Source organism: Prevotella sp. ICM33 (assembly GCF_000517825.1).
GTDB lineage: Bacteria > Bacteroidota > Bacteroidia > Bacteroidales > Bacteroidaceae > Prevotella > Prevotella melaninogenica.
This window is the reverse complement of sequence record NZ_JACD01000101.1, coordinates 1-57,671: the sequence shown is the minus strand read 5'-3', so window position 1 is coordinate 57,671 and position 57,671 is coordinate 1. Positions and strand designations below refer to the sequence as shown.

At 41.8% G+C, this 57,671-nt stretch carries 37 protein-coding genes and 1 tRNA gene (1 of these 38 running past the window's edge); 16 read left to right on the top strand and 22 right to left on the bottom strand.

Going from position 1 to position 57,671, the window contains the following annotated elements:
• From HMPREF1505_RS11885 to HMPREF1505_RS11860, 6 genes are all read left to right on the top strand, one after another.
• Positions 1-111, top strand: partial view of a hypothetical protein gene (locus HMPREF1505_RS11885; protein WP_036925681.1) — the 3' end only. It extends 267 nt beyond the left edge of the window; the window shows 111 of its 378 coding nt (coding positions 268-378); the start codon falls outside the window, past its left edge; the stop codon is at positions 109-111.
• 130 nt (positions 112-241) lie between these two features.
• Positions 242-1,345 carry an Mrp/NBP35 family ATP-binding protein gene (locus HMPREF1505_RS11880; protein WP_036925680.1) on the top strand — a complete coding sequence of 368 codons (1,104 nt, stop codon included), beginning with the start codon at positions 242-244 and terminating at the stop codon, positions 1,343-1,345.
• Between the two features lie 352 nt (positions 1,346-1,697).
• The gene (locus HMPREF1505_RS11875) at positions 1,698-4,808 is read left to right on the top strand and encodes a SusC/RagA family TonB-linked outer membrane protein (RefSeq protein WP_036925678.1); all 3,111 of its coding nucleotides are present in this window, start codon (positions 1,698-1,700) and stop codon (positions 4,806-4,808) included.
• A gap of 6 nt (positions 4,809-4,814) precedes the next feature.
• Positions 4,815-6,440 (top strand): RagB/SusD family nutrient uptake outer membrane protein, encoded by a 1,626-nt coding sequence (locus HMPREF1505_RS11870; RefSeq protein WP_036925701.1) that lies wholly within the window; start codon positions 4,815-4,817, stop codon positions 6,438-6,440.
• A gap of 17 nt (positions 6,441-6,457) precedes the next feature.
• Positions 6,458-7,576, top strand: coding sequence for a glycoside hydrolase family 18 (locus HMPREF1505_RS11865; RefSeq protein ID WP_036925676.1), 1,119 nt, complete (start codon positions 6,458-6,460; stop codon positions 7,574-7,576).
• A gap of 40 nt (positions 7,577-7,616) precedes the next feature.
• Complete coding sequence (locus tag HMPREF1505_RS11860; protein ID WP_036925673.1) at positions 7,617-8,762, top strand: DUF1735 and LamG domain-containing protein; 1,146 nt, start codon at positions 7,617-7,619, stop codon at positions 8,760-8,762.
• Between the two features lie 317 nt (positions 8,763-9,079).
• Here the strand turns inward: HMPREF1505_RS11860 and HMPREF1505_RS11855 are convergent, their stop codons facing one another.
• The 13 genes from HMPREF1505_RS11855 to HMPREF1505_RS11795 form a co-directional block, all read right to left on the bottom strand.
• Positions 9,080-12,280 carry a type I restriction endonuclease subunit R gene (locus HMPREF1505_RS11855; protein WP_036925670.1) on the bottom strand — a complete coding sequence of 1,067 codons (3,201 nt, stop codon included), beginning with the start codon at positions 12,278-12,280 and terminating at the stop codon, positions 9,080-9,082.
• Between the two features lie 14 nt (positions 12,281-12,294).
• On the bottom strand, positions 12,295-13,500 hold the full coding sequence (locus tag HMPREF1505_RS11850; RefSeq protein ID WP_036925667.1) for a restriction endonuclease subunit S: 1,206 nt from the start codon (positions 13,498-13,500) through the stop codon (positions 12,295-12,297).
• A 7-nt stretch (positions 13,501-13,507) separates the two neighbouring features.
• Positions 13,508-15,184, bottom strand: coding sequence for a class I SAM-dependent DNA methyltransferase (locus HMPREF1505_RS11845; RefSeq protein ID WP_036925665.1), 1,677 nt, complete (start codon positions 15,182-15,184; stop codon positions 13,508-13,510).
• 670 nt (positions 15,185-15,854) lie between these two features.
• Positions 15,855-16,751 carry an Abi family protein gene (locus HMPREF1505_RS11840; protein ID WP_036925661.1) on the bottom strand — a complete coding sequence of 299 codons (897 nt, stop codon included), beginning with the start codon at positions 16,749-16,751 and terminating at the stop codon, positions 15,855-15,857.
• 349 nt (positions 16,752-17,100) lie between these two features.
• Entirely contained in the window at positions 17,101-18,678 is a 1,578-nt protein-coding gene (locus HMPREF1505_RS11835) for a hypothetical protein (RefSeq protein ID WP_036925659.1), read from the bottom strand.
• Positions 18,679-18,722: 44 nt separating this feature from the next.
• Positions 18,723-19,676 (bottom strand): PorV/PorQ family protein, encoded by a 954-nt coding sequence (locus HMPREF1505_RS11830; RefSeq protein ID WP_036925656.1) that lies wholly within the window; start codon positions 19,674-19,676, stop codon positions 18,723-18,725.
• Between the two features lie 11 nt (positions 19,677-19,687).
• On the bottom strand, positions 19,688-22,444 hold the full coding sequence (locus HMPREF1505_RS11825; protein WP_036925653.1) for a S8 family serine peptidase: 2,757 nt from the start codon (positions 22,442-22,444) through the stop codon (positions 19,688-19,690).
• A gap of 15 nt (positions 22,445-22,459) precedes the next feature.
• A complete protein-coding gene (locus HMPREF1505_RS11820; protein WP_036925650.1) occupies positions 22,460-24,061 on the bottom strand; it encodes a BACON domain-containing protein in 1,602 nt (533 codons plus the stop codon).
• A 36-nt stretch (positions 24,062-24,097) separates the two neighbouring features.
• Complete coding sequence (locus HMPREF1505_RS11815; RefSeq protein ID WP_036925647.1) at positions 24,098-25,717, bottom strand: BACON domain-containing protein; 1,620 nt, start codon at positions 25,715-25,717, stop codon at positions 24,098-24,100.
• A gap of 934 nt (positions 25,718-26,651) precedes the next feature.
• A complete protein-coding gene (locus HMPREF1505_RS11810) occupies positions 26,652-27,464 on the bottom strand; it encodes a PepSY domain-containing protein (protein ID WP_036925644.1) in 813 nt (270 codons plus the stop codon).
• 207 nt (positions 27,465-27,671) lie between these two features.
• Positions 27,672-28,397, bottom strand: a complete 726-nt coding sequence (locus tag HMPREF1505_RS11805) for an SDR family oxidoreductase (RefSeq protein ID WP_036925641.1) — start codon at positions 28,395-28,397, stop codon at positions 27,672-27,674.
• Positions 28,394-28,642 (bottom strand): hypothetical protein, encoded by a 249-nt coding sequence (locus HMPREF1505_RS11800; RefSeq protein ID WP_197017526.1) that lies wholly within the window; start codon positions 28,640-28,642, stop codon positions 28,394-28,396. Before HMPREF1505_RS11800 ends, HMPREF1505_RS11805 begins: the two co-directional genes overlap by 4 nt.
• Before the next feature lie 227 nt (positions 28,643-28,869).
• Positions 28,870-28,957 (bottom strand) — tRNA-Ser (locus HMPREF1505_RS11795).
• A gap of 477 nt (positions 28,958-29,434) precedes the next feature.
• Between HMPREF1505_RS11795 and HMPREF1505_RS11790 the strand changes: the two genes are divergently transcribed.
• The 4 genes from HMPREF1505_RS11790 to HMPREF1505_RS11775 all read left to right on the top strand — a co-directional run bounded on the left by HMPREF1505_RS11790 (position 29,435) and on the right by HMPREF1505_RS11775 (position 36,948).
• Complete coding sequence (locus tag HMPREF1505_RS11790) at positions 29,435-31,045, top strand: CTP synthase (RefSeq protein WP_036925638.1); 1,611 nt, start codon at positions 29,435-29,437, stop codon at positions 31,043-31,045.
• Positions 31,046-32,977, top strand: coding sequence for a membrane protein insertase YidC (gene yidC, locus HMPREF1505_RS11785; protein ID WP_036925636.1), 1,932 nt, complete (start codon positions 31,046-31,048; stop codon positions 32,975-32,977).
• A gap of 2 nt (positions 32,978-32,979) precedes the next feature.
• Positions 32,980-35,139, top strand: coding sequence for a S9 family peptidase (locus HMPREF1505_RS11780; protein WP_036925633.1), 2,160 nt, complete (start codon positions 32,980-32,982; stop codon positions 35,137-35,139).
• 186 nt (positions 35,140-35,325) lie between these two features.
• Positions 35,326-36,948 carry a nitrate/nitrite transporter gene (locus HMPREF1505_RS11775; protein WP_036925630.1) on the top strand — a complete coding sequence of 541 codons (1,623 nt, stop codon included), beginning with the start codon at positions 35,326-35,328 and terminating at the stop codon, positions 36,946-36,948.
• Positions 36,949-37,589: 641 nt separating this feature from the next.
• Here HMPREF1505_RS11775 and HMPREF1505_RS11770 read toward each other — a convergent pair.
• From HMPREF1505_RS11770 to HMPREF1505_RS11745, 6 genes are all read right to left on the bottom strand, one after another.
• Complete coding sequence (locus HMPREF1505_RS11770) at positions 37,590-38,099, bottom strand: Lrp/AsnC family transcriptional regulator (protein WP_036925627.1); 510 nt, start codon at positions 38,097-38,099, stop codon at positions 37,590-37,592.
• 95 nt (positions 38,100-38,194) lie between these two features.
• Complete coding sequence (locus tag HMPREF1505_RS11765; protein ID WP_013265350.1) at positions 38,195-38,671, bottom strand: biopolymer transporter ExbD; 477 nt, start codon at positions 38,669-38,671, stop codon at positions 38,195-38,197.
• A complete protein-coding gene (locus tag HMPREF1505_RS11760; RefSeq protein ID WP_013265174.1) occupies positions 38,668-39,213 on the bottom strand; it encodes a biopolymer transporter ExbD in 546 nt (181 codons plus the stop codon). The genes HMPREF1505_RS11765 and HMPREF1505_RS11760 overlap by 4 nt, the downstream gene beginning before the upstream one ends.
• Positions 39,210-39,725: a hypothetical protein gene (locus tag HMPREF1505_RS11755; protein WP_036925696.1), complete on the bottom strand. Its 516-nt coding sequence runs from the start codon at positions 39,723-39,725 to the stop codon at positions 39,210-39,212. Before HMPREF1505_RS11755 ends, HMPREF1505_RS11760 begins: the two co-directional genes overlap by 4 nt.
• 302 nt (positions 39,726-40,027) lie before the next feature.
• Positions 40,028-40,861 carry a MotA/TolQ/ExbB proton channel family protein gene (locus tag HMPREF1505_RS11750; RefSeq protein WP_036925625.1) on the bottom strand — a complete coding sequence of 278 codons (834 nt, stop codon included), beginning with the start codon at positions 40,859-40,861 and terminating at the stop codon, positions 40,028-40,030.
• 740 nt (positions 40,862-41,601) lie between these two features.
• On the bottom strand, positions 41,602-42,417 hold the full coding sequence (locus HMPREF1505_RS11745; protein ID WP_036925623.1) for a hypothetical protein: 816 nt from the start codon (positions 42,415-42,417) through the stop codon (positions 41,602-41,604).
• A gap of 141 nt (positions 42,418-42,558) precedes the next feature.
• Here HMPREF1505_RS11745 and HMPREF1505_RS11740 point away from each other — a divergent pair, with 141 nt between their 5' ends.
• The 4 genes from HMPREF1505_RS11740 (at position 42,559) to HMPREF1505_RS13370 (ending at position 46,153) form a co-directional block, all read left to right on the top strand.
• The gene (locus HMPREF1505_RS11740) at positions 42,559-44,337 is read left to right on the top strand and encodes a biotin/lipoyl-binding protein (protein WP_036925619.1); all 1,779 of its coding nucleotides are present in this window, start codon (positions 42,559-42,561) and stop codon (positions 44,335-44,337) included.
• Positions 44,338-44,426: 89 nt separating this feature from the next.
• Positions 44,427-44,960 (top strand): HD domain-containing protein, encoded by a 534-nt coding sequence (locus HMPREF1505_RS11735; RefSeq protein WP_036925617.1) that lies wholly within the window; start codon positions 44,427-44,429, stop codon positions 44,958-44,960.
• Between the two features lie 134 nt (positions 44,961-45,094).
• The gene (locus HMPREF1505_RS11730) at positions 45,095-45,985 is read left to right on the top strand and encodes an RluA family pseudouridine synthase (protein ID WP_036925614.1); all 891 of its coding nucleotides are present in this window, start codon (positions 45,095-45,097) and stop codon (positions 45,983-45,985) included.
• A 12-nt stretch (positions 45,986-45,997) separates the two neighbouring features.
• The gene (locus HMPREF1505_RS13370) at positions 45,998-46,153 is read left to right on the top strand and encodes a hypothetical protein (protein WP_197017525.1); all 156 of its coding nucleotides are present in this window, start codon (positions 45,998-46,000) and stop codon (positions 46,151-46,153) included.
• A gap of 339 nt (positions 46,154-46,492) precedes the next feature.
• Here the strand turns inward: HMPREF1505_RS13370 and HMPREF1505_RS11725 are convergent, their stop codons facing one another.
• The 3 genes from HMPREF1505_RS11725 to HMPREF1505_RS11715 all read right to left on the bottom strand — a co-directional run bounded on the left by HMPREF1505_RS11725 (position 46,493) and on the right by HMPREF1505_RS11715 (position 51,808).
• Positions 46,493-49,552 carry a glycoside hydrolase family 2 TIM barrel-domain containing protein gene (locus HMPREF1505_RS11725; RefSeq protein WP_036925611.1) on the bottom strand — a complete coding sequence of 1,020 codons (3,060 nt, stop codon included), beginning with the start codon at positions 49,550-49,552 and terminating at the stop codon, positions 46,493-46,495.
• Between the two features lie 74 nt (positions 49,553-49,626).
• A complete protein-coding gene (locus HMPREF1505_RS11720) occupies positions 49,627-50,604 on the bottom strand; it encodes a FecR family protein (protein WP_036925608.1) in 978 nt (325 codons plus the stop codon).
• A gap of 679 nt (positions 50,605-51,283) precedes the next feature.
• On the bottom strand, positions 51,284-51,808 hold the full coding sequence (locus HMPREF1505_RS11715; RefSeq protein ID WP_013265866.1) for an RNA polymerase sigma-70 factor: 525 nt from the start codon (positions 51,806-51,808) through the stop codon (positions 51,284-51,286).
• Positions 51,809-52,065: 257 nt separating this feature from the next.
• Between HMPREF1505_RS11715 and HMPREF1505_RS11710 the strand changes: the two genes are divergently transcribed.
• Entirely contained in the window at positions 52,066-55,404 is a 3,339-nt protein-coding gene (locus HMPREF1505_RS11710) for a SusC/RagA family TonB-linked outer membrane protein (RefSeq protein ID WP_036925605.1), read from the top strand.
• Positions 55,405-55,408: 4 nt separating this feature from the next.
• Positions 55,409-56,941 carry a RagB/SusD family nutrient uptake outer membrane protein gene (locus HMPREF1505_RS11705; protein WP_036925602.1) on the top strand — a complete coding sequence of 511 codons (1,533 nt, stop codon included), beginning with the start codon at positions 55,409-55,411 and terminating at the stop codon, positions 56,939-56,941.
• The last annotated feature ends 730 nt before the right edge of the window (positions 56,942-57,671 follow it).

Below are 57,671 nucleotides of genomic sequence, written 5' to 3'. Positions count from 1 at the left end.
GATGAGGCTGCACGTGAGCAGCAAGCCATTGAAGCGGGAGAGATGACCGACTGGAAAGCTGTTGCAAAGGAATGGGAAGAATGGGAGAACTCGCAAAATAACGGTAACTAATGTGTCCGATTATTTTGTGGCATTCTTTTTGTTAACTTAAAGAAGTAAGTGAAATTCTAATAAGAAGGAATATAAGCTTTTATAGCAGTGAGATAGCTTCATTCTCCAAAGATTATAAAATAATAAAACAATGACATTATATCCGAAACTCATTACAGATGCACTGGAGAAAGTAATTTATCCAGGAACGAAAAAGAATATTATTGAAAGTGAGATGTTGGCAGATACACCCAGCATCAATGGTAATAAAGTAAGTTTCACGCTTATTTTCCCACGTGAGACCGACCCATTCCTCAAGTCTACTATTAAGGCTGCTGAGGCTCAGATTCACTATTCTGTTGGTAAGGAAGTTGAAGTAACCATTACAACAGAGTTTAAGAATGCACCACGCCCAGAGGTGGGTAAGTTGTTGCCTCAGGTGAAGAATGTCATTGCTGTTAGTTCAGGAAAGGGTGGAGTAGGAAAGAGCACCGTCTCAGCTAATCTTGCTATAGCCTTGGCACGCCTTGGTTATAAGGTAGGTTTGCTCGATACCGATATCTTCGGTCCAAGTATGCCAAAGATGTTCGGTGTAGAAGATGCTCGTCCATACGGTGTAGAAAAGGATGGACGCCAGCTTATCGAACCTGTGGAGAAGTATGGTGTGAAGTTGCTTTCTATCGGTTTCTTTGTCAATCCAGACACAGCAACCCTTTGGCGAGGAAGTATGGCAACCTCAGCTCTTAAGCAGCTTATTGCTGATGCTGATTGGGGCGAACTCGATTACTTTATCCTCGATACACCACCAGGAACCAGCGATATTCACCTGACACTTATGCAGACACTTGCTATTACGGGTGCAGTAATCGTGTCAACTCCTCAGAATGTTGCATTGGCAGATGCACGTAAGGGTATTGATATGTATCGTAATGATAAGGTGAATATCCCAATTCTCGGTTTGGTTGAGAATATGGCATGGTTTACTCCAGCTGAACTTCCTGAGAATAAATATTACATTTTTGGAAAAGATGGTTGCAAGAACTTAGCAAAAGAACTTGGATGTCCGCTACTTGCTCAGATTCCAATCGTACAGAGCATTTGCGAAAATGGTGATAACGGAACACCAGCAGCGTCACAGGTTGACACCATTACAGGTCAGTCGTTCCTCAGTCTTGCGCAGAGTGTAGTCACTGTAGTCAATCGTCGCAATAAGGAACAGGCTCCAACAAAGATAGTTGATGTAAAGAACGGGTAAACCGCATTTACGTGTTTATATATAAAAAAATAGAGATATACGTGTTGGCGTATATCTCTATTTTTTGCAATAACAAATATATTATTCACTTTTTTTTATAAAAAGGAGGGCTGTTTACAAATTTATTTTATACTTTTGCACTCGTTATTATGAGTTAATTGACCTAACCTATTATTCATTAATAATCTTTACGTTTATACGTTAAACAACCTGTGTAAATAAAAAATGTTTCTTTATTCATCATTACCTTACTATAATAAGGTGATAGTGGTGTAATGCAGTTGTTCATGCAGCTGTTATTAATAAGTAACAATTAGGAACCTAAAATATAAATATTTAAACCCTGAACCTAATGAGAATGATTCATGAAACAAAGCAGAAGCATCTGTATTTCTCAGTCGCTTTTGCCCTTTCTATTGCGTTAGCTCCAACGAGTGTTTATGCAGTAGGAAATCCCGTAGGCTCACCTGATGCTTCTATGCCTCAGGCTGTGCAACAAAACGGCAATCACAAGGTAACTGGTCGCGTTGTTGACTCTGCTGGTGAGCCACTGATTGGTGCCACTATTATGGTGGAAGGAACCAAGGAAGGTGCTGTAACGGATATTGATGGTAACTTTACTATCAATACCACGTCAAAGGCAAAGTTGGTTATCTCTTATGTTGGCTATACTACCCAGACAATCCTTGTGGGCGACAAAACCACCATCGATGTTACGCTTAAAGAAGTTGCAAACACAATGAACGAGGTTGTTGTGACAGCCTTGGGTATTAAACGTGCTGAGAAAGCTTTGAGTTACAATGTACAGTCAGTAGGCTCAAATGAGTTGACACGTAACAAAGATGCTAACTTTGTGAACTCGTTAAACGGAAAGGTAGCTGGTGTTAGCATTTCTAAGAGTGCCAGTGGTGTAGGTGGTGCTACACGTGTAATCATGCGTGGTGCCAAGTCTATCGAAGGTGATAACAACGTATTGTATGTTATTGATGGTATTCCAATCTTCAATTTCAGTGGTGGACGCGATAGCGGTATCATGGGAGAAGGTCGTGTAAGCAGTGAAGGTATTGCCGACCTTAACCCAGAGGATATCGAGAGCATCAGCGTCTTGGCTGGTCCTTCTGCTGCAGCCCTCTATGGTAGTAATGCTGCTAATGGTGCCATCCTCATTACGACAAAGAAAGGTAAAGAAGGACGCGTAGACATTTCTTTCTCAAGTTCTGCAGACTTTAGCTCACCATTGTTGATGCCAGAGTTTCAGAATACGTATGGCAACAAGCTTGGTTCTTATGAGAGTTGGGGTGAGAAACTCGCAACACCAAGTTCATACGATCCAAAGAAGGACTTTTTCCGCACAGGAACGAACTTCATCAATGCTTTGACATTGAACATGGGTAATGAGTTTAATCAGACTTTTGCCTCTGTAGCAACCACCAATTCACGTGGTATCGTACCAAATAATACTTACGATCGTTACAACTTCACCATCCGTAACACTACGCGTATGTTTAAGAATAAGGTGCAACTCGACCTTGGTGCATCTTATATCAAGCAGAAAGATAATAATATGGTGTCACAGGGTGAGTACTGGAACCCAATCGTTGCAGCTTATCTCTTCCCACGCGGTGAGTCATTTGAGGGAATCAAGACCTTTGAGCGTTACGATAACGTGAGAAACTTCCCAACTCAGTATTGGCCAATCAGCGATAGCCGTTTTGCAAATCAGAACCCTTATTGGACGGCTTATCGTAACTTAGCACCAGATGATAAGGACCGCTTCATGTTCAATGCTGGTCTTACCTATAATATCTTTGATTGGTTGAGCGTAGCAGGTCGTATTCGTCTCGACAAGACGTTTATCACAAGTGAGCGTAAGATTTATGCTTCTTCATTCAATTACTTTGCCAAGGAGAAGGGCGCTTATGATTACTATGATTATAAGGATCATCAGACTTATATTGACGCTATTGCCAATATTAATAAGACCTTTGGTAAGTTCAGTCTTGCTGCCAACGTTGGTTATAGCTATTCTGACTATGCATCTCTCACCCGTGGTTATGGTGGTAACTTAGTGTTAGTTCCAAATAAGTTCTCTTTGAATAACATAAATCCAACTGATAGCAAGATTCGTGAGGCTGGTGGTGACTCAAAGGTACGTAATGTTGCAGCTTTTGCAAGTGCCGAATTGGGTTGGAGAAGTATGGTTTATCTTACTTTGACAGGTCGTAACGACTGGAACTCACGTCTTGTAAACTCATCTGAGGAATCATTCTTCTATCCATCAGTTGGTTTATCTGGTATTATCTCAGAGATGATAAAACTCCCTTCATTCATTTCTTATTTGAAGGTTCGTGGTTCTTACACTGAGGTTGGTTCTCCTGTTTCACGTTCAGGTATGACGCCGGGCACTATTACAACTCCAATTGTGGGTGGTAGCTTGAAGTCTACTGATATCTATCCATTTACTGATTATGAGGCAGAGCGTACAAAGTCATACGAGTTCGGTTTGACTGCTCGTTTTTGGAAGAAGTTGTCATTCGACTTCACTTGGTACAAGTCTAATACTTATAACCAAACCTTTATTGGTGAATTGCCAGAGGGTTCTGGTTACAAGGCTGTTTACTTACAGGCAGGTAATGTAGAGAACCGCGGTGTCGAGATGGCATTAGGTTATAGCGATAACTTCGGTGGTTTGCAATGGAACTCATCATTGGTTTACTCTAAGAACGTCAATGAGATTAAGGAAATGGTGAAGGACTACCATCACCCATTGAGTCCAAAGCCAATCAATATCCCTGAAGTATCAAAGGATAATGGCCGTGTTCTGCTTAAGGTTGGCGGTTCTATCAATGATATTTATGCAAGAAAGGTATTGGCAAAGGACAATCAAGGCTTTGTAAATGTTAGTCCATCAGGCGGTATGAACTTAGAGACTGTTGAGCCTATCTACTTAGGTAAGACTACCCCAGACTTCACAATGGGTTGGAACAACAATTTCACCTACAAGAACTTCGGGCTTAGTTTCTTGATTAATGCACGCATTGGCGGTATTGTTACTTCTTCAACACAAGCATTGTTAGACCGTTTTGGTGTGTCTAAGGCATCAGCTGATGCAAGAGATGCTGGTGGCGTGATGATTCCAAATCAGGGCTTGTATGATGCAAAGAAGTATTATACACTTGTTGCTACAGGTGAGAATGACCTCGCAGGTTACTATACCTATAGTGCAACAAACGTTCGTTTGCAAGAACTTACTTTGAGCTATAAGTTTAATTCAAGGCTGTTTAACAATGTCATTAAGGATTTGACACTTTCATTTGTGGCTACAAATCCATGGATGATTTATTGTAAAGCACCTTTCGATCCAGAGCTTACAGCTTCAACAGGTACATACGGACAGGGCAATGACTATTTCATGCAGCCAAGTCTGAAGAGTTATGGTTTCAGTGTTAAATTCAAATTCTAATTGAACATGAAGACAAAAGCATATAAATATATCGTAGGTGTCCTTGCGCTGTCCTTGTTTACGGCTTGTGACTTCCAAAAGGTAAACACTAACGAATTTGAACTCCTCCCAGAGGAGGGATTGATGGATGGTATTTCTATTGGCGGTCCTATAACTGCCATGCAGAAATGCGTTTTCCCAGTAGGAACACAGGCAGATGGTACCAGTGTTGCTAATAGATATCAAACAGCCTATAACCTTGCAGCAGATTGTTGGAGTGGTTATTTCGGTCAGAATAATAACTGGGGCGGTCCTAATAACCTCAATTATTTCCTCAAGGATGGTTGGGTAGCATCGTCTTATACCGAATCTTACTCTACTGTTGTACCTTTGTGGCAAGACTTAAAGGGTAAGACTGAGACTCAGTTCCCAGAGGTTTTCGCCTTAGCACAGATTCTGAAGATTTCTGCTTGGCATAAGGCTACCGATATGTTCGGACCTATCCCTTATAAGGAGGCAGGTAAAGGACTTATCACTGTGCCATACGATAGCCAGGAAGAAGTGTATAAGTCAATGTTCAAAGAACTCTCTGATGCTATTGAGGTGTTGACAAAGTACGCAGATAATGGTAATAGCAAACTCTTGCCAAATGCTGATGCTGTCTATGCAGGCGACGTTCACAAGTGGGTTGTCTATGCTAACTCTTTGATGTTACGTCTTGCTATGCGTGTTTATTATGCTGATGCTGCACTCTCAAAGAAGTATGCTTTACAGGCTGTCAATCATTCTTATGGCGTGATGAAGACCAAGGATGATGAGGCTAAGATGGAGAGAGGCGCAAGCTTGGAGTTCAAGAACAACCTCGATGTTCTTATCAACCAGTATAACGAGTGCCGTATGGGTTCTTCTATGTTGGCTTACTTAGGTGGTTATCAAGACCCACGTTTGCCAAAGTTCTTCAATACAAGTACAGTTTCTCAGGCAGTGACTGTGGGCACATACGGAAAGTATTCTGGTGTACCAACAGGTCATGACGTAAGCTCTAACGATGCTTTCAGAGATTCTTCACGCCCAGCTATCACAAGTACAACTCCAACTTATTGGATGCGTGCTTCTGAGGTTTACTTCCTCTTGGCTGAGGCTGCTCTGCATGGATTCGCTGTGGGTGGTACTGCTGAGTCACTTTATGAGAAGGGTATCGAGATGTCATTTGAAGAGAATGGTATTGCAAGTTCTGAGGTAGCAGACTATATGTCGTCTGGCCTCAAGCCATCTGCTTACAGTTTCCATCTCACCAATCCAGGTGTGAATGTTGACGTACCGGCAGTAACAGAGGCTACTACAGCATGGAGTGGAACCGATGAGGAGAAACTTGAGAAGATTATGATACAGAAGTGGATTGCACTCTATCCTAACGGACAAGAGGCTTGGACAGAGTATCGTCGTACAGGTTATCCTAAGTTGCATAGTGTGGTTACAAACTATAGCAACGGTGAGATTGATAGTGAGGTAGGCATCCGTCGTATGCGTTTCCCAACTAACAAGTCTACATCGGCAGAGGATATTGCCAACTTAGAGAGTGCACGCAAGCTACTTCGTGGTGGTCTGGATAAGGCTGGAACACGTTTGTGGTGGGACAATAAGAATCATTAATATCAAGCATTTTGAATATGAAAAACTTTAAATATATCAGTTCGTTGGTATTGCTCTGTGCAGGAGTCCTTTTCTGTGGATGTAGCAAGATGACAGAGGTAGAGAACGAACCTTACGATCATATCGGTGGATATAATACGATGAACAATGCTGAGAGCGAGAAGTATTATGCCGATTTGAGAGCTTATAAGCAGCAAGCCGTTAACTATGGTCGTCCTGTTGCTTTTGGTTGGTATTCTAACTGGTCGCCAGCAGGTACCTACCGCCGTGGCTATCTTACCTCTATGCCAGATAGTATGGACATCGTTTCCATGTGGAGTGGTGCACCTAACCGCTTTAATATTACACCTGAGCAGAAGAAAGACAAGGAGTTTGTGCAGAAGGTGAAGGGTACAAAACTCTTGGAAGTTACACTCTTGTCTTACATTGGTAAGGGAAGAACTCCTGACTCTGTCTATACTGCTGTTGAGAAGCAGGCTGAAAAAGAAGGCTGGGCAAACGACCAGGCTCGTGTTGAAGAAGCTAAGAAGAAGGCGCGTTGGAAGTTCTGGGGCTACGATGGTGTTGTCGGTTCTGACAATCACAAAGAGGCTTTGGCTCGCTTTGCTAAGGCTCTCTGCGACTCATTGGAAGCCAATGACTGGGACGGTTACGATATCGACTGGGAGATTGGTAGTGGTGTCTTCGATATGGATGGTACACTCAGTACCAATGCCGACCTCGTTTACTTGGTAAAGGAGATGAACAAGTACATCGGTCCTAAGAGTGATCCAGATCACAAGGGCCACCGTCTTATCTGTATTGATGGCCATTTCAGTGGACTTACTGAGGCTTTGGATGGATATGTTGATTACTGGATTGATCAGGCTTATGGTCGTACAACTCACTTCGATTACTACGGTGTTGACCCAAAGACAATTATCACAACCGATAACTTTGAGTCTTCTTTTAAGAGTGGTGGTCAGTTGTTAAGACAAGCCAAGAGTATGCCTTCTAAGGGTTACAAGGGTGGAGTAGGTGCTTATCGTTTCGATAACGACTACGACAATACTCCTAACTACAAGTGGATGCGTCAGGCAATTCAGATTAACCAACAGGTGTTCAAGGAGAGAATGGGGCAGACCACTCAACCTTAACACTGCATATCTCACATTATAAATTTAATAGAATACAAATATGAACAAGCATATTTTCAAACATATTGCTGTGGCGTTTGCTGCATGCTGTGTGGTGAGTTGCCAAGACAGCGAGAGCGATTTGTTGAAGCAGAAAGTTTATTTTGATAGCAATCTATACAAAGTCGAAATGCCTGACTCTGGTTCAACTTTAGGTGTCGACATTACTTCTCGCCTTTCTAACAAGCAAGATGGAGCAGTAGATGTCTCTTATTCACTTGCCGACTCATCATTGGTTGCCCTTTATAATAGCAAGTACGGAACAGACTACATTGCTTTAAAGCATCAGAATGTTACGTTCAGTAAGGCTTCTTCAACGATTGCAGCTGGAAGCATCTATGCTGATAAGGTGTCGTTGACGCTTAATAACCTTGACCAGTTAGCGGAGGGAAAGAACTATATGTTGCCTATCAAGCTACATTCAAGTTCTACTCCTGTCATTGATGGGGAAGATGTTGAGTATATTATTTTAGCAAAACCTGTTAAGATTACAAAGGCTGGTGACTTCTATAATAAGTATATCTCTGTGAAGTTCCCAGCAGGAACCTTCTTTAAGTCCTTCACCTATGAGGCATTGGTTCACTCTATTTGGTGGGGCAGCAACTGTACTATTATGGGTTCAGAGGGTCTGATGATCTTCCGTGTAGGTGATGTTGGTGGTGGTATTTCTTCTGGTATCTTACAGGCAGCAGGTAGACAGCACTATGAAGCACCAGAGAAACTTTCGATTAACAAGTGGTATCATGTGGCATTGACCTACGATCAGGCAACTGGTAAGACTGTTATGTACCTTAATGGTACGAAGTGGGCTGAGTCTGCATGGAATATTCCTGGCTTCGATCCAAACGCTGATGTCGGTTTCAACATTGGTAAGATCCCTGGCTTCCCTTGGGGTGAACGTCCATTCTATGGTTATATGAGTGAGGTTCGTGTATGGAGTGTTGCTCGTAGTGAGAATCAGATTAAGCAGAATATGCTGAGTGTAGATCCTAAGTCTGACGGCTTGGAACTCTATTTCAAGTTGAATGGATCAGAGACCGTAAATGGCAATAAGATTAAGGATTCTGCTAAGGGTATCGAGTGTACCACAGGTGGTCTTGAGTTTACTACCCTTGCTCAACCACTCACAATGAAGGATCTTCAATAAGGTTCACCTTAAATAAATAATATAAAGAAGAGTCGGACAGCTTTTGTTCGACTCTTCTTTTACTTTGAACTTTGAGGTTTGAACTTTGAACTTTATGATATGAGTTTTTATCTTTTGAAGTTTGAGGTTTGAACTTTGAACTTTATGATATGAGTTTTTATCCTTTGAGCATTGAGGTTTGAACTTTACCGTTGCAAAGATAATTAATTCATGAAAGGAATGCAAGGCACATCTATGTACAGATATATGTAGGCTGTTCGTTTATCTTAATGAGAAGGCATAGCCCCAACCATTATGGCATGGCATAGACCTAACCATTATGATATCCAACCATACCCCTGTACAGCCATATCTACAAAGTGATCTAACAGCAGGTTTGTCTTGTTCGAAAACACCTCCCTATCATAGGTCTTTGGCAAATCCTTATCCAGCGACCGTTGTATCAGTCCCAACACCTTTGTCTTTGGTTGTGGGTCTTTATACCAGTCAACCACCAACAATCTTTCTTTTTCCTCCACTAACTTGTTATAAAGGTTTTTAGAAGCAAGGATAACTTCCTTCTCTTCCTCCTTTGTTAGCTTCCGACCTTGGATAAGAAGGTCGTAGATTTCAAGTTCTTCCTCCCTTAATCCCATATCTGCCGACCGTCCCTGCTCTTTCTTGAGTTCATCAATCAGCTGTAACAACTTCTCATAGTAATCCTCATTCTCCGTACCACCTGCATTATAGGTATCAATGATATTCTTGTATCTTTGAGAGAATGGCACTCTGGTACAGTTCTTATTAATCAACTGTTCCAAAGCTGTTTCTATAAAGGTGCGGAGGTTATCAATCTCCATTGACTTATAAGGAGTTGCATTGATAGACTTACGAATACTTTCTATATCTAATTTACTTAAGTCGATCACCTTACTCTGATGAATACTATATTGTGGCTTGTCTTCTGCAACCATCACCGTAACGCTATCGTCCAGTGTGTAGCTCATCTTCTCTTTTGCCCTTCTTAGTTTCTCATCATCTATTCTGTTACAGAACAGTCCATTGAGATAACTCAGTGGAGAGAACTTCTCATTCTTCCATCCAAGTTCAAATATCTCTGGCTTTGCAGCATCATGCAGGTTCATCATGAGGTTACTCATCACCTTAAACCTGTTTTTACTCTCGTCTTTCTCAAGGATTTTGTCGTATGCTAATCGCAAGGACTCCAGTTTGTCTAATGTGTCACCATCGGTGATAATCTTATCTAATCTTATCCCTAATCCTTGTAAGAACGAGTCGCACTCCTCAATACAACCGTCAATGGTTGTGATTAACTGCGTAATATCCTTTGCTGGGAACTCTGCACCTTCCTCACCATTTGAGGCATAGTCAGACAGTGCCTGCTGCATATACTTAAACACATTGACATAGTCTACCACGATACCGCAGCTCTTACCGGGATACACACGGTTGGCACGTGCAATAGCCTGCATCAGTGTATGTCCCTTCATAGGCTTGTCAAGATAAAGGGTTGAGAGCGAAGGAACGTCAAAGCCTGTGAGCCACATCGCACATACAAAGACCAAACTTAGTGGATCGTCCTTATCTTTAAATCTGTCTTCAATGTCTTTTCCCTCTGGTGTTATCTCGTTCATCTTGTTGCGATGAACTGTGATGTCTAATCCTTGCGCTTTGAACTTCTCTACTTCGTCAGCCTCTTCACTGATGATGACAGCCATCTCAACCTTATTCATATAGTCTAATCGTGCTGTCAGTTCGTCACGTTCTTCCTTCGTCTTGGCTGCATTGCGCTCCTTGATGAGGGCTTTCTTCTCTTCTCCCCAGTAGTGTTGCACCTTCTCATACATCTTCACAGCCGTGTACTTATCCACACTGACTACCATTCCTTTTCCTAAGAAGCCTCGTCTTGGGAAGTGGTGGGCAATGTCTTGTGCAATACGGTCAAGACGTCCGTCGCGCTTGATTACCTCTAAGATACGTGAGGAGGAGTTCTCTAAGAGTTCTCTTTCTCTATCGTTGAGTTCTTCTTCTTCGACAATCTTGTCAATATCTGAGTCAAGCCAGTTATTCTCTAATCCCACCTCTGGCACTCGACGACTATAGTACAGGCGCACCGTACTACCATCTTCAATCGCTTGTGCAAAGTTATATTCTGATACATAGTCGCCAAACCATTGGTTGGTCAATCGCTTTGAACCTAACAAAGGGGTTCCTGTAAAGGCGATGTAGTTAGCATTAGGCAGACCCGTGTGCATGTTCTCTGCCAACTGCTTATACTGTGTTCTATGTGCCTCGTCTACCAAGACAAAGATGTCATTGCGCTCAGAGAGGACGGGATATTTCTTTGTCTTATCATACTGAAACTTATGTATCAGCGTGAAGACCATCGGTTTGTTACCACTAAGGAACTCACGTAGCTGGGCTGCATTCTTTGGCTGGCACTCTTCTTTCTCGCCAATGACCTCACTGCGCACGAAGGTCTTATGTATCTGTGTGTCGAGGTCGTCTCTGTCTGTAATGACGAGGAAGGTGAAGTTGCCTTTTAGCTTACGCCTTACCTTTCGTACAAACATCACCATCGAATAGCTCTTACCCGAACCCTGCGTATGCCAGAACACACCTAACTTTCCTTTTAGTTCTTCTCTGCGTTCCACGCTCTTCATGAGGTTGTTTACGCCTAAGTATTGGTGGTTCTTAGCGATAATCTTCACGCGCTTATTGTCAAAGAAGATAAAGTTTTCTATATAGTCTAACAGGCGTTCCTTACGGAAAAGACCGTCAATGAGGTTGATGATTGAAAGACCATACTCGGCTATATGCTCACGGTCGAGTTTCTCATGTTCATCGTTGACCTTTAGCCAGTCGAAGAAGAATTCATACTTAGAGTTCCACGCACCCAACTTCGTCTGCATACCATTTGAGAGTACGCATATCTGGTTTAGTGCAAAGATATTGGGTATATCTTCTCGGTAGCTAACGAGGTTCTTCTCATAGGCTTCCTTTATCTTTACGGTTGAGTTCTTCAATTCGATGAAGACCATTGGAAGTCCATTGACAAACAAGAGGACATCGGGGCGACGATAACGAATTCTACCCTTTATCCACATCTGGTTAACACAGTGGAAGTCGTTGTTCTCTACATTGTCAAAGTCTATCAGCCGAACGATGTCAAAGTCGTCTTTGCCATTCTTCTTCACCTTTACATTGATACCATTGCGCAGATAGTTATAGAACTTATAGTTCGTGTCCATCATGTCCTTACCCGTATAATCCTTACGGAAGTCGGCTACAACCTGCACTAAGATACTCTTGTCAATCTGTGGGTTAAGTCGTTCTAAGGCAGTAAGGAACACCGCAGGCAAGATACACTCTGACGAATTGCGACGCCCCGTCTTGCTAACGTCGTCTTGTGCCTCCACACTCGGGTCACACTCAATACGTTTCCATCCGAACTCTGGTTGCGATAGTCGGGTACAAAGGGTCTGCTCTATGTCGTCTTCACTGATAAACGATTTCATAATACAATGGTTTGTTAAGATTTAACTTCAAGTTTGCCACTCATCAAACGGGGAAGGAGTAAGTCACGTTGGCGAGTAAGGAAGGTATTCTGCTGTTCCAAAGCATATATTTCTTTAAAATATGGTCTGATTCTTTTATGAAAAGCCCCACGAAAATCTACTTTTGGAACAACAATCTTTAGCTTTTCAAATTTACCTTTACTGAGATTTGTCATCGTTGCACCAGTAGCACCAAATAATTCTATAGTAGGTTTCAACTGTCTGCATACATAATACAACCACTCCAAATCTTCTAAATTATTGAGAATAATTGAATTTATCTGTTGGTTGGTATGCGCAAGATTTGTATTGATAGAAACAATGCCTGCAGTCCCAATGCACGAAACCATAATGGAATTGATAGGTAGTAACTTTGTTCGTTGATAATTATTTCCTTCTTGTGAAAGTGTCTCACTCGTAGAACGAACAAACAGTTTTCCGTGCATATCTGGGGTTTTAACAAAAAGTATATCTCCTCCATATAAATCCCGGTTAGACATAGGAGGTGTCTTACCTGTTTCTATTCTACCAAAATCTGCTATTATCTTTATTTCCCATCCTTTAGGCAATCCATTAACTATTTCTACATTCTCGTGTTCAGGGAATCGGAAACGGACGAACCACTCTTTATAAAGGTTCTCTGCCATCTGTTCTAACAAACGGATACGACGAGTGTTGTTCTCGATAAGGCGGTCATAGGCGGAGAGGATAGAGGCTATCTTCTGCTGGGTGGGAAGAGAGGGTATTTGTACCTTTATTTTCCTCATTGCAGCACCAGAGATTTCTGGGAAAGTTGCACCTGTACCAAACAGCTTTATGTAGTCAAGATTGCCTTTTATATAATAGTATAGGAAAAGGGGATTTATTATCTCTTTGTTGCATATAATGCTTTTGAATCCTTGATTTGTACAGATAGGATTAGAAGCAATAGCAACATAGCCAATTGGAGCTCTTGAAGAAAAAAGGACTGTGTCCTTTGGTAAGAGTTTCGTACCAGACTTTAGACCAGTTTTATTTAAAAAACTTTCTCCATGGCTGATATAAACCGATTTATAACCAGTTAAATCTTTCGGAGAAATCCATGGAATATCTCCGCCCCAAAAGTCGCTATTAGCAGTAGAGGGGGTGCCACCTCCTACGACTTCTCCTATATCTGATATTTTATAAGTAGTTGTTTCCATATCTTTTTTACCCCAACAACTCCTTTAAGTTCTTTTCAATCTCACTCTCCAAGTCCTTAGCTTCAGCGGATAGCTTTGCAAACTCCGAGTTTAGCGATAGCATTTCGGTGCGGAATTCCTCTTCGGTCATTCCGTCGTCTTCAATCACTACGCCCACATATCGTCCTGCGTTAAGGCTATAGTCGTTGTCGATAATGCCATCTTCACCTTCAAGTTTCGCTACCTTGCACAGACCGACAATGTCTTGATACTTGCCGTCTGGCCAACGTTCTAAGAGCCAGTCTACTTCGCTTTGCTTGTCCTCTGCCTTATATTCCTCGACCAATGCCCAGAAGGCATCGCTGTCGCCCTCATAAAGGCGAGAGATGATTCCGAGGTTTTTCACCTGCTCATTAGAGAACTTACGGTGTGCACGGTCTACCTGTGTAAAGATGTTACGAGCGTCAATAAAGAGAATCTCGTCTTTCTTTGGTCGCTGCTTATTGAAGAACCAGAGTGTGGCAGGGAGGGTCACGGTAGAGAACATATTGCTGGGGAGGGTCACCATCTGACTGATAATGCCGTCCTCAATCATCTTCTTACGTATCTCGAGTTCGCTGCCTCCTGCATCGCTGGCAGAGTTTGCCATAACAAGTGCTGCCTTACCTTGCTCGTTGAGGGCTGTGGCAAAATAGCCAATCCATAGATAGTTGGCATTAGGTACGGTCTCTTTCTTGTCTGAAGCCTTCTTGGCAGACTTTGTCTTGTTGCGGGGTACACCATAGGTGTTAAAGCGTGCATCGTCTGTCACCCTCTCAACAACCACCTCATCGACATTAAACGGAGGGTTAGCCATGACGTAATCAAACTGTCCGACAGCATTGTAAGGATCGCTATAGAAAGAGTTAGCCTCCGTAATCTCGCCACGCACATTGTTGAGTAGAAGGTTCATCTTTGCCAACTTCACCGTGTCAGGCTCTTTCTCAACACCATAGCAACGGAAGTTCATCATCTGTTCGTTAGTGGCATTGTGGCGGTGCATATAGCGTGCTGCCTGAACGAACATACCGCCCGAACCACAGGCAGGATCAAGAAACTTCTTATCGCCAGTGGCAGGCTGTAAGACCTCAACCATATACTGTACGACACTGGCAGGGGTATAGAAGGCTCCTCCTCCCTGACCTTCAGCAAGGGCGAAGTTGCCAAGGAAGTATTCGTAAATCTGTCCGAAGATGTCAATACTGATATTCTCAGGGATGTCTTTGAATACACGTACGATGCGACTCAGTAGCTCCGGTTCTTCCTCTGGTACCAACTGTCCGTAGACCTCCTTTGGCAGAACGCCGTCCATGCGTGGGTTCTCATGCTCAATAGCCTCCATCGCAGCCTTTACCAACAACGCCTTTTGAGCATCGTCGGGGGCATCATTGAGGTAATCAAAATAAGCACATTCAGGCAAGAAAAAGCCACACTTCTCTATGGCGATATCCTTATAGCTACGTTCCATGCGGGTGCCCCTATACTCGTTATAGGCTGTATCAATCGCCTCCTTATGCTGTTTGAAAAGCACATCGGCATAACGGAGGAAGATAAGACCAAGGATAGGCTGGCTATACTTGTTAGCTGCAAGGTGCGCACCAGCACGCAGCATGTCGGCAGATTGCCACAGACGGCCTTCGAGGTCTTTAAGTTCGGTACTTGTCATTGTCTTATTTTTCTTTTTGCGTATTGACTCTTTAATGATTATGCAAAGATATTAAAATAATACAAGAATACCTTAGGTTTTGTGGATAAGTTGACGAGTTGACTGGTTGACGAGTGAACAAGTTGTTTGTGGACAGGGTAAGGGGAGACAGGGTAACAGGGGGGCAAGGAGACAGGGTAACATGTTTAACAGGTTTTTTGGGAGATGCGGTAACAAGTTTATAATGTAGGGTTGGAGTGAAATATGTTTACAAAAGTCGGTGCGTTTTGGGTCGAAAAATGGTCTTAAAAGGGCTAATCTTGGTGGTCTTGTAACTTCCAGAGAATCAAATACTTGTAAGATTGTGTTTTAAAAGGGCGTTAGTAAGGGTCCAAAAGGGCGTTAGTTGGAGTTCAAAAGGGCATCTTTTGCAAGCCAATTGGGCATCTTTTAGAAGGTAAATGGGCATAAATTAGAATTCGATATTTGAAATATTTTGACACGAAACGTCCCTAAATATCTACTGCCCCCCCTTTATGCTTTACTTGTATAGTAGAAAAAAAACGAGGGACTGCCATAGGCAGCCCCTCATTAGTTCTTTTTATAGTGCAGTATGAAAGTCGAAACTAACAAGTGCACTTGCTAAATAGCGATGCAAAATTAGATAAATTATTTAGAGGAAACAAGTGTTTTAACTTTTTTTGTTTATTTCTTCTTCTTCTAATCCCGAATTGTGCAGTATAACGTCTTTGACACATTGATACGGAATACTATTATAGGCTTCTTGCAATTTAGTTTCCATCTCTATTACTCTGTTTTTAGATATTTTCAGTAGAAAATATCTGAAAACCAGATATGAACCTGATAGCATTGTTTTACGTCCACCTAAATCACCCAAAGGACCTTTACTTATAGCTTCAGGTAAGCTAAGGTCGAATAGTACTTTTCCGTGTGCGCAGCAATTGCGTAGGCGTCTGACCGTATTTATATAATTAGAAAAGACCGTAGGTTTTGAGATGCCATACACTTTAGCAATATCACATTTTAGATGCTGATCTTTCAAATTATCGTATAGATTAATTATTGTACCAAAGGGCATAAACTCAAGTTCTTTCCATGCCGGAGCATCGGTTTTGTACTTGGTATAATGTTGATTAATCAGTGTTTCTTTTCTAATATTCTTAAGGATTCCCTTATATGTACGACTTATTAAGAGTGAATCATTTACGACGCTATTATCTTTATACCAACATGGTATGTTTTTGTATTTGTTTGATACAAGATAAATAACAGTGGTTCTAAAATTCACCTCTATGCGACTGATGTATCGTAGCAGAATATTTCGTAGGTCAAAATCGAAATAATATAGTTTTATTGCATGTTCGAAAATAGTTCCATTTATGAATATATGGTTACGAGGTTCCCCCCTGGTTGGCATAACTTCAAATGGAAACCAATAACAGCCCATACGATAATAACCTATATCAAGTAATGCTTCCCTTACTTTTTCTTCTTGTTCGGCATCAATAGTCATACCACGAGCACGTAACTTTTGAATCTGATCGTTAACTGATATTGCTGTTTTCACCTTTACTTTTTTTGCAAAGATACAATAAATATATAAAAAATAAAAAGTAATGCAATGTTTTGTATACTATCCTAAAAATATCAAATTATTTCTGTAAAGCGGAAAGTAATAAATTAAAGAGGAGTAGGTTGACGAATGAAAGTTAAAAATCTTAGATGTACAGAGATGTTGTTTTATTTTTTCTTTCTGTTTGAGAAACTAAAGGGAAAACAAGATGAGAGGATGTATCAAAATGCAAATTAATAAATTGACAAATTTCAAACTATAAGTAGTTTTCCTAAAAGCAAAGAAAAGACCATCTCTTTCCTCAAAATCGAGTATAGAAATGGTCTTTTTAATGAATTGTGAATTACTTAACCACCACCTTACGTGTGGTGCCATCAGAAGACTTGATGATGTTAAGACCCTTCTGTAGCTTCTGAATCTGTCGACCATCAACGGTGTAATACTTTTCTGTTGTAGTCTTGTTGAAGTTTGCACTCTCGATACCATCGGTAGTAAGTGAGGCAACCATTGGTTCGCTTGAATACTTCTTGCCGTCAGACTCATAAACCATTACGACCTTGAGGGATGTGATAGAACTGTCATAGAAATGAAGAATACGAAGGTTATCGATAACCTTGAAGTCATAGTTTCTCTTGTCCTTGTAGTTGAAAGGAATATTTGTCATTTCTTCCTCATGCATGTCATTGTATTGACTTGCACTCTTCTTGAACTTGAAAGGTTCTGTGCTGCCATTAACATAGACATTGTAGTACATCTTCTCTGGGTCGAGAACGTTGCCATTAATATCTGCGTTCTTTACATAGAATGCTAACTTAATCTCATTAGACGTGTTGTCGTAGTTTGGAGTAGATGTTAAATAGAAGTATTCTGGTGTCGCTGGGGCTCCAACCTCCTTCTGAACGTAAGGAGTCAAGGTAAGACCATCATAGCTCTCAACGTAGTCTTCACCAGTAATGTTATCATTACTTGCTCTACCTAAAGAAGTTCTAAGAATCTTAGAAGCAGTCAGTTTACCAGTTGCATCAATGCTGAACTCAAGGTTCTCTGCAGCCTTGGTCTCACTCTCGAAAGCTGCGGCAAAGGTGTGATACTCTGACTTATCGCTATCGTATTTCTTGAAGTCTGTCTTCTTAGTAATACCCAAATACTGATTAGTAGACATGACAGCCTTGTCGCCCTGCTTGGTAAGTTTCACCCAAGTGTTTGCGAGCTTTTCAGCCTTGAACAAGCCCTTGACATAGATATCGTTATTATCGGTCATTACCTCAACAATACGTGGCGAAGGATCAGACTTAGAAGTAACGGTGTACTGACTCTTTGTAGCTGTAGTAGGTGGTGTTATAAGCTGCTCTTTAAGTGGTTCAATCGTAAGAGCCCAGTCGCCACCATAGTTATTTAGCCAGCTATTATTATAGGTAGCACCCCATATTTGCTTCTTCTGACCCATACCAGACATCTTGAGTGTTCTTCCTTCCACTGTGAAATCTACGTAGTTCAAAGCTGGACCAACAGGCTCGTAATTCTTTCCATCATCAGAAGAAATCAAACGATTAAGAGAGATAGTACGCTCACTACTTTCCTCCTCATCATCGTCCCCACCGAGGTCGTCTGTAAGGATATCCTGTGGTAGCTTTGCTCTATACTTGCCATCAGGTTGTCTTTCAAGCTTCAACCATGACTTACTGTCGAGGCCTGATAGTGGATTGTAAATGTAAATACAGCCATCCTCACCGATAACAATCTTAGATACGATACCTTCATATCTGCCTGGCTGAACACCTGTCCAACCCTTCTTAACCCAAGACTTGCTTGAACGATACAGGTTTTCAATCAGCTTACCTTTAGGTGTGTCTTTTATTATCTGAGCGGAAGCTGTAAGGCTCAGGACTAATGCACAAATTGAGAATAAAGTTCTTTTCATAACTGTTACTTTTGATTAAATAATTTATATTGTTTGTCCTTGTTTTAGAAATCATAGCCAATACCTATGGTACAGTAGCTACTTCCTGTGTCTGCAGTCTTCAGGTTGTAAGCTCCGTTCAAACGTAAGCCATGGTACTTAAAGCCTGCACCCATAGTGATATGGCTGAGGTCGTGGTCACCATATTCATAGCCTGCACGCACTGATACCATCTTATTATAGGTGTATTCAAGTCCGCCACCAAGCATAAAGAGTTTGGCTTCTGAAGGTTGGAAGAAGTAACGAGAAGACAAGGCTGCAGCAACTTGATGCTTCTCAGCGACCTCTACAGACAGCGCACCACCTACGGCAAGATAGGTTGGGAGCGTCGTCTTGTGCTTGTTACCATAGTCGAGTTGAGGACCAATTGCGCCCACCTTCGCATCGAGCATGAGGTTGGCTGGTTTGTTGGCAAGGGTCAACTCGTTATTCTGATACGAACCACCCACATTGAAAGCAGCACCTGTAGCATTCTTAGAGAGGTGACTATAGATAAGACTTCCTGTTGCGTAGGCAGCGAATCCCTTACCTAAGAAATAGGTATAACCCAAGTCGAGGGTCCAGTTATAAGGCTTATAGTCCTTGGTTGGATTGCCCAAGAGGTCGGAACCCTTTAGACTTAGTCCTCCAGCATAGCGGAAACCAGCGAAGACAGCATGACGCTTAGCCAACTTATAGCCTGCAGAAAGCGCGTAAATGCCGAAGGTTCCATCAGTACCCTCAGCCTTTTCAAAGAGAGAGGCAGCAGCATCTGCAGTGAACTTCTTATCAGTTGCGAAGATAGCAGCTGGATTGTTGTATAGATACATACCCTCAGCAGCAGCCGAAGCATTACCCATAGCGGCTGTTCGGGCATCGGTATTCGCTGTTAATATCGAGAGATCTTGTCCCTGAGCATTAGCCTGCGTAGCACCGAGGAGTGCTGCGCAAGCCATGAGAATGATATGTTTTGTATTCATACTTGTTGTGTTTATCGTTTAATGAACATCTGGGTATGGTTGCCCTTACTGGTATATACGGTCAGTTTATACGTTCCAGGATTTAGTTTAGAAAGGTCAAGTGTGGCTACGTTGTTCTTATCTGGAGTCACAGTAGCCTTCATCAGACGCTCACCCACAGTAGAACTGATAACGAGTTCAGCCTGTTTTACCTCTGGATTGAGTAGGGTATGGATGTCTTTCTGTACTGGAATAGGGTAGACGGCATAGACAGGAGCCGACTTCTTTTCAACAACTCGTACTTGGAAAGAGCCATCAGAAGATGTCTCACGACCGTCTGTAGCAGCGATGCTGATGCGTGTAACACCCTTTGCCATTCCCTTCAATTGAAGGTTGTCATTGCTGATAGTAGCTGCAGCGATACTACCATTGGCAGCTGTGGCTTTGTAAGTAAGCTGAGTATTGCTACTATGTGTGTAATGACCAGTCAATGGAATCATTACTATTCCCTCGTCCAATCCAATGATATAGTTCTCGAAAGGCTTTGTTAACTGTGGCGGGATGTACTTCACAATCTTAAATGTAAAACTCTTCTCTGCTTTTGCTCCTAAGTCATCTGAGAGTATAAAGGTGCAGTTGTAACTACCAGCTTCGAGCACAGGAATGAGGTTGACGGTCACAGTATTGCCCTTCACTGTGTAAGAAACACCCTTTGTCTCACCCGTAGCTTTGATGTCCCAGTTGTGACCATCAGGGTCAGCAACGTTGAAAGAGAATGATTTACGATCGTTCTCCATGACCTCTATTGCCTCTGTTGGGAAGTTTGTCGCCTCTGGAGCATGGTTGAGTCGGGTCGTACATTTCTGAATCATTGGTTCAGAAAGGTTGCCCCAACGGTCCACTGCTACCACTGCAACGCTATAGGTCGTATTGTCTTTCAAGTCATCAAAGTCATACTTAAGTGTCTCACCCAAGCTATGACCCATGCCATTGATTTCTCTGTAGGTCATATCCTTGAGTTTATCAGCCGTCAATTCACCCTGAGCAATATAGAGTCGATAGAAGGCTGCAGTCTTATCCTCGTCCTTGGCGATGCTCCACTCCGCATTGATGTCTACGAAATCAGGCTTCAGCGTGAGTGTACCCACCTTCTCTGGGGCTATCTTTGTATCAGTTTCGAAGGCTGCTTCGGCATCGATATAACCCTTACCTAACTTACCTTTGTAGGTTGGGTTTTGCTCATCGATGTTATAAGGACGGTAAGCAGTAATCAAACGTGACTTTAGTTCTTCATTCGTAAAGCCCTGACGACCAAAGTAAGAGGCGATGAGTGCTGCGATACCTGACACGTGTGGGCATGCCATTGATGTTCCTTGGAAGTAAGCATAACCTGATGCGACCTTCTTCTTTGGTACAGTACTCAATACGCCAGCCTCTGTTCCGAAGCGGTCTTGATCACCACCAGGAGCCGTAATGGTCACCCATTTTGCGTAATTACTATAACTTGCCTTACTGAAGTCCCATGCCATTGCAGCGACAGAAACCGTCGGAGCATAGCAAGCAGGGTAAGCAGAGAACTCTTTGTTCTCATTACCAGCAGCGAACATTACCACACCACCCTTCATTGGAGAGTCTGGACGCTGGTTGCCATTAGCATCACAACCCGCCATCTTGATGAAGTAGTCCACTGCTTCTTTCAGCAACTGAGGCATAGAGGTGACACCTGCAGTAGAGGAATATCCCCATGAGTTCTGACAGATAACAGCTCCGTTGTCAGCTGCATACTTAATGGCAGCCGCCGCATCGCCCTGCTCGTCTTTGTTTCTAAATATCTGACAGCTCAACAAGCGTACACCGCTATCAGCAGAGCCATCGCCACCTGCGATACCAGCCACACCCTTTCCGTTGTTGTTGCGAGCAGCAACAGTACCCGCAACGTGGGTTCCGTGTCCGCCATCATCGGGTTCGATAGTACCGCCAACAACGTCTTTAGCTGTCACAAAGTTGTAACCATAGATGTCATCAACAAAGCCATTGCCGTCATCATCGACGTTAGGTTGACCGTTCTTCTCCCTTTCGTTGACATAAAGATTGTCTTTCAAGTCTTCGTGGGTGATGTCAATACCACCATCAACAACGGCAACAATAACGTTTTTCTTACCTGTTGTGTACTTTTCCCAAACAGGTTTAACATTACAGTCAGCACCCTTCTTCGCACGTGCATTTACTGAACCATCATTGTAGTAATGCCACTGTTTAGCCAAGAGAGGGTCATCAAAAGTGCTTGCTGTAGCCTGCATACTTGCACCAGAAGGGCTATAAGGAGTCATCTTAACCGTTGGTCTTGCCATTGGTAGTACTCGTTCGGCACATTCAACACCCTCAGCCTTCTTGAATTGGTCTAAGACTGCAGCCACATCTTTGCTCTTATCAAAATAGATTGTGTACCAACGGTCGAGTCCTTCAGCTACGGTTCGTGCTTCATAGATACCTGCTGGCTTAAATACTCTTTCCATCTTATAAGCCCCAGAGTACTGCATTGCAGAGGTCATAGCCGCTGGGACGCTCTGCATTTCCACACTACCACTACGCGTTGCAGGTATAGCTTGGTTTGTACCCTTTGCCAACTTCACGTTAATACAGCCTTTTATGGCAAAAAGGTCTTTGTCAATATTGACAGAGCGTGTGTTGGAAACGCCCGCATCCGAGTCCAAGTTATCCTGGCATGAGGTAGTAACCATCATGCCAGAGAGCGCACACGCACATAGATATATAATCGATTTTCTCATCAATGTTCCTTTATTTTATTTCTTTGGATTGTATTGTTTGAGCATACGTTCTACCTTAGCTAACCGCTGTTCTTTACTTCCGGCAAAGACAGTTGGCTTGTATAGAACAGTAATTTGCATGACTGCCTTACCGTTGTTGACGTCAGCATATTCTCCACCAGAGATTGCCAAGGTCAGATAGTCAGAACGACGCGCATAGACATGATGCTTACCATTGTAGCCAACGAACTCAAAGTTGTTTGCAGTAAGCAGTTTGTCGAACTCATGGGTTACGAACCATTCATTACCATACTGCCATATTCCTAAGTTTGGTTGACTGAAGAATAAACTGTATTGCTCAACGCTTCCAGCCTTCTCTTGTGGCACTGCCGCATCACTATGAAGATAGAAGAAGTAAGTACGAGCAATCAGTGTAGGGTCATTTGTCTTGTAGAGAAGAGCCTCAACCTCATTATTCTTAGACATTTGTCGCTTCATTTCCTCACTGTTCTTGCCTGTCTCATAAGCTTCGACATCACTTATCTTCTTGTCAGTTTTGTTCAAAAGGTCTATAGGACCAAGGTCAAGACTACTAAAGGTAGGGTAGCTACGGTCTTGTGTGTGCATCTGATAGAAGAATAACACAACACTGTTGTTCTCCTCTCTAATGTCTACATCCATCGTGAAAGCTTCCTTTATATTGACATAATGATTCGTGTCTTTCTCGTCCCTTGTGTATCCATTGGCTCTCATAAACTCTTGGAAAGCCTGCGACTTCACAGCGTTAACACCCTCTCTTGTCAGTGAACGTGTGTAGATACGCGTTGGAACAGAATACTTTGTATCGTGTACATAGACCACATCCTTGAACAAAGGCGATGGAGTCTTGAAGAAGTAACTCTCTTCAAAGATGCCGTTTACCTCGTCAGGGCCACCATATTCCGTCAAGAAACTACCACGACGATACTCATAGTCCATCATCTTATGCAAGCTATAAGGATTACCTGGGTTACAAGCCAAGATAAAAGTAGCAACGCCCGGCTGCTTAACAACCACCTCATGGTTCTTCCCAGCAACGGCAATTGTCAGCTTTGTGGTTCTTTCCGTAGTGCTATAATTAGGCTTAGAAATAAACTTCAAACCATGTTTTTTCTTGATAACCTGCATCCACTCTGGCTGCTCATTCTGTGTAAGGTCATAGGAAGTAGCATCCATCTTCAAGTCGACAGTTGTCGTACCACCTGCTTGTGGCAGAATTATCTCACCATTGTTTAAGTTTAATGTGATATCAGCAGCACTCTGACTTACCATGATTTTCTGTACTGCTAAACCACCATCAACAAGGATATAGCTACTTCTCTCCATTCCCGTTGTATTAGGATCAACGTGTACAGCAATCTCGTTCCCACTTTGTGTAAGGTGCACCCACGCCTTCGGTGTAGTAGCCATCCACTCCTTACAGTTCGTGTTTACGGTAATTGTCTTCTCACCAATCTGATTAGAGAAAGAAATCTCCTTCTCTGAAACATTCAGATAGGGCTGGTCAAAGCTGTCATTCTCAGCACATCCAACCGCTATGCCCAATAATAGGCATAGCAGAGAGAACTGAAGCAGCTTATGTATATTGATTATACGCATATCATGTAATTATTTAAATAAGGTATAACAATTTGCTTAGAACTTCAAAGCCTTCTTGGCAGCAGCGAAGTTTCTAATCATCTTAGCCTGTGCCTTTACGGCTTTACTACTTGCACCCGATACGGATGGATCGTAGCTGTAAAGCAATGCGAGTACTGGTGTATCATTGTCTATGACGCAGGTAACATCAATAACCAAGTGGTCGCTTTCACGTACAAAGAAGTGGTTGTTGCCTGATGTGCGGAGGAAAGAGAAGCCCTCATCACCCAATACCTTCTTGATTTCTTTGGTTGCAACCCATTTAGTACCATACTTCCATACACCGAGGTTGGTGTCTTTGAAGAGTAATGCACCAATCTGAACACTACCCAAATTGTCTGGTGCATCACCATCCTTATCCGTTGTGTAGAAGATGTGAATACGTCCGTAGGCTGCAGAAGGGTCTGTACTTGCCTTCAGTTTATATTGAATCTGTGAAACCTCAGTATTCTTATGTTCGTTGAGGCTACGCTCTTCTTCTGTACTACCAGCCTTCTGCTCGTATTGTTCAATCTGTGCCAACTTCACGTTGTCTTTCTGCAGAAGCTCAAGAGGATAGAATGGTAACTTGCTGAAAGTCTTGTATTCGCCATTCTGTTTCATAATAGGTGTGAAAGTGAGGTTAACTCCTTCGTTATTCTCCTTTTCTGATATATAAACCTTCAAAGAGAGTAAATCCTTGTCATTGGTATATTCTCTGTCAGACTGAGAGTTGCTGCGCACATAGCCATTGTCAGTCAAGAACTTATCGAAAGCCTTGTCCTTCACGGCATCAATAGCCTTTCTACCATCGCCAATCATGATAATCTGTGACGGATTAATACCATCAGTGCTACAATACTGAATCAAAGTAAAGATAGGCGAAGCAGTGATAAAGGTGTAAGTCTCCTCAAGGCCGTAAGCTGGCATAGCTGCTTGATACTCGCGCAAGTAGCTACCACGACCCAACTCAAAGTCCATAATCTTATGCTCGTCCTGTGGTACACCTGGATGAATAGGGAGGAGGTAGCGTTGAATACCCGACTGAGAAACAACAATCTCGCGGATAACACTACCGCTCTTGGCGTAAAGTTTCACCTCACGCTTCTGATAGGTATCGTTACGCTCAGCTATCAGTTTGATTTCTTCCTCCGACTTGACAATCTTCAACCAGCTAACTTCTTCGCTGGTTGTTACGTCATAGACAGACGAATTCGTCGTAATGTCAATCGTCTTCTCACCACCTGTCTGTGGCAGATAGATAGCATTTGGAACCACGTCAAGCGTTACGTCAGCTGCACTCTGAGTCACAGCAATCTTACCAGATGCGCCGTTGGCGTTAACGAGTACATAGCTTGTGCGCTCTGTTCCAATCTTGTTTTCAGTTACCTTCACCTTCAGTACGTTACCGTCCTGAACCAACGAGAGCCAGTCGCCTTCCTGTGGAGACGATGCAATCCAGCTGTTTTGATTTGTTGTTACACTAATGTTTCTTTCACTTACGCCTTTATCAAAGGCAATACTGTTTTCAGAAAGCACCAGTGTTGGCATTTCAAATTCGTCTTCCTTTGCACATGAGAACAAGCAAAGAAGAATGCCACCTAACATTAGGGAGTAGAGTGTCTTTTTTAATTCCATACTCTTCAAGGGTTTTATTAGATAAAATATAATATTGATTAGACTTTTTTAAAAGAGAAAAATCTCTTTGTCTGGTATTTAAAAATGAGTAAAAGCTTTAAATGATGGTATTTATCTTATTCGCGCCAAATTAGATTATCTGTCGCAAATATATTATTTGATAAGAACAAAAGCAAGTCGATTTGGTTAAAATAAACTAATCATTTGTTATTTATTTCTCATCTTATACACGCATGTAAATAAATACAAATATGTTCTTTTAACACGTATTTCTGATTTACTTTTCGGCAAGTCAAGTCTTCCACCAGACTTATCACCTTATTTAATATTCTATATAACATCATTATTGTTATTATGGTCTGTAAAATTTTTCGAGTGCAAAGGTACTGGCTTCTTGTTAAGGTGGCAATACTCATTTATAAGTAATTTATTGTTGATTTTTTGTGTGATTAGGTTTTCTTATCCCTAATAAAGATTACATAATTTTGATTATTAGTTATGGTTTATTGGGTTTGTGGACTGTGAAAAATAATTACAGAATACGCTTTCTGTAAGCCTTTTGTTTATAGAAAACCGCTCTAAAAATGGGGTTTTGTAACGGTCAGATTATCAGAGTCTTACAAATACGATTTGAAAAGGGCATCTTTTAGACTCTTAAAGGGCGTTAGTTAGACCTCAAAAGGGCATCTTTTGAAAGCCAATTAAGGCTTAATTTGAGTCTAATTGGGCATTAGTTGTTTTTTAGTAGTTTGAATAATCTTTACATAATATTGGTTGTTTAATCCTCTGTGAGTGGATGAATGCAGTTGGGAGTTTGTCTGTACATTTAGGTAAGTGCTTCGTTGAAGGATAAACGTAAAAGCCCATTGATGGTATTCTATTGGTTAATCAACCGAATACAATCAATGGGCTTGTGATATATGATGATTATGTTTTATGCTTTTTTCTTCTTAGCACTTCTTCTCTTCCACCACAGGTAGTAACCACTAATAGGGAGGAAGCCACCGATAAAGGCTGCGATAGCATAGAGAACGCGTGAGAACCATCCGCCCCATGTTCCTGTGTGTAACTGCTTAAAGAGCATACCGCCCTTTGGCTTCTTACCATGCTGATCACCTTTCATGTCTTTTGCTCCCTCCTTGTGTGCTTGTGGTTGTCCTTTCATCTGACTTGCGTCCGTAGGTGCAAAAGCTTTATCGTTTGTTCCGCCCTGCTTCATTCCATCTTTAGGCTGTTGCATCTTCATTTCCTTTGGTGGCATAGGCTGACCGAAGAGTTTAGACATTCCCGTTCTGTACCAGCCGAAAGAGAAGACAGGACCTGTGAGTGCCATGAGGAAAAGGAAGATAAAGACATAGATACCTAATGACACGTGAGAGTCGTAAACAAAGCGACGGAAACCCTTGTTAGTGCTGACGGTCAAACGACTTTTCAACGCCTTCTTGGTCTTTGGCCACCAGATGACAACACCCGATAACAATACGATTGACATACAGATTGCTGACACGGCTGTAAGGATGCGTCCAAGTGACTGTCCACCCTCATGTGCATTCTCAGGTTTCATAAAGAGCCAACGGTGCAGTCGTACGATTGTTGTATAGATAGGTAACTCCTTTGCATTCATATCAAAGAGTGGTGCAAGGTCTTTTATTAGCAGTATTGCCAGACCACTGAAGCACAAAATAGCCATGACTACGCCTAATGGTAAAGCAAACCAACGGTGAATCTTTAAAAAGAATTTTCTCATATCCTAAATAATTATTGTTTTGTTATTTGTTTATCTGTTGTTTCCTCTTTTACTTATCCTTTTCCTTCCCTTTCGTTATGGATAGCTTTTAAGACTTATATGCTTAGATGATTGAAAACCCTGAAAGTTTATTTTATGAGGAAAGAAATTAGTGTTTGTTTATGTTGTTGTGGAAATCTTGTTTGTTTTCTTTGTATGAAAAAGAGGTTAACATAGCTTCATTCGCCTCCATATCCAGTTAGGGATATGTCTCCATAAGTAGGTGAGTACGCACCAACGGCTATCGATGACGCAGATGTGTCGTCGGCTGTTAATAGCCTTTATAATACTGCGTGCCACCTTTTCTGTGGTCATCAGCATCGGAAGGTGAGAGGTACCAGCGAGTAGGGGAGTGTCGACAAAGCCGGGACGAATATCGGTGAAGTGGATGTTATGATGTTTACAAGCTGCGAGTTGTTCCAATGCTTGTAGATAGGTGTTCTGCATTGCCTTTGTTGCACTGTATGCAGGAGCCGGTCCGAGTCCTTTTGTTCCAGCAATAGAGCTGATACAAGCGATGTGTCCACCTCCCTTATTGGCAAAATAGCGATAGGCACAGCCAATCATTCGTGTGAATCCAACAGCGTTGGTTTCCATTGTTTTGAGTTCTATGTCAGCATTAAGACTTGGGTTTTGCCAACCGATTCCTGCTGCATGAAAATAGAGGTCGATGCCGTTCATACGTTCTATAAGTTGCAGTAAGGAAGTCTCTGCATCTTCGTTATTTACATCAATCTGTGTTGTGTAAACCCGCTCTGGTGCCATAGCTTGCAAGTCTGTCAACTTGTCTATACGACGAGCAGCCACACCAACCGCCCATCCTTGTGCGATGAACAGTCGTGCTACTTCATGTCCGATACCGCTGCTGGCGCCTACGACGATTGCCTTTTTCATTTCAGTAAGTCTTTAGGTAAGAGTTCGTTGAGGCTATCTTCACGAATAATCTTCGGTGCAGCCTTGCCGGGAAGCACTAAAACTTTTTTACCATTGCGGTAGATATGCAACTGTCGTGAACGAATCACAGTTGTTATCTCATCATCATTCTGCATCGCCTGCCATATAGGATAGTAAACACCCTCCTCATTAAAGAGCTTCTTCTGCAGGTGTGAACACATATTGGTAGTATCGAGTTCTATCATTTTTTTCGTTAAATTTGGATGTTATTACGTGGATACAATATCGTTTTCTAATCTTACTTTCTGCAAAGTTAGGAAAATAAAGCCGTATAACAAGCAATGAATTGGAAAATACGTGTTTTGTGTAAGGATGTGTAGTTGTGGTTATTAGAATGTTTTCCTTTCTATATTAAGTTGTCAGAAAAGAAAAAGGTGCAAGCCACGTAATCCATTGGCTTACACCTTTCTTGCGGAAAGAGGGGGATTCGAACCCCCGATACCCTTTAGGGGTATACACGCTTTCCAGGCGTGCCTCTTCAACCACTCGAGCATCTTTCCTTGTGAATCCTAACGTATATCGTCTATATGTTAGCCTCAAATTGGTTTGCAAAAATAGAACTTTAGTTTTACAATAATGCGGCAGTAAAGAGGATTTTAAGTTTCTTTAAAGTTTTAGAGTAGTCTTCTCTTGTGATATTCTTCTTAGTTCGTTATTGCTAAATTGTAGTTTTCTTATGTAATAGTAACTGTTTGAAATATAAGATTTAGTCTTGTGAAAGGGGTGTTTTGTTGCAAAATATTTTATTAAAATGTCTCTTAGTTTTGTAATAATAAAATCTGCCATAAGGTAGATAAAATCTCATTGTAATCATAGATGATAGCACTGTTCATAGGTCTTGTGGCAATTAAATGAAATATACTATGTTTTTTTTATCTTTATATCCTGCCTAATTCATGGAAAATTAGTATCTTTGCATTTTAGTTTAGAACCAACGATTTTCGTTTTAGAAGATAATAATTAAACATACATACATCGTGGCTGAAACAAAGTACATTTTCGTTACGGGCGGCGTAGTTTCTTCACTTGGTAAAGGAATTATCTCGTCATCAATCGGTAAGCTTCTTCAAGCAAGAGGTTACAACATTACCATTCAGAAATTTGATCCGTACATCAACATTGACCCAGGTACGCTGAACCCTTACGAGCATGGTGAGTGCTACGTAACAGAGGATGGTATGGAGACCGACCTCGACCTCGGTCACTATGAGCGCTTCACTGGTATTAAGACTACGAAGGCGAACTCTATGACAACGGGACGTATCTATAAGAGCGTTATTGACAAGGAGCGTCGTGGCGACTACTTGGGTAAGACTATTCAGGTTGTTCCTCATATTACGGACGAAATCAAACGTAATATTAAGCTTTTGGGGCAGAAGTATCACTATGACTTTGTGATTACTGAGATTGGTGGTACTATTGGCGACATTGAGTCAGCTCCATTCCTTGAGGCTATTCGCCAGTTGAAGTGGGAATTGGGTAAGCGTGCCATCAACCTTCACTTGACATATGTTCCTTATCTTAAGGCTGCAGGTGAATTGAAGACAAAGCCAACTCAGCACAGCGTAAAGGAATTGCAGAGTGTAGGTATTCAGCCAGATGTGCTCGTGATGCGTACAGAAAAGCATCTTGACGATGATATCCGTAAGAAGGTTGCTGCTTTCTGTAATGTTGATTTCGACTGCGTTGTACAGAGTGAGGACCTCCCAAGTATCTATGATGTTCCTGTAAATATGTTAGAGCAGGGTTTGGATGCTGCTATTCTGCGTAAGTGCGGTGAGGAAGTTGGTCCTAAACCTGCGCTCGGTCCTTGGAAGGAGTTCCTTGATCGTCAGCGTAAAGCAACTAAGGAAGTACACATTGGACTTGTTGGTAAATATGACTTGCAGGATGCTTATAAGAGTATTCGTGAAGGATTGTTGCAGGCTGGAACCTATAACGACCGTAAAACAGTTATTACCTTTATCAATTCTGAGGAACTGACAGAGGAGAATGTAGCTGAGAAACTTAAGGGACAAGACGGTATTGTGATTTGTCCGGGCTTTGGTCAGCGTGGTATTGAAGGTAAGATTGTTGCTGCTCACTATACTCGTACACACGATATCCCAACCTTCGGTATCTGTCTTGGTATGCAGATGATGGTGATTGAGTTTGCTCGTAATGTCCTTGGGTATAAGGATGCTAACTCACGAGAGATAGATGAGAAGACTGTACACAATGTGATTGATATTATGGAGGAGCAGAAGAATATCACCAATATGGGTGGTACGATGCGCCTTGGAGCCTATGAGTGCGTACTGCGTCAGGGTTCACATACCTTTAATATCTATAAGCAAGAGCATATACAGGAGCGCCATCGTCATCGTTATGAGTTCAATAACGACTATGAAAAGGAGTTTGAGAAGCATGGTATGATGTGTGTTGGTCGCAATCCAGAGAGCGACTTGGTTGAAATCGTTGAGATACCAGGTTTGAAGTGGTATATTGGAACACAGTTCCACCCAGAGTATCAGTCAACTGTACTCGGTCCACATCCGCTCTTCCTCGACTTCGTAAAGACTTCAATTGAAAATCAGAAAAACAAATAAATGGATAAAAGAACAATCACAGGGTTTGTACTTATTGCCCTGATCCTCTTTGGTTTTGCTTGGTGGCAGCAGCCATCAGCTGAACAGGTAGCACAGCAGAGAGCTGAATTTGTAAAGGATTCTATCGCTTCTGCTAAGAAAGCACAGACTGCGAAACTTACTGCTGAGAAGCAGGCACAGCTGAAGGCTGCGCAGGCTACTGATACAACAGCTCTATTTTATGCTGCTTTGAATGGCAAGGCACAGGATATTATATTGAAAAATAGTAAGGTTGAGCTGACTTTGAGTACCAAGGGTGGTGTTGTGAAGAAGGCTGTTATCAAAAACTATATCGGTCATAATATAGCTGTTAAGGATGGTTCACAGGACCAGAAGAATGTTACTTTGTTTAGTGGTGACGACCAGAGCCTTAACTTTATGTTGGCTGCAAAGAATAGTAATATTGAGACAAAAGACCTTATCTTCACTCCTTCAAATGTGACAGATTCTACTGTTACGCTTACTGCTGTGGCAGGAGAGGGTAAGACACTTACCTTGAACTATACACTTGGTAAGGACTATTTGCTCAATATGTCTTTGCAGGCAGAGGGTATGGGTGGACTCTTTGCTCCAAATTATAACCAGATAGATATTAACTGGCAGGAGCGTTGTAAGCAGCAGGAACGTGGTTTCACATTTGAGAACCGCTATGCAACACTTACCTATAAGAAGCATGATGGGGGTACTGATTACTTGAGTGAGACTTCTGAAAAGGAAGAGACAACAGAGGACCCAATGGATTGGGTAGCTTTCAAAAACCAGTTCTTCTCTGCTGTGATGATTGCAAAGGATAACTTTGCAACAGGTGCAAAGCTTAAGAGTACACCACTTGAGAAGTCTTCTCATTACCTCAAGCACTATGAGGCTAACATGAAGGCTGGTTTTGATCCAGCAGGTAAGCGCCCTTCAGAGTTCGAATTCTACTTTGGTCCTAATGACTTCCGTCTGCTTCAGTCTGTTGAAACAGAGAGTAAGTTTGCAAAGGAACTTGATATGGAACGCCTCGTATATCTTGGTTGGCCATTGTTCCGCATTATCAACCGTTGGTTTACTCTTTATGTATTCGATTGGTTGAGTAAGGTGTTCCCTATGGGAGTTGTATTGATTCTCATTACCTTATTATTAAAGCTTATTACCTTCCCAATGGTGAAGAAGAGCTATATGAGTTCTGCTAAGATGCGTGTGTTGAAGCCAAAGTTGGATGAAGCAACGAAGCAATTCAATAAGCCAGAAGACCAGATGCAGAAGCAACAGGCTATGATGCAGAAGTATTCAGAGTATGGAGTGAGTCCTTTGTCAGGCTGTCTTCCTATGTTAATACAGATGCCTATCTGGATTGCGATGTTCAACTTCGTACCGAATGCTATTCAGCTTCGTGGTCAGAGCTTCCTTTGGATGCATGACCTCAGTACTTTCGATCCAATCTTCTCATGGAGCCATGACGTTTGGCTCGTTGGTGATCATATCTCATTGACTTGTATTCTCTTCTGTGGTGCCAACTTACTTTACACATGGTTTACCATGCAGCAGCAGAAGGATCAGATGGTTGGACAGCAGGCTGATCAGATGAAGATGATGCAGTGGATGATGTTTGGTATGCCATTGTTCTTCTTCTTCATGTTTAATGACTATTCATCAGGTCTGAACTTCTATTACTTTATATCTCTCTTCTTCTCAGCTGCTATCATGTGGGCATTGCGCAAGACAACCAATGAGGAGAAACTTCTGGCTATCCTTGAAGCACGTCGTGAAGAGCGAAAGAACAACCCTAAGAACAATATGGGTAGTGGACTCTTCGCTCGTATGCAGGCTTTACAGGAGTTACAGAAGCAGCAGCAAGAAGAACTTCGACGCAAGCAAGATGAGCTAAATAAGAAAAAGAAAGGTCTATAACTATGAACAAAAACTTAACCATGGCAATGACTGCGGCTCTGATGATGAGTGGTAGCGTTGCACAAGCACAGGATGTGAACATCGGACGTAACAACATTACGTTGACAAGTGACCTCATGACGCCTGAGACACTTTGGGCTATGGGACGTATCGGTGCTGCACAAGCCTCACCTGATGGCAAGAAGATTGTCTATCAGGTGGGTTATTACAGTGTCAAAGAAAACAAAGGACACCAGGTACTACGCGTGATGGATGCCGATGGTAAGAACGATCGTCTGCTGACTACCTCTGCAAAGAGTGAGGGCGATGCAGCATGGCTCGACAATAATACCTTGGCATTCCTTACAGGTGGACAGCTGTGGACAATGAATGCAGATGGTACTAACCGTAAGCAGTTGACACATTCGGATATCGACATCGAAGGTTTCCGATTCTCTCCAGACCGTAAGCGTGTTGTTCTCATCAAGAGTATCCCTTACTATGGCACTATCAAGCAGAACCCAAGCGACTTGCCAAAGGCTACGGGTATGGTCATCACCGATATGAACTATCGTCACTGGGACCATTACGTTACAACAAATGCACATCCATTTGTTGCAGATGTTACTGCTGAGGGTGTTGGAGCAGGTATTGATGTACTCGAAGGCGAACCTTACGAGAGTCCGTTGGCTCCATTTGGTGGTATTGAGCAGATTGATTGGAGCAAGGATTCTAAGTTCATTGCTTATACCTGCCGTAAGAAGGAAGGTACACAGTATGCTATCTCTACCGATGCTGACATATATATATATAATGTGGAGACTCGCCAAACAAAGAATCTCTGCAAGCCAGCCGACTATGTTGAGCCAAAGATTGATGCTACAAAGAGTATGCGCAATCAGGCTGTAAATCATCAGGCTGGCGATATGAATGTAGGTTACGATGTTAATCCTAAGTTCTCACCTGACGGCAAGTACATTGCATGGCAAAGTATGAAGAACGATGGTTATGAGAGTGACCGCAACCGCCTCTGTGTCTATGAATTGGCAACAGGCAAGAAGACATACGTTGCTGAAAGCTTTGATTCAAATGTAGACGACTACACATGGAGCCTTAATTCAAAGGACCTTTATTTCATTGGTGTATGGCATGCTACAGTGAATGTCTATCAGACGAATCTTAAGGGTGAGGTGAAGCAGCTGACAGAAGGCGATCATAACTATGTAAGCATCTCACTCCTTGGTGATAAGAAGTTGCTTGCTATCCGTCAGAGCATCTCTCAAGCTAATGAAATCTTTGCTATAACTCCTGCTAAGAAGGAGAAAGCAAGCGTTCAGACACAGCTCAGCTTTGAGAATAAGCACATCTATGACCAGTTAGCTTTGGGTGATGTAAAGTCTCGTTGGGTAAAGACAACTGATGGTAAGGAAATGATGGAATGGGTAATTACTCCTCCACACTTCGATCCAAATAAGAAGTACCCTACATTGCTCTTCTGTGAAGGCGGACCACAAAGTCCTGTTTCTCAGTTCTGGAGCTATCGTTGGAACTTCCAGATAATGGCAGCCAATGGCTATGTCATCATTGCACCAAACCGTCGTGGCTTGCCAGGCTTTGGTAGTGCATGGAACGAGGAAGTTAGTACCGATTGGACTGGTCAGTGTATGAACGACTACCTCTCAGCAATTGACGATGCAGCTAACAATCTCCCATTTGTAGACAAAGACCGCTTAGGTGCTGTTGGTGCTTCATTTGGTGGCTTCTCTGTTTATTATCTTGCTGGTATTCACAACAAGCGCTTCAAGTGTTTCATCTCTCATGATGGTGCTTTCAATCTTGAGAGTATGTACACAGATACAGAGGAGGCTTGGTTCAGCAACTGGGAGTATGACGATGCATATTGGAATAAGGACAAGAGCGAAGCTGCAAAGCGTACTTACGCAAACAGTCCTCATTTGAATGTTGATAAGTGGGATACTCCAATCCTTTGTATCCACGGCGAGAAAGACTATCGTATTAATGCTAATCAAGGAATGGGTGCTTTCAATGCAGCTCGTCTGCGTGGTATCCCTGCTGAGTTACTTCTCTATCCTGATGAGAACCACTGGGTATTGAAACCACAAAACAGTGTTCTCTGGCAGCGTACATTCTTTAATTGGCTCGACCGCTGGCTGAAGAAGTAGGTGATTAGTAGACAAGTGAACGAGTTAACAAGTAGACAAGTTGCTTGATAGTATCCACTCGTTCACTCGTCAACATGTTCACTCGTTCACTTTCAACTTATAATCTAACAAACAACTTGTTTACTTGTCAACTTGTCAAACTTGTCAACTTGTCCTCTCGTAAACTTGTTAACTAAAAAAATCATCATGACTGATAAAATTCAAACATCATTGAGAGATTCAGCAGCGATGCGCTGGACGGCTCTCCTCCTTTTATCCCTGGCAATGTTCTGTGCCTACATCTTTGTTGATATCCTTTCTCCAATCAAGGAGTTGATGCAGGAGCAGAGAGGTTGGGACTCAACCGCATTCGGTACTATGCAGGGTTCAGAGACATTCCTTAATGTCTTCGTGTTCTTCCTCATCTTCGCAGGTATCATCCTCGATAAGATGGGCGTTCGTTTCACTGCTATCTTGTCTGGTGCAGTGATGTTAGCTGGTGCTTTAATCAAGTACTATGCCATCAGCGACAGCTTTGCTGGTAGTGCACTTGACGTATGGTTTACCAATAACCTCAACCACATTCCTGTCTTCGAGCAGTTGGGTGTATCTCCTTTCTATCAGGGTATGCCAGCCTCTGCAAAGGTTGCAGCTTGTGGTTTCATGATATTTGGTTGTGGCGTTGAGATGGCAGGTATCACTGTTTCTCGTGGTATTGTAAAGTGGTTCAAGGGTCGTGAGATGGCATTGGCAATGGGTTCAGAGATGGCTTTAGCTCGTCTTGGCGTTGCTACCTGTATGATTTTCTCGCCATTCTTTGCAAAACTCGGTGGCGATATTAATGTTTCTCGTTCTGTTGCCTTTGGTGTAGTACTTATCTGTATTGCATTGATGATGTTCATCGTTTACTTCTTCATGGATAAGAAGCTTGATTCACAGACAGGTGAAGCAGAAGAGAAGGAAGACCCATTCAAGATTAGCGACCTTGGTAAGATTCTTTCAAGTATGGGCTTCTGGCTTGTTGCATTGCTCTGTGTACTTTATTACTCAGCTATCTTCCCATTCCAGAAGTATGCTGTAAATATGCTCCAGTGTAACCTCACTTTCCATGAGCTTCCAGCAGATTCATACTGGGCTTCATCAAGTGTGACTATCATACAGTACGTTATCATGCTCGTTGTTGCTGCTACTGCATTCATGTTCAACTTCATGAAGAATAAGGCTTTGAAGAATCTTATGCTCTTCTTTTCTATATTCTTCCTTGTTGCTTACTGCTACATGGGTTATATGCGTCAGTCTGCAGAGTCTATCTTTGCTGTATTCCCACTGCTCGCAGTAGGTATTACACCAATCCTTGGTAGCTATGTTGACCATAAGGGTAAGGCTGCTTCTATGCTCGTTTTGGGTTCATTACTTCTGATTGTTTGTCACCTCACTTTTGCCTTTGTTCTCCCACAGTTCAAGTCAAGTCAGGTAGGTGGCGTTATCGTTGCTTATGTAACCATCCTTGTTCTCGGTGCTTCTTTCTCACTCGTACCAGCTTCATTGTGGCCAAGTGTTCCAAAGCTTGTAGATGCAAAGATTATCGGTTCTGCTTACGCCCTCATCTTCTGGATTCAGAATATCGGTCTGTGGTTGTTCCCACTTCTTATTGGTAAGGTACTTGATAAGACAAACGTAGGTGTTACTGATCCAACACAACTCAACTACACAGCTCCGTTGGTTATGCTTGCTGGTTTGGGTGTGATAGCTCTTATCATTGGTCTTACTTTGAAGGTAGTAGATAAGAAGCGCAACCTCGGTTTGGAAGAGCCAAATATCAAGGAATAATAGTTGTATGACAACGGGTGAAAGCCTATGTACTCAAGTAGTAATGAGTCACCTGTAAGTTGTTGTACAGCTTAAAATAAATTATATTGGAAAGTCCTCGCAAGCACATTTTTGCTTGTGAGGACTTTTTATTTATAAAATGATAAAGTTTCTGTGAGTTCGGTACCTCCTTATTAAGTTCTTCTTAAAGTCTTTATATTTGTTGATTTTGTAAAGAAAAATCACATAACCAATTTTAATTGATGCTTAACAGTGTTTGAATTAACGCTCAATTGGCTTTTTAAAGATGCCCTTTTGAGGTCTAACTAACGCCCTTTTGAACCCTTATTAAGCACCTGTAGAAATGCTACTTTGTAAAAGTTTAGTTAATAAGGAGTTATGCGTGTGTGGCTTTTGGTGGTTTTGAGCATTAAAAAGAGGCTTGTTGTTGAGTCTTATGTCAATACTTTTCGCTGCTGATGATGTATGAAAAGTGGTATGATAAGAGCTGATATAATCGAGAAATCTATTGGTTGAATAGGGGAAAAAAGCATGAAAATGAAGAAACCCGCACAATTGTTGTACGGGTTTCTTTGTATTAGTCATCCTTTATAAAAGGATATTGGTTTATTCTACGCTATTAATTATAGGTAGAAATGTTTTTACTCCTCGTCCTCTTCATCATCATCTAAAACAACGTCAGCAACCTTCATACCCTCGATAGGTAAGGTGCGATCGATAACAGCATTGTAAGAGATTGAACTCTCGCTGCGTGATAGACCAAGTGGCATCAGCTTGTCGTGAATGACAGACATAAGGTGATGGTTGTTGTATGCGTAAATCTTCAAGAAGAGGTCATACTCACCTGTGGTGTAGTGACACTCTACAATCTCTGGAATCTGACGCAGAGCTTCAACAACATCATCAAATTTCTCAGGATTCTTAAGGTTCAAACCAATGAATGCACAGGTCTCATAACCAATACGTTCTGGGTCTATAATAAACTGTGAACCCTTAATTACTCCAAGATTTGTTAACTTCTGAATACGTTGATGAATGGCTGCACCGCTGACGTTACATGCACGTGCAACCTCAAGGAATGGAATTCTTGCATCCTCAGAGATGAGGTGCAGAATCTTCTTATCAAGACGATCTAAACTTCTATGTGCCATTATTTACAATTTGATTTTGTGTACAAAGGTATTAAAAAAACTCTTAATAAGCAAGTTAAAAAGTCGTTTTTTACAACAAATTACAACTTTATAACCTACTTCAGTTTGTTATTCCTACTCATTGTGGCTGTAAAGTTGACATTCAACACGTTAGCCTCTCTCAGCACTTGTTTGAGATCCATAATCGTACCCATATCTGCATGGCGGTCTGCCTTGATGCTTACACTTAGCTCCTTGCGCTGTTCTGGCGGTAAAGCGGCAGAGAGTTGAATCAGATATTTCCTTATTTCAGGAATCGTTGTAATATGGTCATTTAATTGTACAACCATCTTCTCTCCTTCTACTTGTCCAAGGCTATTGATGGGACGACCAATATAGATGTGCTGTATAGTTGAATTATTATACATGCGTGAAAGCTCTGTTGCCATTGGCACTTGGTACTTTACGTGTACATTTGCTTTCCTCATGTGTACAACTAACATGAAGAAGAAGAGAATAGAGAAGATAAGATCGGGCATAGAAGCTGTGTTCAATGCAGGAATTTCATGATTTCTTCCACGATAGAGTTTCATTCTGTACCCCCTTTCTCTGTGTTGTCTGCCTTGCTAACAGTATACACCTCTGATATTCGCATAGGTAATTCGTCGGCTATTTGCTTCTGCTGTTCGTTGCTACATAGCTCAAACTCTTTTCCAAAAAGATTGAGTGCGCGTTGGTTGCGAAGGGTGTTATACGCTGCAACTAATTGGTTTTGCACGTGGATATAAGTATCGTATGAAGCGTTACGGCTGCTCTGCAACTGGATAAGATGCCCCTTTCCGTTAGTTTGAATAAGCTGTGTTGCGCGCTGTAAGAGCTCCTTCATCGTCACAGCCTTTCCATCAAGTGTCACTTGATTCTTCGCATCGATAACAATACGCATTACTTTTCTGCTATCAACGGCAGCAGGTGGTGTCTTTGTTTTGTCGATAGCAGGCAACTGACGTGACAGTCCTTTGTCGAGGTCCATAGAAGAGGCAACAAGGAAGAATATCAACAGCATGAACGAAATATCTGCCGTTGACGTCGTATTTAGTATAGGAACTTTCCTTCGTTCTCTCTTACGAAACATCATTTTCCGCGTCCCTTTCTGTAATAACGAGTCGCTCCAAAGGCTACTACTCCTGCTGCAAGAATAAGTAAAAGTAGTGAACTGTTCACAAACATATCTGTCATTCGAAGCCAGAAGCTATCTGTGAAGTTCTCTCCATTGACCATCATTGTCTGCGTAGAACCGAAAACAAAGGTCAAGAGTAAGATGAGTGCTGTTATTCCATATGTAGTATAGGTAATCCTTCTTGCAGGAATACCATTCGTCATTCCTTCACTTCGGTTGGCTCTTCGTATGCCACGAACTACGGCAACGATAGAGGTTATAGTTGTGATAGCAAGCAATCCCCACATAAACCCAAGCAAAACGTCGGTAAGCATAGGTGCATTGAATGCTGTGTTGCCTGTAAAAGGGGTGTCATAGCCAATGAGATAGAATGCCAAAAAGACAATAGCTGATAATGCTACTATCACGTAGAGGACACGCTGTGATATGCGTTCCTCGTCCATCTTTGCTATACCTTTTATTTTCATCATACCACTTTTTAATTCAGAATTCATAATTCAGAATTCATAATTATGATTACTTCTTTAATTCATAATTCATAATTCATAATTATGATTACTTCTTTAATTCAGAATTCAAAATTCATAATTCATAATTATGATTACCGATGTCTTCTATGTTTGTTATAGAAAGAAACTTGGTAAGAATAGTTGAATATGAATATCATAATTCTTGCTTACTAATAAGCTCCCATTCGAGTATTTGTTAATGTATTGTGACTCATAAGTAATCATAATTATGAATTTTGAATTATGAATTTTGAATTTCTCAATTATGAATTATGAATTGATTTAAGTTTATACTTCATGATTGCATCCAACAATGAGATGGCTGATTCTTCCATCTGTGCTGTGATATGGTCAATCTTTGAGAGGATATAGTTGTAGAATATCTGCAGTACGAGGGCTACGATGATACCGAAGATGGTTGTAATCAAAGCCACCTTCATACCTGATGCCACAATCGTTGGACTAATATCGCCAGCCTCTTGAATCTGGTCGAATGCCATAACCATACCGATAACGGTTCCAAGGAAACCGAGTGATGGAGCCATTGCAATGAAGAGTGTAATCCATGAACAGCCCTTCTCAAGGTTAGCACTCTGAACACTACCGTATGAGGTAACGCTACGTTCGATATTTTCTATAGAATCGTCTATACGCAACAGACCTTGATAACAGATGGAAGCTACTGGTCCACGTGTGTCGCGGCTCAGTGCTTTTGCCTGTTCAATCTCGCCTGCAACAATCATATCTTCCAACTTACCAACAAATCGTTTGGCGTCTATTTCTGAAAGACTTAAATAGATAATGCGTTCAATACAGAATGCTAAACCTAACACCAAAGCTAATGCTACCAACGACATGAAGCCGGCATTACCCTCGATGAACTTACGCTTTAAGGATTGGTGGATGCCCGTATCTTGTGCGGTTGCTGTTTTAACGGTTGCTGTATCGGCTACACCTGTCTCGTTCAGTGCATCATCTGAAAGTGTGTCAGCAGTAGCTGCGGTCGCTGCTTTGGCTGGTGCCTGTGCTGAAACGATGGTTGAGCAAGAGAAGGAGAGTATTGTTATGATTGAAAACAACGCTATTAATTTCTTCATATTCTTAAAACCTGTAGTGGTCTCCTTTTTATAACGGCATTGCTGCCTTGGTTGTGAAAGGCTTTTTAGCCTATGTATATGACGGCTGAATTACCTCTATAATTATCTGCGCAAAGGTATATAAAATTGTAATAACAGCCAAATCTTGTGCTTGAAAAGATTAAACCTAAATCGGTTTATTAGATTACAACGCTCATATTTTTACGATAACTATCCCCAATTAGATGCTCTCACAAAGGGGAATAAATACAAGGTAAAATGTGAATAGATTTAGTGTTTAATCGTTTTCTACAAACAACTTATTCCTTGATTATGCAATATATGTAAACTATTTTCAGACGACTTGAGTCCAATACATGCCCTTTAGGCTTCTTAAAGACGCCCTTTTGGCTTGCAAAAGGTGCCCTTTAAGCCCCTTACTAACGCCCTTTTGAAGTCCAATTAAGCATCTTTTGATATGCTACTTTCTAACTAATTGATTTCCTTTTGGTTACAAGTCTTCCTTTTATATGTGTTTTTGTCCTTATTTATAGATTTTTTATTTGAAAGTATGTAATGATTTTTCGAATCTCTATCCGTATCTTTGAGGTATTAAAAAGAAAAGGTATGCTGTGCTGGAAGATTATAATAAAATATGTAGTTTGATAGTTTTTATCCTATCATTTTGTTTAATAAGCTACTTCAGTCCTTCCGTTAAAACTATGTAAGAATCATCTATAGATTTAACGGAAGAAACATATTTATTTCTTAAAACTCTGTATAATAGCGTTCTTCTCTTCTGCTTTTTGAGCTTCTTTGTTTGCTTCCAAAGCATTCTTCTTGCGGTGATACTGCATCACTTTCTTACCAAAAAGAGCAGCCATAGAGTCTTCAGAGAGGTAGCGCATAGAACCAGAGTCAAAGCCGACAGAGTCTTGTGGGATGCGGTGTCCCTGTTCGTCAAGTGTGTCTTTATAGATATAAAGTCTACCATTGAAGATGTGCCAGCTCGTATAAACAGTCACCTTAGGATATTCCACAGGACTTTCATCTTCCAAAGAGTTAGCTTTCATGACATAACCCACTGGCGAAGCTTGGTTATAACTCTTCAGTGTAAAGCCATATTCACGTGGTGTAAACAAGGCAGCCTTCATAGAATCGCTCATGCCAGCTAATATTTCCTCCTCTGTCTTCGTAGGGTTAGGCTTCAACTTTGGCAATACTTGGAAAGTCCATGTACCCTTCATTTGTTCAAGATTAATAACCATTTCTGCCTCAAAGGGGTCAATAGGATTAGGAACGATTGCTAATTCGTCGCCTATCTCGGGTGTACCATAAACCATGCCATTGCGTTTTGCTGTTACAATGTCAAACTTTACAGGGTCACCTCCCTCATTTGGTAGGAGAACAATTATAGAATCAGAGCAACCATCGCACGCCAATCCGTAGCGTGTACTATCACCTTTCATTTGAACCTCAACATCGATAGCACTGTGATCTCCAGTCGATACTTGGTTGTAACAAGCTGTAAGGAAAAGCAGTGCAAAGCCGAAGAGAGGGAAAAACATTTTCTTCATGTACTAACTTTTAGACTGCAAAGATAGTCAATTATTGCAAAAAATATTAGCGGTCAGTCGTTTTTTGGAAATTTTTATCTAATTTTGCAGGTCAGATTGCATGCTGCAATCCCTTCATTAAGTAACATATTGAAAATATATATGGGAAAGAAAATTGAGTTCAGTCTCATTTATCGAGACATGTGGCAGAGCTCTGGTAAGTTCCAGCCACGTAAGGATGAGTTAGTTCGTATCGCACCAGTCTTCGTTGAGATGGGCTGTTTTGCACGTGTAGAAACCAATGGTGGTGCATTTGAACAGGTTAATCTTTTAGCTGGTGAGAACCCAAACGAGTCTGTACGTGCCTACACCAAGATTCTGCATGAAGCTGGTATCAAGACGCACATGCTTGACCGCGGTCTGAACGCTTTGCGTATGTATCCTGTTCCTGATGAAGTTCGTGCATTGATGTATCGTGTAAAGCATGCTCAGGGTGTGGATATCACTCGTCTTTTCGACGGTCTGAATGACATTCGTAATATTGCGCCTGCATTGAAGTGGGCTAAGGAAGCTGGTATGACTCCACAGGGAACACTCTGTATCACTACCTCTCCTGTTCATACAATTGAGTACTACTGTAAGTTGGCTGATGAGGAAATTGCAGCTGGTGCAGAGGAACTTTGTTTGAAGGATATGGCTGGTATCGGTCAGCCTGCATTCCTTGGTGAGTTGACTCGTCGCATTAAGGAGAAACATCCAGACATTATTCTTGAATATCACGGTCACTCTGGTCCAGGTTTGTCAATGGCTTCTATGCTTGAGGTAGCCAAGAATGGTATTGATATTCTTGATGTTGCTATTGAGCCATTGTCATGGGGTAAGGTTCACCCAGACGTGATCTCTGTACAGAGCATGTTGAAGAACGCTGGCTTTGATGTACCAGAAATCAACATGGATGCCTACATGAAGGCACGTGCTATGACTCAGGAGTTTATTGATGAGTGGCTCGGCTACTTCATCAACCCACAGAACAAGATTATGAGTTCATTGCTTCTTGAGTGTGGTTTGCCAGGTGGTATGATGGGTTCTATGATGGCTGATCTTGGTGGTATTCGTTCAACTATCAATAACCTCCGCAAGAAGAAGGGCGAACCAGAGCTTTCTGTAGATGATATGCTCGTTAAGTTGTTCGATGAGGTGGCATATGTATGGCCACGCGTAGGTTATCCTCCATTGGTAACTCCATTCTCACAATACACAAAGAACATTGCTCTTATGAACCTCCTCACCCTTGAGCAGGGTAAGGGTCGCTTCGTAATGATGGACGATTCTATGTGGGGTATGATTCTTGGTAAGAGTGGTCGTGTTCCTGGTGAGATATGTCAGGAGTTGAAAGACCTTGCTAAGCAGAAAGGTCTTGAGTTCACTGATGCCGATCCTCACACCTTACTTGCAAACGCTCTTGACGACTTCCGTAAGGAAATGGATGAGAACGGATGGGATTATGGACAGGATGATGAGGAACTCTTCGAGTTGGCTATGCACCCAGAGCAGTATCGTAACTACAAGAGCGGACAGGCTAAGAAGAACTTCCTTGCTGACCTTCAGGCTGCAAAGGATGCTAAACTCGGTGCAAAGGTAAGCCCAGAGGAGGCAGCAGCATTCAAGCATGCTAAGGCTGATGCTATTGTTTCTCCTGTTAAGGGTCAGCTCTTCTGGGAATTCCAGGGTGATGGTGAGGCTGCTCCAGCTATCGAACCATTCATCGGTAAGGAGTATAAAGAAGGTGATGTGTTCTGCTACGTTCAGGCTCCTTGGGGTGAGTTTGTAACTGTTCCTGCTGCCCTTGGTGGTAAGTTAGTGGAAATCAACGCTAAGCAGGGTGCTAAGGTAGACAAGGGCGACGTTATCGCTTACATCGAGAGAGCACACGAAGAATAAAGAATCATTATTATAAATGATAGGGCCACGGCTCCTCATTCATGGCGGTGTAAGCCGACTGGGAGAGGAGGTGTGGCTTTTTTCGTGATATGGATTACCAAGTAATTATCAATAAATACTATCCTGAGGATAACGAACTACGTCATATCCTTCTTGTTCATAGTCGTGCTGTAGCGGATAAAGCACTTGCTATTGCTGATCGTCATCCAGAGTTATCGCTTGACCGTCAGTTTATAGAGGAAGCTGCTATGCTGCATGATATAGGTATTGTTCGTTGCAATGCCCCAGGTATACAATGTTTCGGCACTGAGCCTTATATCTGTCATGGTCGTATTGGTGCAGAGATGTTGCGTGCAGAAGGCTTCCCTCGACATGCTCGCGTTTGTGAACGTCATACTGGAGCGGGTATCACTCGTAGCCAAATCATTGCACAAAAGCTGCCACTTCCTCAGCAAGACTTCCTCCCTGAAACCATGGAAGAGAAGGTAATTTGTTATGCTGATAAGTTCTTTTCCAAGTCTCATCTTGATGAAGAGAAGACGATAGAGCAGGCAATAGCAAGTCTTTCCAAGTTTGGCAAAGAAGGTGTTGCACGCTTTCGTGAGTGGGTTAAGATGTTCTAAAACGGCATTGAGCGTATTGACAACCTTATTATAGGAAAGCAATATATTAGCTGTTTTATCTCAGTCGTAGGTCATTCGGATGATTTATTAGGCGTGTAATAGTTTTAATCATTATTTCTTTGTACTTTTGTAGTATGATAAGAAAGAACCCATATACAGAAGAAAAATATAAGCATTATAAGGTGACGGCCCCCGCTCCATTGCTTGAATGGTTGCTGGCTAACCTGAATGAGAGTAAGAGTAAGGTTAAGGCAACGCTACAGAATCGTGGTATCAAGGTGAATGGTAAGTGCGTTACACAGTTTGACCATCCACTGAAGACTGGCGACAAGATATCTGTTAGTAAGAGCAAGAAGAACGATCTCTTCCGTAGTCGCTATGTGAAGATCGTCTATGAAGACAGATTTTTGGTAGTGATTGAGAAGAATATTGGTATTCTTTCAATGGCTGCTGGTCATTCTTCATTGAATGTGAAGACTGTTCTTGACGATTATTTCCGTAAGACAAAGCAAAAGTGTACGGCACATGTTGTCCATCGACTTGACCGTGACACATCAGGACTGATGATTTATGCTAAGGACATACAGACGGAGCAGTTGCTTGAACATGACTGGCATAATATTGTTTATGACCGTCGTTATGTGGCTGTAGTCAGTGGTGAGATGGAGCATGATGAGGGTACGATTGCCAACTGGCTAAAGGATAATAAGTCATACGTAACCTATAGTTCGCCAGTGGATAATGGTGGAAAATATGCCGTTACGCATTTCCATGTACTTGATCGTACGGTAGCGCACAGCCTTGTTGAGTATCAGTTAGAGACAGGTCGTAAGAACCAGATTCGTGTACATTCAGCCGATATGGGGCATCCTGTCTGCGGTGACATAAAGTATGGTAATGGCGATGACCCACTTCATCGTCTTTGTCTACATGCATACGTACTCTGTTTTCATCATCCTGTTACACACCAGCGTATGGAGTTTGAGACACCAATACCTGCTGTATTCAGACATTTATTCAAATAAGAGCATGCTCTAATGGAGAATTTACAATATTTTATAGCCCTCCTTGCCGTATTAGTTATCGGTCTTATTCTGATTAAGAAGATAACAGGTTGTATCTTTCGCATCATCATTACACTTGCAGTTCTTGCTTTTGCCTATTGGGCTTTGACTGGTTTGCACGTCCTTTAGAAATCCTTTTATTGAATTATTTACGTGAGAATAGATATTGCTTTCTCACGTAAATAATTCTTTTTTTATAGTGTTATCTGATTAAATCTTTCTCATCTTGGAAAGCTGTTAGTGTCTTACTCTCTTCGTTAAAACGAACTTAATGCACCTTTCTCTTTACCTTCAATCGATGTGTTGATGCCTAACACATGTCGTGCGGATGGTAAGCACCAATGGTGCTGACCGCAAATTGCGTTTCAAGTTGAAGTCTATAGAGCACAAAAAGCCCTGTTCCTTTCTGTCTTACTGATTGTAAGCAAAGGGAACAGGGCTTTGTTATAGCTTCTTACTATGTGCTATTTATTTAGCCATAGCAGGGTAGAGTACAAACTCGAAGCTTGTAGGTTTAACAGATACACGATACTTCTCTGCAACGCCTGGACCACAAGTAGCAGTACCAACACCACTCTGATTGGCATCTAAGTGTACGGTAAGCAGACCGTCACGTGAGAGCTGGTTGATATGCGTCGCACGGTCGATAACGCTGTCAGAGAAAGGAGTTACAGAGAACTGGAATGGACTCTTAGCTGCTACCATCAGACGATTACGTGTGTCAGAGATTGATACCCAACGTACATCCGTGCGGTTACCCGTTGCCTGTGGCTTCACATAATAATGGAACATAGCCTCTGCAGTTGTCTTGTAGTGTCCAACAAAACCAGCCGCTTTGCGGTCGTTGTAAGTCTCAATATCACCACGACCATTGTATTCAACCTTGCCGAATGTATCCTTTACGCGGAAGGTAAGCCCCAGACGTGCAAGTGCCTTGACAGCTGCTGTGTCTGGAGTAAAGTCAACCTTCACTGCCAATGCGCCATTCTTCTGTGGTTGATAGGTGAAGACAGCCTTACCGATTACATTGCCCTTCTTACCGATAATGTCGGCTTCTGCACGTGTCACGTCCTTAGTACGGGTAATCTTTGTAACCTTCTGGCTGATAGAATCGATACCATCCTTGCGCCATACTCTTACACCGAACTGGTCACGACCATCGTTGTCGGTAGCTGGACGGTAGAGACTTAGGCCCAGTGGCGCTTCGAGGAACTCCTGGTTGCCACTCTTCAGCGAGGTCAACTCACCTGTGTTCTCGTTCACCTTATACGTCATGCGTTGCTTCTCACGTGGGAGGAAGGTCGTGCAATCGCTTGCTTTCTTCAGTACAAACTGGTCGTATGCTACAACATCATTCTTTGTAAGAATCAATGCATCATTAGCAGGATACCACTCAAGGTTGAGGTACTGCTCCTTATCTGTAGTTGCAGAAACAGCAGGGAGTGTGATTGTTGTTGTCTCATGTGGAGCACAATCTACGTATTGTGTTCCCTTCGCAATAACTTTTCCGTTCTCATTAACAATCTGCCAGTTGAGCTGGTAAGCATTCAGATCGGTGAAATCAAACCAGTTCTTTACCTTTATTGTAATGCCCTTCTCGTTTGAAACGAGCTCAGACTTGATGTTCTGATAGATTTTCTTCACCTCAGAAAGGTGTGGATGAGGAGTGCGGTCAGCAGCGATGAGTCCGTTTGTACAGAAGTTATCGAAGCTTGGTACATCCTTTGGACCGTAGTCACCACCGTAACTCCAATACCAGTTACCATTTTTGTCAAGCTCACGGAAAGACTGATCCACCCAGTCCCAGATGCTACCACCCTGCAAGATAGGCTCTGACTCGATCAAATCCCAGTAGTCTTTCATGCCACCACAACTGTTACCCATAGCATGAAGATACTCACACATGATGTAAGGACGTGTTATGTCGGTACGTTTTGCATATGTCTTCATGTGGTCGAGCGACTGATACATAGGACAATAGATGTCTGTGTTGAAATTTTCCTCAGCACGTTCATACTGGATAAGACGTGTCTTGTCAGCGTTCTTCAACCACCGGTAGGTGTGTTCAAAGTTCACACCATTACCCGCCTCATTACCCAATGACCAGATGATGATACTTGGGTGGTTCTTTGAACGCTCATACATGCGACGCGTTCTGTCCATATGAGCAGTCAGCCATGTGCTATCCTTTGCCAAAGACTCCTTGCCATAACCCATTCCGTGAGACTCAATATTTGCCTCATCGATAACATACAAGCCGTATTTATCGCAAAGTTGGTACCAATAAGAGTCGTTAGGATAGTGAGAACAACGTACAAGATTGATGTTATTCTGTTTCATCAAACGGATATCCTGTTCCATGAGTTCCTTGCTCACGGTGCGTCCTAATTCTGAATGCTCATGTCTGTTGGCACCCTTTACGAGGATAGGTGTTCCGTTCACGCAGAGCTGTTTGTTCTTAATTTCAATTGTTCTGAATCCTACCTTACTACCAGTTTGTTCGGTAACATTACCATTCTTGTCTTTTAAAGTGATAAGAAGGGTATAGAGGTTAGGATGTTCAGCACTCCAAGCAGCAACGTTCTGGACGGTCTTTGTGGTGAAATTCACCATTTCATCATTGTTCTTTGCGCTGACAGCCTTATCTTCTGAGAGGATAGTATTGCCCTTCTCGTCGGTTAGAACATAGCTTACACTACCGCTTCCAGCACCTTTAATATTTGTAGTAAGGCTAAAATTACCATTGAAAGAGCCGTTGTCCTGCTTGTCAACACCTGCTGCTACATTGTAATCAGCGATATATTGTGTTGGAGTAGAGTAGAGGTAAACGTCCTGCTCGATACCACTTATGCGCCAATAGTCCTGACACTCGAGGTAAGAACCTGATGCCCAACGATAGACTTCCATAGCGATAGTGTTCTCGCCATCGTTCAGATACTTTGTAATATCCCACTCTGAAGGCATTTTAGCACCCATGTTATAACCAACGTAAGTACCGTTTATCCAAAGATAGAAGAATGACTTAACACCCTCGCAACAAAGTACTACACGACGACCCTTCCATGTTGAAGGAATCTTAAAGGTGCGACGATAAGAGCCAACTTCGTTCTGTGCATATGGAACGAGGGGAGGATTCTTCTTAAATTGGAAGAGTTTGTCATCAAATTCGTATGTTTCGTTTACATAGATAGGCAGCCCATAGCCCTGACGCTCCCAGTTACCTGGTACGTTGATGTCATTCCAACCCTGCACAGCAAAGTCGTTTTGGAAGAAATCCTTTGGTCTATTATCTGGATTCTTAGTCCAATGGAATTTCCATTTGCCATTGAGCGACATATAACAATCTGACTGTTCGTAGCCACCTGGTTGTTGTAACTTATCAACCGAGCTATAAGGAAGGACGTAGGCATGTGGCTCAATCTTGTTCAAACCAGTGGTGTACTGACTCTGCCACTCAGGGAAAGTGGTCTGAGCATACGAACATAAAGGGGCGAGTGCTCCTATAAGAAGCGCGTAAAGTTTTCTCATGTCTATGTTAGGTAATGAAAATTTAAGAAACTGATTTAGACGTCTCGTGGCAAAAAGATAGCTCTCTCAGATACTTATTCTGAGAGGGTTATCTCTTTGTCGTGAATGTTGTAGTGGAAAGAGATGGTATAAGAAAGTCCGTCTAAGACATTTCTTATATCCTTGTTTCTCTTGATAACACCTGTGTAAGTTTTTGTGTGGTCTAACTTAGAATCAACAATAATCTTGTAATCGTAGAGCTGCTCAAGGATTTTAGCAATCTCATTGATTCGCATATTGTTAAATGGGATTATGTCGTCACGCCATACAGCGTCGGCAAGTGCATAACTATTTTCTGTCTTAATGGTCTTGGAATCCTTGCTGACAGTAGCCTTTTGGTTGGGATGCAGGACAACCTTTCCTTCTCCATTCAGTCCTGTTACTTCCAATCTACCTTCTATCAAGCTGATAACTTCTTTTCCATCAGCAGCTTGATCTTTAAAGTTGAAGGTTGTTCCCAATACCTTTGCTGATGCTCCATCACTGTTTACAATGAATGGTTTTTCAGCATTTTTTGTTACGTGGAACAGTGCTTCGCCCTTTAAGTTTACCTTACGCTCGTCGCCCTCAAAGTTATCTGCATAACTAATTGTAGCTCCCTTGTTGAGCCAAACGGTAGAATTATCAGGTAAAACGACTTTCTTTACCTCGTTCATCGCTGCAACAGTGATAGTTTCTGCAGACTGGTGAAGATATGCAAAGAGTCCTCCTCCAATCAGTAATACGGCAACAATAATTGCTGCAGCATAGCGGAGGAAATAAAGTTTATTCTTATTTCTGTTCTGTTCTTCGTATTCAGTGATTTGGTCAAATAGTTTAGTCTCTGCTTCTTCAATTTTCTTAGATGTAGCAAACGAGTTGTTCTTTCCTAAATGGAAAGCCAACTCCATCTCGAAGAGTTCCTTTTGGTTTTCCTCCGAGACTGCCAGCCATTCAGCCAGCTGCTCCATCTCCTTGGCTGTTGCTTTGCCAATAAGATAGTCTTTAATGGTCTTGTTATTTATTTCACTCATTCTGTTTTGTTTCAACTGAGGTGTATTGTATTTTAATATTTTAGTCAGCAGTTTTCCTGCTACTCACTTCTTATAACAACCTAATTCGTCTTTTTACGTAATAGAAATTAATAAAAAATGTTATAAAGATTGATATATCATCAGATTATATAATGTGTTTACATTGCTAACTAAGGGTTGATGGCGTATTCTTCTCAATAAATATTGTTGTTATATTCCTTTACTTCTTACGCCATCGATGCCTCTGTGGGCTACGTGTCTTTAAATAAAAGCGCTGTTAGCTTCGTATCTCCGTGGGGGATTTATCTCAAAAAGGCAAGAAAATATATTGACAAAATATTCGAAGAAAAGGTGGAAAAATGGCATAAAAGTGAATTATTTTAGTACATTTGTAAGTTGTTTACTATCAGATAGTTGTGAATAAGGATTTTAAAAGGTGGTTAATTGGACTTCAAAAGGGCGTTAGTAAGACCTCAAAAGGGCACCTTTTGCAAGCCTAAAGGGCGTTAATTGCAAGCCATTTTGTGGTTTTTATAAAAGCAATAGGTGAAAAATTAGGACAAAGTGAGGTGTTTTGAGGTTTGGAGTATAAGGTCTACTTTTTGTGTTTAAACTTTTAAGAGATACCACTTATAACCACTATAAATTTCTTGCCACATACTTTTTCTTTGAAAAGTCCTTAAGTATGTCGCTTTAACCTTGTTCTTAAAGTCTTCAAAGCCTTGTATAAATGTACCTCAACAGTGCGAATCGAGATTCCTAACTGCTCTGCAATCTCCTTGTTTTTCTTATCGTGCTGATAACTCAGTATGAAAACCTCACGACATTTAGCAGGAAGTTCGCTGATGGCATCGTTGATTTGCTTTCTTGTCTCCAGTCCTTCTATGTAGCCCATTACGTCGTTAGCCTCTGGGTCATAATAGTCTAACTTGAACTGAGTTACTTTCTTCACGCTGTCAGCATGGTTGTTGACAACGGTGCGGTGCTTAATGACATTGAGTGCACGAGTATAGACAATACGATAAAGGAAAGCCTTGATATGACTTTCGTCTTCAATGTCTTCTTTTCGTTTCCATAACTCCATGAAAGCTTCCTGTACGATATCCTCTGCCTCATCGTCTTGTACAAGACGAGTAGCATAGAAGGAGAGGGAGGGATATAATGCCCTAAATATCTGTCGGAACCTTTGTTCTGGTAATGTCATTGTTTATTCTTTAGTCCTGCTTACTATGGTTCTATCCTATCTACAACTTTATTTTTTGCAATGTTGTTAGCAGGAGAATTTCAATATTTATGAACAAAGATACACTTTTTATGCTTGTAAAGAGGAATGAAGGGGTTAATTTATGTGAAATGGATATATGGCATCTTTTTTAAATAAAGATAATTGACTATCTTTGTGTATGTAAACTCAATGTTTTGTTAGTGTATTGTAAGAATAATACTATTTAAACTGATTCCATGGTGATAGATGGTCGTCTGAAAGTATTACTTTCCCTCAGAACGTTTATGTGTGCCTTTCTTTTGATGATAGGTGTACATAGTGTTTCTGCACAGGTATCACTAACAACAAACCAAACTGATTTAAAGACTGTTATACAGCGAATTAAGTCGAAAACTAAGTATCGTTTTTTCTATGATGATGCGCTTGGAAAACAGAAGGTTAATGCTGTTTCTATAAGTAATTTACCGATTGATTTTGTCTTGAATAGACTCTTTGAAAATACGGGGATAACTTATAAAATCATCGATAATATTATCTATCTGAAGAAGGAGAAACCAGCTATAAAAAATAGATATACGAATAGTGCGGAAGCTGCTTACCAACAACGTAAGAGAGAGGAGCCTGTTGCGCCAACGCTCTATACCTTTAATGGGCAGGTGCAAGATGTAGAGGGTAATCCGCTTATTGGTGTAACCATCATGGTAAAGGGTAGTTCTAAGGTACGTGCGATGTCTGATTTAGAGGGTAAGTTTGTCCTAAAATCAGAAACACCTAACCCTATTTTGGTTATTTCTTGTATCGGTTTTGATGCGATAGAAACGCGTATAGAGAATAGAAACAATCAGTTGTTTGTGTTGAAGGAGAGTCCCTATGAGTTAGATGCAGTCTTTGTAACAGCTTTGGGTATCAGCCGTTCGGGTACGGCTTTGAACTATAATGTCAAGCAGATGGATGGTGACGAGTTGAACAAGGTGAAGACAACTAACATTGCTAATACTTTGGCGGGTAGGATGGCTGGTATCTCTGTCAATGAGTCAGCAGCAGGAATGGGCGGTGCAGCACGTGTGGTAATGCGTGGTCCGAAGTCTTTAGCGCAGAGCAATCAACCGCTTTATGTGGTCGATGGTATTCCTATTAACAATCGTAGTAATGATGATGTGAAGGGGGGTATCTATTCGATACAGCCTGGTGCAGAGGGTATTTCGGATATTAATCCTGATGATATTGAGAGTGTGTCGGTGCTTAGTGGTGCTGCTGCAGCAGCCCTCTATGGGTCAGCTGCAGCACAGGGAGCAGTGATGATCAAGACAAAATCGGGTCGAGTGGGGAAGACATTGGTGGAGTTTTCTACAAGTGCACAGTTCCTTTCTCCCTTCGTCTTACCTGATTTCCAGAATGAATACGGCAATCGTGCCAATGAGATGAAGTCATGGGGAACGAAGAATACGTCGGGTACTGGTGGTTACACGCCAAAGGATTTCTTCCGTACAGGAGTCAACTTTACGAATAATGCAAGTCTGACGGCAGGTACTGAGCGTAATCAAGTATACCTATCTTTAGGTTCATCGACGGTGTCTGGTATTATTCCTAACAACGATTTCCAACGTTATAACCTCACATTTAAAAACGTTTTTACCGCATTGGAGGATAAGTTAAGGCTAACTTTCTCCTTTAAGTTCGTCAGAGAAAATGACAAGAATATGTTGGCACAGGGACAATACTTCAATCCGCTGACCTCTGTTTATCTTTTTCCGCGTGGTGAGAACTTTAATGCTATAAAGGAGTTTGAAACCTATGATGCAGTGCGCAATATCAATTTGCAGAACTGGAACTATGGAGATGACTTGAAGATGCAAAACCCTTATTGGGTTACGAACCGTATGTTGAAGACAACAAAGCGTAACAGATACCTCACTGATCTTGGTGTGAAGTATCATCTTACGAATTGGTTTGCCCTTGAAGGAAGACTTCGTTGGGATGAAGCTGTTAATAGATTGGAAGACAAACGATACGCTTCAACGCTTGATATCTTCGCTCATTCGCCTTACGGATATTATAGTTATTGCAAGATAAATGACCGTTCTTTCTATGCAGATGTTATGGCTGACGTTACTAAACGGTGGGGTACTCTCTCACTGGTAGCAAACGTTGGTACTGCTTTCTCACATACATCCTATGACGTGTCAGGCTTTCAAGGAGGTTTAAAAGCTCCTTCAAATATCTTTACTCCTAATGGAATCGATTATAATAGAGTGTCGGGAGATAACCGTCCAATCTTTGATATCACGCGTCATGCAATTCATTCCGTACTTGGGAGTGTGGAGTTAGGTTGGCAAGAACGTGTTTATCTGACAGTAACAGGGCGTAACGACTGGGACTCTTCACTTAGTAATACAGCCCAACAGTCCTTCTTCTATCCTTCTGTGGGTATGTCGGCAATTCTTTCAAAGATGTTTAAATTGCCGAAGTTCGTTGACTTTTTGAAGTTCCGTACTTCGTGGGCTTCAGTGGGTTCTGCCATTTCTCCTAATATTTCCTCTGCTTGGCGGTATGAGTATGTTCCTTCTACTGGTACTTACCATACGGTTACTTATAAGTTTCCAGATAACTTCTATCCAGAGCGTACGAACTCTTGGGAAGCAGGAATGACGGCACATCTGTTTAAAGAAGCTATGTCTGTAAAGTTCACGTTGTACCAATCAGATACGAAGAATCAAACCTTCCTTCGTTCGATTACACTTGGTGGTGCATTTAATCGTGAGTATATACAAGCAGGAGACGTACAGAATCGAGGTTTAGAATTGAGCATTGGCTATAACAAGAAGTGGAGTAATCTTCGTTGGTCAACCAATATGACTTATAGTACAAACCGTAACCAGGTTGTTAGATTACTTGATAATCCTAATGAAACTTTGCGCCAAGGTGGTTTGAATGGGTGTGAGGTGATATTGACACAAGGCGGTACGATGGGGGATCTCTATACATTCACAGATTTTAAGCGTGATGCACAAGGGAATGTTTTGCTCAATTCCGATGGGCAGGTGATGCAGATGGAGTTAACTTCACCTAAGTTAGTTGGTTCTGTTTTACCTAAGGCGCAACTTGGTTTGAGCAATAATTTCTCATGGAAGGGAATAGAACTTGGAATGTTGATAACAGCTCGTTTGGGTGGTGTCTGCGTGTCACAGACCCAAGCTTTTATGGATTCGTATGGCGTTTCTAAGAAGACTGCAGAACTGAGAAACAATGGTGGTGTTGCTGTTGGCAATCAGTTGGTTTCTACGGAGAAGTATTATACGGTGGTTGGAGGAGAAACTCCGATTTGGGATGAGTACGTCTACAGTGCTACTAACGCCCGAATCAAAGAGCTTTATTTAGGTTATACCTTTGATAAACTGATTCGTGGCGCAAAGGTGTCAGTCGCTTTGACAGCAAGAAACCTCTTGATGTTATATTGTAAGGCACCTTTTGACCCCGAGGCAACTTCCTCAACAGATATTTATTATCAGGGATTTGATTATTTCATGCAGCCCAGTCAACGTTCATTGGGCTTTAGTATCAACGTAAAACTCTAAGATTATGAAGTTGAGTAGAAAGAAACTCCTTTTCTTCTTCTGTCTGCTGACAGTCTTTTCTTCCTGTACGGGTGAATTCGTTGATATTAACCGACCAGGCAGTAAGCTATCACCAGAGGAGTTGAAGCGTGATAACTACGCTGTCGGTTCATTCTTGATTCAGATGCAAGGAGTGGCTTTTCCAGAGCAGGAGAATGCCTATCAAACAATGATAGACTTTGTCGGTAATTATCTGGGACGTTATACAACCTATACCAAGGAATTACCTAAGAACCATACGCTATTTAATGCAAGTAATGCTTGGTGTGCTTGGCCTGCTTCTTATGCTCCTCCTATGGTATCTGCATTTGATGAGGTTGTCAAGCTGAATGGTAAGAAGAATATTTCTTATGCGTGGGCATTGATTCTGCGTGCACAAGCTTTCCTTCGTTTTACAGATATCTATGGACCTTTCCCACTCAGTATGAATGCAGATAATACGGAGGTTTATACATCTCAGCGAGATATCTATTTACAGCTGATAAATGACCTAAACGAGGCTACTACTTATATCTCATCTGACACGCAACTGGCTAAGGAAATGATAGTCTTTGCACCATACGACCTCGTATATAAAGGTGACTTCAATAACTGGCGTAAGTTTGCTAATTCGCTTAAATTGCGCATTGCCGTGCGTATCAGTAATGTAGAACCAACGTTGGCACGTTCTTTAGCTGAACAAGCGGTGAGAGATGGTGTCATAGAAGGGAATGAGGACAATTGTGCTATTCGTTATAATAAGTCGGGTTTGTGGACAACTGCTGTTTCATGGGGCGACAGTCGTATCTGTGCTGACATTGAAAGCTATATGACTGGCTATAAAGATCCACGAATGAGTATGTATTTCCTACAGCCTATGACGGCAGGGCAGCGTAAATATATTGGTTGTCGGGCTGGAGCAGCGATAGGGAGTAACATTGTTGCTAAGCGTCTTTATTCAACAGTCAATGTGCAAGAAACGACGCCAAGTTTATGGCTCACTGCATCGGAAATGGCTTTTTGTAAGGCGGAAGGCGTCTTGCGTGGTTGGAATATGGGTGGTGGTACTGCCAAGGAGTATTATGAACGAGGCGTAACACTTTCTTTCAATCAATGGGGAGTAGATGGTGTTGCTACTTATTTGTTGGATGATACCTCGACAGAAGCTAACTATGCAGATGCTTTAGGTGGCTTTGGTGGAGCAGCTGCAAAGGCTTCTACGATTACCATTAAATGGGATGACAATGCGCCTATGGATGAGAAAATGGAGCGATTGATAACGCAGAAGTGGATTGCTTTGTTCCCGAATGGGCAGGAAGCATGGAATGAAATTCGTCGTACGGGTTATCCTCGTATTTTCTCCGTACCACAGGCAACAAATGGTTATACGCTGTTGACACCTAATAGAATACCTTTTGATAAGAATCAACAGATTAATAATCGCAGTAATTACGACAAGGCTGTCGAACTTTTAGGTGGTCCTGACGATTACGCAACACCAATGTGGTGGCAGAGATAGATTGTTTTTCTCTGTTTATTTTAGCAATAGTTTGGCGGAAATTTGTTTACAAAAATCTTCGCTTTGAGATGCTGTTCTTATACTCAAAATGATAGTTTTAGTCACTCTTGTAATCATCATATAGTCAGATAGTTATAAGAGTGTATTTGTAAAGGTGCTTAATTGGACTCAAAAAGGGCGTTAGTAAGACCTTAAAAGGGCATCTTTTGCAAGCCAATTGGGCGTCTTTTCGAATCCAATTAGGCGTCTTTTCGAATCCAATTAGGCATCTCTTTATTTTATTATGATGACTTTTTATTTACAAATAAAAGAGCTTTTTCGAAATATGGAGTGAAAAACTTAAAGTCTTATATCAAAGGCACACGGAGTCACGGAGAGGACGGAGGTAAACGCAATGTTAAGGAGGTGCCGACGGCACAAAGAGCGACGGAGGTGTAGCGTACAGATTCTTGATAACTATTTTGGGATAAACGCTTTGTATATAAATTGCTAATAGCATTGGCAAACAAGCTCCGTCACTCTATGCACCGACGGTGCCTCCGTGACTTCCTTTGCTTTGTTTTAACCCAAATCGGTCATTAGAGGCTAAACATATTTTGTTTTTATCGAGTATATTGTATGACTTTGTAATGCAGACGTAACGGGCTACGTCAAGTTACAAAGACATACAAGATACCGATAAGAAAATAAAAGATGTTAGGAAACAATACCATAGTAATAAGAATTATAC

Coding starts and splice junctions, on each gene's coding strand:
- HMPREF1505_RS11880 (WP_036925680.1), top strand. CDS start 242: ATGACATTATATCCGAAACTCATTACAGATGCACTGGAGAAAGTAATT.
- HMPREF1505_RS11875 (WP_036925678.1), top strand. CDS start 1,698: ATGAGAATGATTCATGAAACAAAGCAGAAGCATCTGTATTTCTCAGTC.
- HMPREF1505_RS11870 (WP_036925701.1), top strand. CDS start 4,815: ATGAAGACAAAAGCATATAAATATATCGTAGGTGTCCTTGCGCTGTCC.
- HMPREF1505_RS11865 (WP_036925676.1), top strand. CDS start 6,458: ATGAAAAACTTTAAATATATCAGTTCGTTGGTATTGCTCTGTGCAGGA.
- HMPREF1505_RS11860 (WP_036925673.1), top strand. CDS start 7,617: ATGAACAAGCATATTTTCAAACATATTGCTGTGGCGTTTGCTGCATGC.
- HMPREF1505_RS11855 (WP_036925670.1), bottom strand. CDS start 12,280: ATGAAATCGTTTATCAGTGAAGACGACATAGAGCAGACCCTTTGTACC.
- HMPREF1505_RS11850 (WP_036925667.1), bottom strand. CDS start 13,500: ATGGAAACAACTACTTATAAAATATCAGATATAGGAGAAGTCGTAGGA.
- HMPREF1505_RS11845 (WP_036925665.1), bottom strand. CDS start 15,184: ATGACAAGTACCGAACTTAAAGACCTCGAAGGCCGTCTGTGGCAATCT.
- HMPREF1505_RS11835 (WP_036925659.1), bottom strand. CDS start 18,678: ATGAAAAGAACTTTATTCTCAATTTGTGCATTAGTCCTGAGCCTTACA.
- HMPREF1505_RS11830 (WP_036925656.1), bottom strand. CDS start 19,676: ATGAATACAAAACATATCATTCTCATGGCTTGCGCAGCACTCCTCGGT.
- HMPREF1505_RS11825 (WP_036925653.1), bottom strand. CDS start 22,444: ATGAGAAAATCGATTATATATCTATGTGCGTGTGCGCTCTCTGGCATG.
- HMPREF1505_RS11820 (WP_036925650.1), bottom strand. CDS start 24,061: ATGCGTATAATCAATATACATAAGCTGCTTCAGTTCTCTCTGCTATGC.
- HMPREF1505_RS11815 (WP_036925647.1), bottom strand. CDS start 25,717: ATGGAATTAAAAAAGACACTCTACTCCCTAATGTTAGGTGGCATTCTT.
- HMPREF1505_RS11810 (WP_036925644.1), bottom strand. CDS start 27,464: ATGAGAAAATTCTTTTTAAAGATTCACCGTTGGTTTGCTTTACCATTA.
- HMPREF1505_RS11805 (WP_036925641.1), bottom strand. CDS start 28,397: ATGAAAAAGGCAATCGTCGTAGGCGCCAGCAGCGGTATCGGACATGAA.
- HMPREF1505_RS11800 (WP_197017526.1), bottom strand. CDS start 28,642: ATGATAGAACTCGATACTACCAATATGTGTTCACACCTGCAGAAGAAG.
- yidC (WP_036925636.1), top strand. CDS start 31,046: ATGGATAAAAGAACAATCACAGGGTTTGTACTTATTGCCCTGATCCTC.
- HMPREF1505_RS11780 (WP_036925633.1), top strand. CDS start 32,980: ATGAACAAAAACTTAACCATGGCAATGACTGCGGCTCTGATGATGAGT.
- HMPREF1505_RS11775 (WP_036925630.1), top strand. CDS start 35,326: ATGACTGATAAAATTCAAACATCATTGAGAGATTCAGCAGCGATGCGC.
- HMPREF1505_RS11770 (WP_036925627.1), bottom strand. CDS start 38,099: ATGGCACATAGAAGTTTAGATCGTCTTGATAAGAAGATTCTGCACCTC.
- HMPREF1505_RS11765 (WP_013265350.1), bottom strand. CDS start 38,671: ATGAAACTCTATCGTGGAAGAAATCATGAAATTCCTGCATTGAACACA.
- HMPREF1505_RS11760 (WP_013265174.1), bottom strand. CDS start 39,213: ATGATGTTTCGTAAGAGAGAACGAAGGAAAGTTCCTATACTAAATACG.
- HMPREF1505_RS11755 (WP_036925696.1), bottom strand. CDS start 39,725: ATGATGAAAATAAAAGGTATAGCAAAGATGGACGAGGAACGCATATCA.
- HMPREF1505_RS11750 (WP_036925625.1), bottom strand. CDS start 40,861: ATGAAGAAATTAATAGCGTTGTTTTCAATCATAACAATACTCTCCTTC.
- HMPREF1505_RS11745 (WP_036925623.1), bottom strand. CDS start 42,417: ATGAAGAAAATGTTTTTCCCTCTCTTCGGCTTTGCACTGCTTTTCCTT.
- HMPREF1505_RS11740 (WP_036925619.1), top strand. CDS start 42,559: ATGGGAAAGAAAATTGAGTTCAGTCTCATTTATCGAGACATGTGGCAG.
- HMPREF1505_RS11735 (WP_036925617.1), top strand. CDS start 44,427: ATGGATTACCAAGTAATTATCAATAAATACTATCCTGAGGATAACGAA.
- HMPREF1505_RS11730 (WP_036925614.1), top strand. CDS start 45,095: ATGATAAGAAAGAACCCATATACAGAAGAAAAATATAAGCATTATAAG.
- HMPREF1505_RS13370 (WP_197017525.1), top strand. CDS start 45,998: ATGGAGAATTTACAATATTTTATAGCCCTCCTTGCCGTATTAGTTATC.
- HMPREF1505_RS11725 (WP_036925611.1), bottom strand. CDS start 49,552: ATGAGAAAACTTTACGCGCTTCTTATAGGAGCACTCGCCCCTTTATGT.
- HMPREF1505_RS11720 (WP_036925608.1), bottom strand. CDS start 50,604: ATGAGTGAAATAAATAACAAGACCATTAAAGACTATCTTATTGGCAAA.
- HMPREF1505_RS11715 (WP_013265866.1), bottom strand. CDS start 51,808: ATGACATTACCAGAACAAAGGTTCCGACAGATATTTAGGGCATTATAT.
- HMPREF1505_RS11710 (WP_036925605.1), top strand. CDS start 52,066: ATGGTGATAGATGGTCGTCTGAAAGTATTACTTTCCCTCAGAACGTTT.
- HMPREF1505_RS11705 (WP_036925602.1), top strand. CDS start 55,409: ATGAAGTTGAGTAGAAAGAAACTCCTTTTCTTCTTCTGTCTGCTGACA.